The organism is Brevundimonas sp. (assembly GCF_051860745.1).
Classification (GTDB): domain Bacteria; phylum Pseudomonadota; class Alphaproteobacteria; order Caulobacterales; family Caulobacteraceae; genus Brevundimonas.
The window spans coordinates 1-51,780 of sequence record NZ_JBHYDN010000008.1; the positions used below are offsets into that span (position 1 = coordinate 1).

The window sequence follows — 51,780 nt, forward strand, 5'->3', positions numbered from 1 at the left end:
CCGCCGAGCCAGCCAACGAACAGAGCGGCCCCTGGAGCGATCCGGGGGCCGTTTTCGTTTGCCGTTGATGGAGCGGACCTATCCCACGACGCCCGACGGCCGATATTTCGTTGTACGTGGTCGCCTTTGGCGGGCGACCAACCCCGCCCTGCCGCCGGAGCAGAGGGATGCGCTGGTCAAGGCCCTGATGGCGGCCCGGCGCGAGGTCGGGCGCGCCCGACGGGCGAGTGACCGGGACGCTCTCGCACGGGCGGGACATGCCGTGGATAAGGCCAAGGTCGCGCTGGGGGAGCGGGGACCGGTCTGGTGGGCGGATGGTTCGCCTGACCAAAACCGCCGCATGGCCTGCAACACGGAATATGCGGAGTGGTATTCCCGGCTGGACCTCGACCCTAGATGAACCGCACCACCACGCCCGGCTTGACCCCGGCCGCCAGCTGCTCGGCGTCCCAGTTGGTCAGGCGGACGCAGCCGTTGGAGGCGGTCTTGCCGATCCTGGACGGGTCGGGCGAGCCGTGGATGCCGTAGGTGTCGCGTGACAGGTCGATCCAGACCGTGCCGACCGGATTGTTGGGACCGGCGGGCACGACGATCCGGGTCTCGCCCCGGTCATAGCTGACCCGTTCGGGGTCATAGGTGTAGTCGGGCGCGGGAGCGACGCCGACCACGGTCACGGTTCCGGACGGGGCAGGCCGCTCGCTCGAGCCGATGGTGGCCGGGTAGAAGGCCAGCAGGGTTCCGGCGGCGTCGAAGGCGCGGGCCGAGCGTTCGGTCTTGTCGATGACGATTCGGGCGACCCCGGTCAGGGGCGTGTCATTGACGGCGGGCACGGTGATGGTCTGGCCCGCACGGCGGAAGTCGACGCCGGGGTTCAGGCCCCGGAGCAGGGCCTCGGTCACGTGGAAGCGTTCAGCCAGGCGTTCGAGGGGACTGGTGAAGTTTACGCCGTCGCGGGCCAGGTCGCTGAGTTCGCCGGTTGGGGGCGGGCTGAAGGGACCGGCGACGTCGGCGGCGCTCAGGGCGTATCGCGCCATGACGGGGCCGGCGTCGGCCGCGGCCAGCCGCTGCAACAGGTCGGCGTCGGCAGCGCCGCCCTCGCCGAGGTCGTTGGCCTTGCGCCAGGCGGAGATGGCCTGGCGGGTGTTCTCACCGCCGAGCCCGTCGATCACCCCGGGCGAGAAGCGCGACCGGTCCAGCAGGATCTGCAGCCGCACCATGCCGGCGTCGGGCGCATAGGCGGCGGGAGGCTGGCCTTCGACCGGCGCGGTCTGCATCGGCGGCGCGGCCGTAGGGACCCCCGCCTCGATCTGGGCGGCGGTGAGCAGGGGAGGGGCGGCGGGGGCAGGTGGCCGGTCGGCCGGAGCGGGTTCCGGGGCGCCGCAGGCGGCGAGGGCGATCAGGCTGGCGGAGGCGAGGATCAGGCGAAAGGACATGGGATTCCGGTTGGTTGCGGTCCGATCCCAACCCCTGACCCGGGGTCCTGTTCCCGCACAATTCCGGCATGGGGCCGGTCGTCAGGGATTGGGCTTGCCGGTCGCCGGGTCGGTGGCCGTCTCGCCGGAGTTGGATGAGCCTTCCGATCCCTTCGGTTCGGTGGCCGGGCGCGGCGGAGCGCCATCGTGCGCGGGCGTCCGCTGGTTTTCGGTCTCGGTTTCGCGATTGTCAGGTCGGCCGGGTGTGGACATGGGAGCTCCGCTGGATTGCCTGCAACGGCAACGCCCGCGGCGCGCCGAGGCTCCGCACAGACTTCGTTCACCATGAACGCTCACCGGCCCGAAATGCGCGCCGTGTCAGGTTTGGCGGGAAGGGCGGTCCGTCATGGGCCGCCGAAGGACGGCTGCATGGCTTCGCTGAAGGTGGAAATCGTCGGGATCGACGCGCTCGGCGATGCGGAGTGGGCGATGTGGCGCGCCATGCTGGACGCCAACCCCGCTCTGGCCAGTCCCTATTTTCGACCCGAGTTCGCCCGGGTCTCCGGCCGCGTAAGCCCGAAGGCGGCGGTGGCGGTGTTCTCGCGCGGCGGCGAGACCGTCGGCTTCTTCCCGCATCAGCGGCGCGGCGGGGCGATGCAGCCGCTGGCGGCGCCGATGAACGACTATCATGGCGTCATAGCCTTCCCCGGCACGGCGCCGTCGCTCGAAGAGGCCGCCGAAGCGCTGGGCGCCACCCGCCTGAACCTCACCGCCTGGGTCGGGCCGACGGATCTGGGCGAAGACCGTCGCACGGTTCAGGTCGAACTCGGCGACGACGGCTATGACGGCTGGTACGCCGAACGGCGGGCGACCTACGGCAAATTCTTCAAGGACAAGGAACGCGCCCGCCGGAGCATGGAGGCCGAGCTCGGTCCGTTGCGCGTCGAGCGGGACCTGCGCGATCCGGCGCTGCTGGACTGGCTGATCGACCTCAAGCGCGATCAGTACCGGCGCACGGGTCGCCACGACATCTTCGCCTGCGGCTGGACCGTCGACCTGCTGCACGCCCTGATCAGGGAAGACGGCGACGGCTTCGGGGCCTCCATGGCCGGCCTGTGGGCCGGCGACCGGCTGACGGCGGTGGAGTATTCGCTGCACGCCGGCGACCAGTATCATTTCTGGTTCCCGGGCTATGAGCCCAGTCTGGCGCGCTGTTCGCCGGGCATATTGCTGAGCATGGACACGATGCGTCTGGCGGCCGACCACGGCTACCGCACCTTCGATTTCGGGTTCGAGGGCGAGCACTACAAGAAATATTTCTGCAACGGCTTCAAGGTCGTGCGCGAGGCCGTGGTGCTGAAGCCGGGTCTGGGCGCGACCATGAGCCAGGCCGCCGTCGGGGCATTGAACCTGGCCGGCGCCGGGCGCGGCGAACAGCTGCGCAACAGCGTGCGTCGTCGCTGGGCCGCCATCGAGGCCTGCGAGACCACCCCGGGCGCCCGGATGAAGGGCGCCATGCAGGCGGCGGGCGCGGCCCTTGCCAAGGTCCGCGCGACCGCCAGCCCGGCCTGAGACAGATGAAGAGCAACGCCCCGATCCGCACCCGATATGCCGGCCCGATCGCCGAGGCCGCCGTCCATCCGCATGGGCTGGTCGAACAGGGCTTCGCCTCGGACGAGGCCCTCGCGGCGATGCTCGACCGCTATCCGGCCGAACTGTTCGACATCAATCTGTACGACTACGACGACGAGGGTCAGGTCTCCTTGCGCACCGGCGCGCGGGGGCGGCTGAATGGCGAGGAACTGCTGGCGGCGATCCAGCAGGGACGGCTGTGGTGCAACCTGCGTTCGGTCGAGACCGGCTGGCCCGAGCTCTGGGCCGCCGCCATGGGCGAGTTCGGCAAGGTGCAGGGCGCCTATGCCGGCCTGCGCGCCGTGAACAGATCCGGCCAGCTGATCCTGTCGTCGCCCAAGGCGCGGGTGCCCTATCATTTCGACGCGGCGGGGGTGGTGCTGTTCCATCTGCGCGGCCGCAAGCGGATCTTCGTCTATCCGGGCGACGAGGCCCATCTGGCCGAGGTCGACATGGAACAGGTGGTGTCGCGCCAGACCACCGAGGAACTGCCCTATGTCCGTGCCTTCGAGGCCGACGCCCAGGTCATGGACCTGGAGCCCGGACAGGCCCTGACCTGGCCCTTCTATGCGCCGCACCGGGTCGAGAACCTCGACCGCTTCTGCGTGTCCCTGTCGATCGAGTTCCAGACCTGGCCGACGCGCTTCCGCAACGGAGCACTGTTCACCAATGCGGTGCTGCGCAGCCGGGGCGCCCGGCCACGCATGACCGACCGGATGGCCACGCCCGAACTGGCCGCGCGCTGGGCCGCTTCGCTGGCGCTGAAGCGGGCCGGGATGCTGAAAAGCCGGCTCGCGACCTTCGAGCGCGACTTCGTGCCCGAGGTCGGCGTCGAGGACGGAGCCGGGGCGTTGCGCGGCTGAGTGCGCGGCGGGCCGTTCCTTACAACGAAGTCATGACCTCGATTTAAAGTGACTTGACGACGGGGCGGTCGCACTTTCCGGGCACAGTCCGGAGAGGGAACCCGTGTCATGAAACCCGTTATCACGTCCGCCGTCATCGCCGCTGCCGCCGCCGTCATGGCCGCACCGGCCTTCGCCAAGGACGGCCCCGAGGTCGAAATCCGCCACGCCGTGGCCCGCGTCGCCGTCATCGTTGAGGACCGAACCGACGTCGTCGTCGAGGTCGAGCAGGGCGCGTCCGGTCTTCCGGCCATCCAGGTGACCCGCGTCGGCAATGAGGTCCGCATCGACGGCGGCCTGCGCCGCCGCGGCTTTCTCAACCGGCGGAGCAGCATCCGCGAGTGCCGCTCCGGTCCCGACAACGCCGCCCGCCCCGGCGAGGGTGCCTCGGTCGAGGTCCGCGACCACGGCCGGATCAACATCTCCGACGCACCACTGATCGTCATCCGCACGCCGCGTCATGTGGACGTCTCGGCTTCGGGTGCCGTGTTCGGCTCGGTCGGGCGCGGCGCGTCCTCGGTCGAGCTCGGCAACGCGGGTTGCGGGTACTGGAATGTCGCCAATACCGAAGGACCGGTATCGCTCAGCATAGCGGGGTCAGGCGACCTGCGCGCCGGAACCTCGACGTCGCTGGACGTGAGCATCGCCGGATCGGGATCGGCCATGGCCGGAGCGACCCGCGAACTCGATGTGTCCATCGCCGGATCGGGCGATGTCACCGTCGCCCGGATCGACGGCCCGATGGACGTTTCCATAGCCGGGTCGGGTGACGTCGTGGTTCGAGATGGAACCAGCCCTGACGTCGACATCAGTATTCTGGGGTCGGGCGACGTCAATTTCGGCGGCGTGGCCGTAGACGTCGACATCTCGATCGCCGGCGGCGGTGATGTGGCCATCGCCCGCGCGACCGGCTCGGTCAGCCGCTCCATCGCCGGCAGCGGAGACATTCGCATCGGCAACTGATCCCCCCTCAGCCGCCGCGAGTGGAAAGGCCCGGGAGCGTGGAACCCTCCGGGCCTTTTTCCTGTCCGCTGCTGGACGAAAGACCGTCCGGACACAGTTTCGCCGCTTGACGAAAGGGGACTCAATCGTCATAAGCGCCAACTCTTGTTGGACCGGCTGTGCATCCCGCGTGTTTTTGGGATGCAGACGCGGTTCGCGGGAACGACCTGAGACCTGTTCTTTGCAGTGACCCAGGACTTCAACGGCCTTCGCGGTTCGCTGCGTGGGCCGATCGTTTTTGCGGACGTGCGTACTCTGAAGACCCTCGCGGTCTGAAGACTCCGGTCTTTGAAATGGTTCACAGGGACGCAGGTTCGCCTGCTTGGGAAATACGACCGATATGGATCAAAGCATCCGCATCAGGCTCAAGGCCTTCGATCACCGCGTCCTCGACTTCTCGACGCGCGAGATCGTCAACACGGCCAAGCGCACGGGCGCGACCGTTCGCGGTCCGATCCCGCTGCCGACCCTGATCGAAAAGTTCACCGTGAACCGCTCGCCGCACGTCGACAAGAAGTCGCGCGAGCAGTTTGAAATTCGCACGCACAAGCGTGTCCTCGATATCGTCGACCCCACCCCGCAGACTGTGGACGCGCTCATGAAGCTCGACCTGTCCGCCGGCGTGGATGTCGAGATCAAGATTTAATAAGAAAGAGGCGGGATCCGATGCGCACGGGCGTGATCGCCAAGAAACTGGGTATGACGCGTGTCTTCGCTGAAGACGGCGCGCATGTTCCAGTCACGATCTTGCAGCTGGATGGCTGTCAGGTCGTGGGTCAGCGGACTCAGGAGCGGGACGGCTACGTCGCCCTGCAGCTGGGTGCTGGCTCCAAAAAGGCCAAGAACACCAACAAGGCCCAGCGCGAATCTTTCGCCAAGCTTGAAGTGGAACCCAAGGCCTATGTCACCGAGTTCCGCATCGATGCGGACGCCATGATGGATGTGGGCTCCGAGTTCTCGGCTGACCACTTCGTCGCGGGCCAGAAGGTCGACGTTCAGGCCGAGACCATCGGCAAGGGCTTCGCCGGCGCCATGAAGCGCTGGAACTTCGGCGGTCTGCGGGCGACCCACGGCGTCTCGGTCTCGCACCGTTCGCACGGTTCGACCGGCCAGCGTCAGGATCCCGGCAAGACGTTCAAGGGCAAGAAGATGGCCGGCCACTACGGCACGGAAATCGTCACCACCCAGAACCTCACCGTGTTCCGCGTCGACGTCGAGCGTGGCCTGCTGCTGATCAAGGGCGCTGTCCCCGGTCACGAAGGCACCTGGGTAAAGGTTCGCGACGCCATCAAGAAGACCCGTCCGGCCGACGCTCCCTTCCCGGGCGGCGTCAAGTCGAACGCCAAGGCTTCGGCCGGGCAACCCGCCGCCGCGGAAACGCCGGCTGAGGACGTTGCCGTGGTCGAGACCACCGAAGGCGGTGAAGCGTAATGAAACTCCCGGTCATCAAACTCGACGGCAAGGCCGCCGGTGACGTCGAACTGTCGGAAGCCGTTTTCGGCATCACCGACATTCGCGGCGACATCCTGGCCCGTTACGTCAACTGGCAACTGGCCAAGCGCCGCGCCGGCACCCACAAGGTCCAGACCCGGAACGAGAACTCTCGCACCGGCAAGAAGATGTACAAGCAGAAGGGAACCGGCGGCGCCCGTCACGGTTCGCGTCGCGCCCCGCAATTCGTCGGTGGTTCGCGCGCCTTCGGCCCGGTCGTTCGCGACCACGGCTTCTCGCTGCCGAAGAAGGTTCGCGCCCTGGCCCTGCGTCATGCGCTGTCGGCCAAGGTCGTCGCCGGTGATCTGGTCGTCGTCGACAGCCTGACGCTGAAGGACGCCAAGACCGCCGGTCTGCGCGAAACCCTCGGCAAGCTGGGCTGGACCCGCACGCTGATCATCGCCGGCCCGGACGTCGACACGAACTTCGGCCTGGCCGCCCGCAACATCCCGATGGTCAACGTCCTGCCGAACGCCGGTCTGAACGTTTACGACATCCTGCGTGCGGACAAGCTGGTGCTGACCAAGGCGGCCGTTGAGGCCATCGAGGCCACCTACGCCGACTACACCCCGTCGCGTCGTGAAGCCGAGGCCGCCCAGGCCGCCAAACCGGCTGCCAAGACGAAGAAGGAGGCCGCGTAATGGCTGGCGCCAATCCCACCGCTAAACACTACGACACCATCCTGGCTCCGATCATCACGGAAAAGGCCACGATCCTGTCGGAGCAGAACAAGGTCGTGTTCCGCGTCTCGGGCACCTCGACCAAGGACGAGATCGCCGCTGCGGTCGAAAGCCTGTTCAAGGTCAACGTCCTGAAGGTCAACACCCTGGTCCAAAAGGGCAAGACCAAGCGCTTCCGCGGCATCATGGGCCGTCGGGTCGACATCAAAAAAGCGATCGTGACGCTGGCTGAAGGCCAGTCGATCGACGTCACCACGGGGCTCTGATCAGATGGCCTTGAAAACCTACAATCCGACATCGCCGGGCCGTCGCGCCCTGGTGTTGATCGACCGTTCGGAGCTCCATAAAGGACGCCCCGAGAAGTCGCTGACCGAAGGCCTGACCAAGTCGGGCGGTCGCGGCGCCGGTGGTCGTATCGCCGTCCGCTTCCGCGGCGGCGGCGCCAAGACGCTGTACCGCAAGATCGACTTCAAGCGCCGGAAGTTCGCCACGGCGACCGTCGAACGCCTGGAATACGATCCGAACCGGACCGCCTTCATCGCCCTCGTGATCTATGAGGACGGCGAAAAGGCCTACATCATCGCGCCGCAACGCCTGAAGGCGGGCGACACGGTCGTGGCCGGCGAGAAGGTCGACGTGAAGCCGGGCAATGCGATGCCGCTGCGCTCGGTGCCGGTCGGCACGATCATCCACAACGTCGAAATGAAGCCGGGCAAGGGCGCCCAGCTGGCCCGCTCGGCCGGCGCCTACGCCCAGCTGGTCGGCCGCGATCAGGGCTATGCCCAGATCCGTCTCGGCTCGGGCGAGCTTCGCATGGTTCTGGACGGCTGTATGGCCACGGTGGGCGCGGTTTCGAACCCCGACCACATGAACCAGAACCTCGGCAAGGCCGGCCGCGTCCGTCACATGGGCTGGCGTCCGCACGTTCGCGGCGTCGCCATGAACCCGATCGACCACCCGCACGGTGGTGGTGAAGGCCGGACCTCTGGTGGTCGCACCCCGGTTACGCCGTGGGGCAAGGACACCAAGGGCACCCGCACCCGCAAGAACAAGGCGACGGACAAGTTCATCATCCGTACCCGCCACGTTAAGAAGGCTCGCTAAAGATGGCCCGCTCCTCCTGGAAAGGCCCGTTTGTCGACGGGTATCTGCTCAAGAAGGCCGACGCCGTTTCGACGTCGGGCCGCAAGGACGTGATCAAGACGTGGTCGCGCCGCTCCACCATCCTGCCGCAGTTCGTCGGCCTGACCTTCGGCGTCCACAACGGCCTCAAGCATGTGCCGGTGTCGGTCTCCGAAGAAATGGTCGGCATGAAGCTCGGCGAGTTCGCCCCGACCCGGAGCTTCCCCGGGCACGCGGCGGACAAGAAGGCCAAAAGGAAATAACTGATGGCCCAGACAAAAAACCCCCGTCGGTCCGCCCCGACTGAAGCGCGCGCCAAGCTGGTGAACGTCCGGATCAGCCCTCAGAAGCTGAACCTGGTCGCCCAGTCGATCCGCGGCCTGCCGGTGCAGAAGGCGCTGAACGAGCTGGAATTCAGCCGCAAGCGCATCGCCACCGACGTCCGCAAGGTGCTGTATTCGGCCGTGTCGAATGCCGAGAACAACCACAACCTCGACATCGACAACCTGGTCGTCGCCGAGGCCTTCGTGGGCAAGAACCTGGTGATGAAGCGTTTCGCGAGCCGTGCTCGTGGCCGCTCGTCGCGCATCCTGAAACCTTTCGCGGAGATCACCATCGTGGTTCGCGAAGCCGGTGAGGCCGCCTGATGGGTCAGAAAGTCAATCCGATCGGTCTGCGCCTCGGCGTCAACCGTACGTGGGACAGCCGCTGGTTCGCCCGCGGCGCCGAATACGCCAAGCTGCTGCACCAGGACCTCAAGCTGCGCACGTGGCTGAAGGAACGCCTGAACGCCGCCGGCGTGTCGCGCATCATCATCGAGCGTCCGCACAAGAAGTGCCGCGTGACGATCTACGCCGCCCGTCCGGGTGTCGTGATCGGCAAGAAGGGCGCTGACATCGAGAAGCTCCGCAAGGACATCTCGGCGCGCACCGAGGGTGAAGTTCACCTGAACATCGTCGAAGTGCGCAAGCCCGAGACGGACGCCCAGCTGATCGCCGAGAACATCGCGCAGCAGCTGGAACGCCGGATCGCCTTCCGCCGCGCCATGAAGCGTTCGATGCAGTCGGCCATGCGTCTCGGCGCCAAGGGCGTTCGCATCAACGTGTCGGGCCGCCTCGGCGGCGCGGAAATCGCGCGGATGGAATGGTATCGCGAAGGCCGCGTGCCGCTGCACACCCTGCGCGCCGACATCGACTACGGCTTCATCCAGGCCAAGACGACCTACGGCATCATCGGTGTGAAGGTGTGGGTCTTCAAGGGCGAGGTGCTGGAGCACGACCCGATGGCGCAGGACAAGCGCTGGGCGGCCGAGGCTGCTGGTCCGTCGTCCAACGAAGGCCGTGAACGCGGCGGTCCCCGCGGTGATCGCGGTCCGCGCCGCGACCGGGCACGTGAGAGCTAAGTCATGCTGCAACCGAAGAAAACCAAGTACCGCAAGGCCTTCAAGGGCCGCATCCACGGCGCCGCCAAAGGCGGCTTCTCGCTGAACTTCGGGTCCTATGGCCTGAAGACGGTGGAGCCGGAACGCATCACCGCGCGTCAGATCGAGGCGGCCCGCCGCGCGATCACCCGCCAGATGAAGCGTCAGGGCCGCGTCTGGATCCGCGTGTTCCCCGACCTGCCCGTCACGGGCAAGCCGGCCGAAGTCCGCATGGGCAAGGGCAAGGGCGCCGTGGATCACTGGGCGGCGCGCTGCCACCCGGGCCGGATCCTGTTTGAAATCGACGGCGTGCCGGACGACATCGCCCGCGAGGCCCTGCGTCTCGGCGCCGCCAAGCTGCCGGTCCGTACGAAGGTGGTCACCCGCCTCGACGCCGGTGTCGCCCACACGGAGCACGTTGGCGCATGACCAAGATCGCCGATCTCCGGGCCAAGACGCCCGACCAGCTGTCCGACGAGCTGCTGACGCTCAAGAAGGAACAGTTCAACCTGCGCTTCCAGGCCGCCACCGGCCAGATGGAAAAGACCCATCGGGTCTCGGAAGTGCGCAAGGACATCGCCCGCATTTCCACGCTCCTGCGTGCAAATCGCGCAGCGGTTTAAGGAAACGAAGATGCCCAAACGAGTTCTCGAAGGCGTGGTCGTCTCCGACAAGGGCGACAAGACTGTCGTCGTCGTCGTCCAACGCACGCTGCTGCACCCGGTCCTGAAAAAGATCGTGCGCCTGTCCAAGAAGTATCACGCTCACGACGAAGCCAACGCCCTCAAGGTGGGCGATCAGGCCCGCATCATCGAGTGCGCCCCCAAGTCCAAGCTGAAGCGCTGGGAAGTCCTGTCGGACTCCTCGGCCTCGGCCTCGTAACCAGAAGGATCGGATCTCATGATCCAGATGCAAACTAACCTGGAGGTAGCCGATAATTCGGGTGCTCGCCGGGTCATGTGCATCAAGGTGTTGGGCGGCTCAAAGCGCCGCTACGCCTCGGTGGGCGACACGATTGTCGCTTCGGTGAAGGAAGCCATTCCTCGCGGCCGCGTGAAGAAGGGCGACGTCGTGCGCGCCATCGTCGTGCGCACCGCCAAGGACATCATGCGCAAGGACGGCTCTGTCATTCGTTTCGACAAGTCGGCCGCCGTCATCGTCAACAAGCAGAACGAGCCGGTCGGCACGCGGATCTTCGGCCCGGTTCCCCGCGAACTGCGCGCCAAGAACCACATGAAGATCATCTCTCTGGCTCCGGAGGTCCTGTAGTCATGGCCGCCAAGATCAAATCCGGCGACAACGTCGTGGTGCTCACGGGCAAGGACAAGGGCCGCACCGGCAAGGTGACCAAGGTCCTGCCGACCACGAACCGCGTCATGGTGCAGGGGATCAACATGGTCCAGCGCCACACCCGCCCGACCCAGGCCGACCCCCAGGGCGGCATCAAGAACAAGGAAGCGTCGCTTCACCTGTCGAACGTCGCGATCGCCGACGCCAACGGCAAGGCGGCCCGCGTCGGCTTCCGCATGGAAGGCGACAAGAAGGTTCGCTTCGCCAAGACGACGGGAGACGTCATCTGATGGCCGAGACCAAATACACCCCGCGCCTCAAGGGCGAGTACAACGACCGCATCAAGGGCGTGCTGACCGAGAAGTTCGGCTACACCAACCCGATGCAGATGCCCAAGCTGGACAAGATCGTCCTCAACATGGGCATCGGTGAAGCCGTGGCTGACTCCAAGAAGGCCACCGCGGCGCTCAAGGACCTGGCCGCCATCGCCGGTCAGAAGCCCGTCGCCACCAAGGCCCGCAACTCCATCGCCGGCTTCAAGCTGCGCGAAGGCATGGTCATCGGCGGCAAGGTCACGCTGCGCGGCGACCAGATGTACGAGTTTCTCGACCGCCTGATCACGATCGCGCTGCCGCGCGTGAAGGATTTCCGCGGCCTGAAGCCGACCTCGTTCGACGGTCGCGGCAACTACGCCATGGGCCTCAAGGAACACATCGTGTTCCCCGAGATCAACTACGACCAGATCGACCAGATGTGGGGCATGGACATCATCGTCTGCACCACGGCCAGGACTGATGACGAGGCGCGCGCGCTTCTCACCGAGTTCAAGTTCCCGTTCGTGACGAACTGAGCGGGAAGGGAAAGAAACCATGGCTAAGAAAAGCGCCGTAAACCGCAACGAGATGGTCAAGGCCCTCGTCGCGAAATACGCCGACAAGCGGGCCGCCCTGAAGGCGACCGCCAACAACGAATCCCTGCCTCTCGAGGAGCGCTTCGAAGCACGCCTCAAGCTGGCCAAGCTGCCGCGTAACTCGGCCGCCAACCGGATTCGCAACCGCTGCGAAGTGACGGGCCGTCCGCGGGCCTTCTATCGCAAGCTCAAGATGAGCCGGATCGCCCTGCGCGAACTCGGCAACCTGGGTCAGATCCCGGGTCTGACCAAGTCCAGCTGGTAAGGGGAGCGACAGATATGATGATCAACGATCCCCTGAGCGACATGATCGCTCGCATCCGGAACGCGCACATGCGCAAGCGTTCCAAGGTGCTGACCCCGGCTTCCCGTCTGCGTCAGCGCGTCCTCGACGTGCTGCAGGACGAGGGCTACATCCGCGGCTACGCGCTGGTTCAGAACCCCGGCGAGTTCCCGCAGTTCGAGATCGAGCTGAAATACTTCGACGGCCAGCCGGTCATCGCCGAGATCGCCCGCGTGTCCAAGCCGGGCCGCCGCGTCTACTCCGCGATCTCCGACCTGAAGCCGATCAAGAACGGCCTCGGCATCTCGATCCTCTCCACGTCCAAGGGCGTCATGTCGGACACCGCGGCTCGCGAAGCCAAGGTGGGCGGCGAAGTCCTCTGCAGGGTCTACTAAGATGTCCCGTATCGGAAAACGCACCATTGAAGTGCCGAAGGGCGTGACCGTCACGCTCGACGGCCAGACGGTCTCGGTGAAGGGTCCCAAGGGCGAACGCTCCTGGACCGTCGCCGACGAGATCGAGATCAGCCAGGGCGACGACGGCCTGAACCTGACCATGCGTGAAGACAACCAGCGTTCGCGGGCCATGTGGGGCCTGTCGCGCACCCTGGTCGACAACATGGTCGTCGGCGTCACCACGGGCTTTGAAAAGAGCCTGGACCTGGTCGGCGTGGGCTATCGCGCCGCGATGAAGGGCAACGCCCTGTCGCTGCAGCTCGGCTTCTCGCACGATGTCGACATCCAGCCGCCTGCCGGCGTCACCTTCGCGGTGCCCAAGCAGACGGAAATCAAGATCACCGGCGCTGACAAGCAGGCCGTGGGTCAGATCGCCGCCGTCATCCGCAAGCTGCGTCCGCCGGAGCCCTACAAGGGCAAGGGCGTCCGCTACACGGGCGAAAAGGTCCGGCGCAAGGAAGGCAAGAAGAAGTAGGTCATGGCTCTCTCTCTTCGACAACAAGCCCAGCGCCGCACCGAGCGCACCCGCCGCCGCCTGAAGGCTGTCGCCAACGGACGCCTGCGTCTGTCGGTGCACCGTTCGGACAAGAACATCTCGGCCCAGATCATCGACGACCTGAACGGCGTCACGATCGCCTCGGCCTCCTCGCTGGAAGGCGAGAAGGGCAAGAAGGCCAAGGGTTCGAACGTCGCCGCCGCTGCGCTGATCGGCAAGCTGGTCGCCGAACGCGCCATCGAGAAGGGCGTCAAGGACGTCGTCTTCGATCGCGGCGGCTACATCTATCACGGACGGGTGAAGGCGCTGGCAGATGCCGCGCGTGAAGCCGGCCTGAATTTCTAAGGGACGCGACAGATGGCGCAAACACCCCAACGTGGCGGCGGCGGCAACGATCGCAATCGTCGTGACAACCGCAACGCTCCCGTCGATGGTCCGGATTCGGACATCGTCGAGAAGCTGGTGCACATCAACCGCGTCGCGGCCACGGTCAAAGGCGGCCGCCGGTTCTCGTTCGCGGCCCTGATGGTCGTCGGCGACGGCAAGGGCCGCGTCGGCTTCGGTCATGGCAAGGCGCGCGAAGTGCCGGAAGCCATCCGCAAGGCGACCGAAGAAGCCAAGAAGACCATGATCCGCGTGCCGCTACGCGAGAACCGCACCCTGCACCACGACGGCAATGGCCGTTGGGGCGCCGGCAAGATCATGATGCGCGCCGCCCCTCCCGGAACCGGCGTCATCGCGGGCGGTCCGATGCGCGCCGTGCTCGAAACCCTCGGCGTCCAGGACGTCGTCGGCAAGTCGACCGGTTCGTCGAACCCCTACAACATGATCCGCGCCACGTTCGAGGCCCTCAAGGTCCAGTCGTCGCCCCGCCAGGTCGCGTCCAAGCGCGGCAAGAAGGTCGCCGATCTGATGGGCCGTCGCAACGACGGCGCCTCGGCTCCCGAAGCGGCGCCTGAAGCCCAGGAAGCCTGACCATGGCCAAGACCGAATCCAAAGCCACCGTCACCGTTCGTCAGACCGGCAGCCCGATCCGTCGCAAGTCGGATCAGCGCGCCACCCTGTCGGGGCTGGGCCTCAACCGCATGGGCCGCGAGTCCACGCTGGAGGACACCCCCTCGGTCCGCGGCATGATCGCCAAGGTCGCGCATCTGACCGAGATCGTCGAAAAGTAAGGCGTGATTGGTGGCTGGTGATTGGTGGCTCGACCGGGCTGCCTCAATCACCAATCACCAACCACCAGCCACCTCTGAACATAGCCGAGTCCGGTCCCAGACCGGGCGCTAGCACCCGAAAGGATCAGGCACATGAAACTGAACGAAATTCGCGACAACGAAGGCGCCCACAAGAAGCGCATGCGCGTCGGCCGCGGCCCGGGTTCGGGCAAGGGCAAGACCGCCGGTCGCGGCGTCAAGGGCCAGAAGTCGCGTTCGGGCGTCGCCATCGGCGGCTTCGAGGGCGGCCAGATGCCGCTGTACATGCGGATGCCCAAGCGCGGCTTCAACAATCCGGGCGCGCTGAAGCTGGCTGAAGTGAACCTGTGGCGCCTGCAGGACGCCATCGACGCCAAGAAGCTGGACATCAAGGGCGAGATCAAGGGCGACGCCCTGGTCGCCGCCGGCGTGATCCGTCGGGTCAAGGACGGCGTCCGCATCCTCGGCACCGGCGAGATCAAGTCCAAGCTGAACCTGGTCGTCTGGTCGGCCTCGGCCGGCGCGATCAAGGCCATCGAGGCCGCCGGCGGCACCGTCGTTCAGGAGCGTATCGCCGCTGAAGCCAAGGCCGCCGCGCGCATCGAGAAGCGCAACGCCGCCAAGGGCAAGGCTCCCCCGGCCAAGGCGCCGCGCGGCGACGCCAACAAGATCTCGGCCCGCACCACGCGGACTGCCGCGAAGAAATAAGCTTGAAGGGCGCCCTCGCTAAGCGGGCGCCCTTCGCCTATCTGGACGCTGGCGCCGGATTCAGGTCCGATGCGCCGCGTTCTGACAAGTCGGGGTGACGACACATGGCTTCGGCCGCCGAACAACTCGCAGCAAACATGAACATGGGCTCGTTCGCCAAGGCGACCGAGCTGCACAAACGTCTGCTGTTCACGCTCCTGGCGCTGCTGATCTACCGCATCGGCACCTATGTGCCGGTTCCCGGGATCAACTCGGAAGCCTTCCTGGCCTTCTTCCAGAACCCCGACAGCCAGCGCGGCGTGCTGGACATGGTCAACATGTTCTCGGGCGGCGCCGTTGAGCGGTTCGCCGTCTTCGCGCTGAACGTGATGCCCTATATCTCGGCCTCGATCATCGTCCAGCTGATGGGCGCGGTCTATCCGCCGTGGGAGAAGCTGAAGAAGGAAGGCGGCGAGAGCGGCCGCAAGCAGCTGAACCAGTACACCCGCTACCTGACCGTGGTGCTGGCCCTGTTCCAGTCGACCGGCATCGCTTTCGGCCTGAACGCCCAGCCCAATCTGATCGACCAGCCGGGCCTCTTCTTCATCATCTCGACGGTCACGGTCCTGACCGGCGGCACCATGTTCCTGATGTGGCTTGGCGAGCAGGTGACGGCGCGCGGCGTCGGCAACGGCATCTCGCTGATCATTTTCGCCGGCATCGTCGCCGTCCTGCCGGGCACGGTCGCCCGCATGTTCGGCCTGGCCCAGCAGGGCCAGATCTCGGCCTTCACCCTGCTCTTCTTCGCCGCCATGGCCATTGGCGTGGTGGTCTTCATCGTCTTCATGGAGCGCGCCCAGCGCCGGCTGCTGATCCAGTATCCCAAGCGTCAGGAAGGCAACCGGATGGCCGGCGGCGAACGCTCGTTCCTGCCGCTGAAGGTCAATACCGCCGGCGTCATCCCGCCGATCTTCGCCTCGTCCCTGCTGATGCTGCCGACCACGGTGGCGCAGATGACGGCGAACGCCGACCTGCCGTCGTGGATGGGGTGGCTGCCGCTCGTCACCGCCCAGATGCAGCACGGCCAGCCCGTGTTCATGCTGCTGTACGGCGCGCTGATCATCTTCTTCTGCTTCTTCTACACCTCGATCACCTTCAACCCCGAGGACACGGCCGAGAACCTGCGCAAATACGGCGGCTTCCTGCCGGGCATCCGTCCGGGCAAGCGCACGGCGGAGTATCTGGACTATGTCCTGACCCGTCTGACGGTGATCGGCGCGGCCTACATCACCGCGGTCTGCCTGCTGCCCGAGTTGATGATGGCCAACTCCGGCATGGGTCCGGCTGTTATCGGCGGCACCTCGATCCTGATTGTGGTTTCGGTGACCATGGACACCGTGGCCCAGATCCAGTCCCAGCTGCTGGCCCACCAGTACGAAGGCCTGATCAAGAAGGCCAAGCTGCGCGGTCGCGGCAAGACTTCCGGCAAGGGCGTCACCGCCCCCGCCCGGCGCTAGAGCCGGTCGGGAAGGGGCGGCGATGAACCTCATCCTGTTCGGACCGCCGGCGGCGGGCAAGGGCACCCAGGCCAAGCGACTGGTCGAGACGCGCGGCATGGTCCAGCTGTCGACCGGCGACATGCTGCGCGAGGCCATCGCTTCGGGATCCGATCTGGGTCGTGAGTGCCAGGCCATCATGTCGCGCGGCGACCTGGTGTCCGACGCCATCGTCATCGCCCTGATCGAGGCCCGCCTGAAAGAGGCCGGGGACGCCGGCGGCGCCATCTTCGACGGCTTCCCCCGCACCGTGGCCCAGGCCGTGGCCCTGGACGCCATGCTGGCCAAGCTGGGCAAGCAAATTGATCGAGTGGTCCGGCTCAGGGTCGATGACGCGGCCCTGCTGGACCGTGTCGCCGTCCGCTTCGCCGACCAGGGGCGTCCGGACGACAATCCGGACAGTTTCAAGGTCCGGCTGGACGCCTACAACCGCAACACCGCGCCCCTGTTGCCCTACTATGCCGACAAGGGCCTGCTGAGCGAGATCGACGGCATGGGCGCCATCGCGACCGTCGCCGCCGCCATCGATGCGGTGCTGGACGGCCCCGCCGTCTGAACCTGATCTGACCGATCCGGCGTCCTGCGCGTTCAGTCGTGCGTGATAGGATCGGCCCGTGAAACCTGAACCCCCGCTGTTGAACAAGGACCGGCTGCGCAAGCTGGGCTTCGTCGTGGGCGTCACCGCGGCGCATCTGGCCGTGTTCAGCATCATGGCCCGCGCCGATGCGCCGGCTACGCTGCCGGACCCGGCGCCCCCGATCAGCGTATTCCTGTTCCGCCCGCCGCCTCCGCCGCCGCCGCCGCCCGTCAAGCCGGCGCGCACACAGGGCGGCGGCGCCCCCGCCGCTCCCTCGCGCATCCATGTGACGCCCAAGCCCGCGGACAAGCCGCGCGAACTGCCCGCGCCGCCGGTCCAGGCGCCCGAGCCGGCCCTGGTCATCGGCCTGGCCCCGGTCGCCGGCCCAACCCCGGGCATGGGGCAGGGCGGGACGGGAGCCGGGACCGGAACGGGCGACGGCGACGGAGACGGCCCCGGTTCCGGCGGGTCGGGACCGATGATCCTGCGCCCGGCCACCTCGGCCGAGATCCAGTCGGTCGCCCCGCCTCCGGTCCGGGGCGTGCGCCGCCCGGCGGGCCGGGTCGTCGTCAACTGCGTCATTCGCATCGATCAGCGCCTCGACGACTGCCGGATCGTCGAGGAAAATCCGCGGGGCTTCGGTTTCGGCGAGCAGGCGCTGAGAGCCACGGCCTTCTTCCGCTACCGCCCGCCCATGACTGCAGCCGGCCGGCCGATCGAGGGCCAGCGGGTCACCACCTTCGTCAGCATGGGCCGCGCCGGCCGCTGAGTCCGGGCGCGGAGGACCCGTCACCCGTTGACGAGCGGTGAATCCCCTGTATAAGGCGCGCTTCCGCGAAGGACGTCGGCGCTCCTGGTCTGTTGACCGGAGCGTTTGTTGCGTCCGTCAACGCGTATCTGGAGAGCTTCGTGGCCCGTATCGCTGGTGTCAACATCCCGACCAACAAGCGCGTAGAGATCGCGCTGCAGTACATCCATGGCATCGGCTCGCACGCCGCCAAGGAAATCACCTCCAAGGTCGGCATCGAAGCCGCCCGCCGGGTGAACCAGCTGACCGACGCTGAAGTGCTGCAGATCCGCGAGACCATCGATCGCGACCACACCGTCGAGGGCGACCTGCGCCGCGAGACGTCGATGAACATCAAGCGTCTGATGGACCTGGCCTGCTACCGCGGCCTGCGTCACCGCAAGGGCCTGCCGGTCCGCGGTCAGCGCACCCACACCAACGCCCGCACCCGCAAGGGTCCCGCCAAGCCGATCGCCGGCAAGAAGAAGTAAGACAGACACATGGCCAAGGAACCGGGTCGCGTAAAGAAGCGCGAGCGCAAGAACATCACCTCGGGCGTCGCCCACGTGAATGCGTCCTTCAACAACACCATGATCACGATCACCGATGCCCAGGGCAACGCGATCTCGTGGTCGTCGGCCGGACACATGGGCTTCAAGGGTTCGCGCAAATCGACCCCTTACGCCGCCCAGATGGCGGCCGAAGACGCGGGCAAGAAGGCCCAGGAACACGGCGTCAAGACGCTGGAAGTCAACGTTTCCGGTCCCGGCTCCGGTCGTGAGTCGGCCCTGCGCGCCCTGCAGTCGGTCGGCCTGACCATCACCACCATCCGCGACGTCACGCCGATGCCGCACAACGGTTGCCGTCCGCCCAAGCGCCGCCGCGTCTAGGCGACTGCAACCGACTGCTTATCTATCTCCGCCGGTCCTGGCGCGCCTGACGAGGGGCGAGGGACCGGCGAACTCCGTTTTCGAGGGACACCCATGATCGAACGTAACTGGCAAGAGCTGATCCGTCCCGAGAAGCCGCAGATCGAGGCGAGCTCCGACCCGCAGCGCAAGTCGCGCCTGGTCGCCGAGCCCCTGGAACGCGGCTTCGGCGTGACGCTCGGCAACGCCCTGCGCCGCGTTCTCCTGTCGTCGCTGCAAGGCGCCGCCGTGACCGCGATCCAGATCGACGGCGTGGTCCATGAATTCTCGTCGCTGGAAGGCGTGCGCGAGGACGTGGTCGACATCGTGCTGAACATCAAGCAACTGGCGCTGCGCATGCACGCCGAAGGCCCCAAGCGCATGACCCTGCGCGCCACGGGCCCCGGCGCCGTGACCGCCGGCCAGATCGACGTCCCCTCGGACATCGAGGTGCTGAACCCCGACCACGTCATCTGCACGCTGGACGAGGGCGCTTCGGTGCGCATGGAACTGACCGTCCAGAACGGCAAGGGCTATGTCGCCTCCGAGCTGAACCGTCCGGAAGACGCCCCGATCGGCCTGATCGCCGTCGACGCCCTGTATTCGCCGGTCAAGCGGGTCGCCTATCGCGTCGAGCCGACCCGTCAGGGCCAGTCGCTGGACTATGACAAGCTGATCCTCGAGGTCGAAACCAACGGCGCCGTCTCGCCGGTGGACGCCGTGGCCTACGCCTCGCGCATCCTTCAGGACCAGCTGCAGATCTTCATCACCTTCGACGAGCCCAAGAAGGCTGTGGAAGCCGCCGACGGCAAGCCGGACCTGCCCTTCAACCCGGCCCTGCTCAAGAAGGTGGACGAGCTGGAACTGTCGGTGCGTTCGGCTAACTGCCTGAAGAACGACAACATTGTCTACATCGGCGACCTGATCCAGAAGACCGAGGGCGAAATGCTTCGCACCCCGAACTTCGGCCGCAAGTCGCTGAACGAGATCAAGGAAGTTCTCGCGACGATGGGCCTCTCGCTCGGCATGGATGTGCCGAACTGGCCGCCCGAAAATATCGAAGACCTGGCCAAGAAGTTCGACGACCAGATCTAGTTTCAACCCTCCGCCCTTGATCCTCCGGGATCGCGGAGCGGTTAGAATGTGAGAACCCCAGGTCCGCGTCAGTGGAAACCAGGGTGAGTAGGAGAGACCCCGATGCGCCACGGCGCCGCCTATCGCAAGCTCGGTCGTACGAGCGCACACCGGACCGCGATGTTCGCCAATATGGCTGCGTCGCTGATCAAGCATGAGCAGATCACGACGACCCTGCCGAAGGCCAAGGAGCTGCGCCCCTTCGTCGAGAAGCTGGTCACGCTCGCCAAGAAGGGCGACTTGCACGCGCGTCGTCAGGCCATCAGCCAGGTCCGCGACGTGCCGCAGGTCGGCAAGCTGTTCGAGACGATCGGCCCGCGCTACGCCGACCGTAACGGCGGCTACATCCGCATCATGAAGGCCGGCTATCGCCACGGCGACAACGCCGCCATGGCCGTGATCGAGTTCGTCGATCGCGACACCGACGCCAAGGGCCTGGACTCGGGTCCGGTCTACGCCATCGAGGGCGACGACGAGGCGTAGGGGTTCCCATCCGTCCCGACTGAACGTGAAGGGCTCCGGCGCTGCCGCCGGGGCCCTTTTTCGTGCCCGCCGTTCCGAATCGTGGGGGGTTTGTCAAGGGTAGTTTCGCGTAGTTGCGATATTTCCAGCCTACCTCCCTTTCGGTACATGATAATGTCGCCTAGCTTTCGTCCTTGCGGCCAATTTCATCCATGGGGGATAAGATGCATAACAGGTTGAACTTCAGCATGCGGACAAAGGCGGCCCTGCTGGCGGCCACCTCATTGGCGGCGGTTCTCGGCGCGCCCGCAGTCGCCACGGCGCAGGACCAGCAGGCGTCCAACCTCGACGACGTGATCGTTACCGGCACCCACCGCGACTCGGCCATCCAGGACGTGCCGTTCTCGATCAACGCCCAGACCCAGGAAGACATCCAGCGGTCCGGCGCCGTCACCCTCGAGGACCTGTCGCGCAATGTCGCCGGCCTGACCATCCAGAACCTCGGGCCGGGCCAGAGCCAGGTCTCCGTGCGCGGCGTCTCGGCCGGGCAGGTCGTGCGTGACCAGCCGGGTGTGAAGGAGCAGGTCGGCGTCTATCTTGACGATTCGGTGATCTCCCTGTCGTTGTTCACGCCTGATTTCGATCTGTTCGACCTGAACCGCGTAGAGACCCTGCGCGGGCCCCAAGGGACGCTGTTCGGCTCGGGCTCGGTCGGCGGCACCATCCGCTACATCACCAACCAGCCCCGCCTGAATGAAGAGGGTGGCCTGATCGAGGGCAACCTCAATCAGGTCGACGGCGATGGGACCGGCGGTCACTTCAAGGCGGCGATCAACCTGCCGCTGGGCGACATGTTTGCGCTTCGGGCTGTCGGCTACCACACGATCTACGGCGGCTTCATCGATGCCCGCGGCGAAGGCGGACGGCGGACGGAGAACGTCAACGACGGCCGGCGCACCGGCGGCCGTCTGGCCTTGCTGTTCCAGCCGAATGACTCCGTCAGCATCACCCCGCGGGTCGTCTACCAGGAAATCAGCACCAACGGGTTCAACCGCCAGGAGGTGTTCAACCTCTTCGCCAACCCGTTCACCACAACCCGGCCAGCGATCACCCTGGGCGAGCGCGAACAGTATCTGCTGTTGAATGAAAGCTTCACGGACGAGACCCTGCTGACCGACCTCACCGCCCGGTTCGACCTGGGCGGCATGGCCCTGGATTCGGTGACGACCTACATCGACCGCAACATCCTCGTAAGTCGCGACGCCAGCGCCCTGACGGGCAGCGTCTCGGTCGACCTGGCCTATCCGGCCGCGGCCGTGACCCTGCCGTCCAATCTGCTGGATGCGACCGATCTGCAGCAGTTCACCCAGGAAGTGCGGCTCAGCTCGACCGGGGACGGTCCGTTCCAGTGGCTGATCGGCACCTTCTACTCCCAGGTGGATCGCATCTATTCGCAGCGCCTGCCCACCCCGGGCTATGACGCCTTCACCGACGCCCGGTTCGGCGCCGGAACCTCGGCGGCGGTGGCCAACGGCTTCCCGCTCAACTCGCCCTACAACGCCGACCTGCCCTATGACATCCAGCAGACGGCCGTGTTCGGCGAGGCCAGCTACAACATGGGCCGGCTGACCATCACAGGCGGCGGTCGCTTCTACGACTTCACGGAGGAGCGCCGCTTCACCTCGGGCGGCCTGTTCGCCAATGGGGACGACCAGACCGACGAGACGTCCTCCAGCGGCTTCAACCCGCGGGTGCTGCTCAGCTACGAGGCCTTCGACTCGGTCACCCTGAACGCCCAGGCGGCCCAGGGCTTCCGGCTCGGCGGGGTCAACGACCCGCTGAACCTGCCTCTCTGCTCGCCTCAGGACGCCGCCATCTTCGGCGGGTTCCAGTCCTATGAAGACGAGACGCTGTGGAACTATGAGGCGGGCTTCAAGTCGCGCATGGGGGGCATGACCCTTAACGCGGCGGCCTTCTACACAGACATCGAGAACCTGCAGACGACGCTGGACGCCGGTTCGTGCTCATCGCGCGTGGTGTTCAACGTGCCAGAGGCCCACACCATGGGCCTTGAGGCCGAATTCTCCGGTCAACTCGGTCCGAACCTCGAGGTCGGCATCTCGGGCAGCTTCGTGGAGGCCGAGTTCGACTCCACGGTTCGCGACGGCACGGGAACGGTCATCGGCGGGATTCGTGAAGGCAACCGGCTGCCGTCGGTGCCGAAATTCCAGATCTCGCTCAACGCCACCTACTCGTACCAGCTCAACGAAAACACGGACGGCTATTTCACCGCCTCGTTGCAGCATGTCGGTAGCCGCTTCACCCAGGCCAGCGACCAGGAAAACAACCCGCGCAGCTTCGTCTCGGGCCTGCCGTTCGGCGGCGCCTCGGGGGCCAATGCGACCGTGGTCGATCTCGAACTGCCCGCCTATGAGATCGTCAACTTCAGCGCCGGGTTCGAAATGGACAACGGCGTCGACTTTGTCGTCTACGTCAACAACGTGTTCGACGAGAACCCGCTGCTCTCGTTTGACCGCGAACGCGGCGGCCGGGCGCGTTTGGGTTATACCGTCGGCCAGCCCCGGATCTTCGGGATGACCGTGCGCAAGTCCTTCTGAACCCCGTCAGGATCCAAGCGGAGGGGCGGCCGGAGCAATCCGGCCGCCCTTTTTTCATTCGCCAGAACCGGCCCTCGCGACCGTTACAATTCGGGCGAGACAACCTCGACAACCGGTCCGCCATAAGCTCGACAAGCAAGACATAAGCGACACTCGCTTGCCCCCCGTCGTCGATCCGGCGAGAACCGGTCATGGACCTCGCCATCGTTCCTTACCGCCCCGCCCACGCCGCCGCCTGGCGGTCGATGAACGAGGGCTGGCTGATTGCCGGCGGCTATGCGCTGGAGGCCAAGGATCAGCTCGTCCTCGGCGATCCGCAGGGCTCCATCCTCGACCGGGGCGGCCATGTCTTCATCGCTGAGCGGGACGGGGAACCTGTCGGCTGCTGTTCCCTGATGGCCATGCCGGACGGCGGATACGAGGTCGGCAAGATGGCGGTCGTGGAAACCGCGCTGGGGCAGAACCTCGGCTGGCGGCTGCTGGAAGCCTGCGAGGCGGCGGCGCGGGCGGCGGGCGCGCCGCGTCTGTATCTGGAAACCAATGCGGCCCAGACCCACGCCATCGCCCTGTACCGCCGTTTCGGCTTCCTCGACCTGCCGGCCCAGCCGACGCCCTACGCCCGTTGCAATGTCTGGATGGAGAAGCCGCTCTGACGGCTACTCCTTGGACAGGTCCTGACGCCGGAACCAGGCCAGGGCTCCGGCCAGCGGCGCGAGGGTCCACAGACCGACGCTGAGCCAGGACTTCAGCAGCAGGCCGTCGGGCAGGGCCGCGGCGACCGCTCCGCCCCGGATCGAGGCCTGGATCGCATCGGTCGCCGCGCCCGGGTTCAGCAATATGGCCAGCCAGGCGTCGGGCATCACGCCCATCTGCATCAGCGGATTGGGCGTGAAGAACTGGGCGATGCCGAACACCAGAGGCACGAACAGCGCCGCCAGCAGCGAGCGGGTGACGACCGCCGCCAGCATTCCCATCATGGCGAACTGCAGGATGCGCAGCCACGACAGGCCCACGAAGCCGAGGAATTGGCCGACCATCTCTCCGGTGAGGGAGAAGGCCAGGGTCCGTTCGAACACCGCCGCCTTGATCAGGTTCTCTATCACGCTGGCCAGCAGCATGAAGCCCATGGCCGCCAGCGCCAGCACGGCCACGATGGCCAGCTTGGCCAGCAGCAGGTTGACCCGGCTGTTGCGCGCGCTGATCAGACGCCAGGTCTCCCAGCGATAGTCGCCGGCGTAGAGGGTGGCCGCCCCGATCAGGACGAACAGCAGCACCAGAGGATTGGCCAGACCGGCCGCCGCCTGGACGAGGGCCTCGCCCATGTCCAGCGTGCCGCGGGTCAGGGCCTCGCGGACCTCGGGCGGCATCTTGGTGTCGCCGAGGATCTTGGTTTCGCTGCCCTTGAGCACGAAATTGGTCAGGGCCCCGATCGCCACCGAGATGATCGGCACGAAGGCGAGGCTCCAGAACAGGGCGGTCTTGTTCTTCGACACGCGGAAGCCTTCGGCGCGGATGGCGTCAACCAGCATGGATCGTCTCCGGCGCCTGCACAGCGCCTGTCTCGGTGAAGAAGATGGCTTCGAGGTCCGTCCCGACCCAACGGGCTTCGCTGATGTCGATCCCGGCCTCGACCAGGGCGCGGATCAGGGCCGGGCCCTCAGCGCGGGGAATGTCGGCCAGCACACCCTCGCCGTCGCGAACGCCCGTGGCGCCCAGCACGGCCAGAACCTTGTCGACCGGTCCGGCCGACAGGCGCAGGCGCTCGCCGACAGCCGTCAGCTCACTGACCGCGCCTTCACGCACCAGCTTGCCCTTGTTCAGGATGGCGACGCGGTCGCAGACGCGCTGGACCTCCAGCAGCTGGTGGCTGGCCAGGACGACGGTCAGGCCGTCGTCATTGGCCAGGCTGCGGATCAGGGCCCGCATCTCCTGAATGCCGGGAGGATCCATGCCGCTGGTTGGTTCATCCAGAATGATCAGCTCGGGCTTGCTGATCAGGGCGGCAGCGACGCCGAGGCGCTGCATCATGCCCACTGAGAAGCCACGCACCTTGCGGTCCGCCGCTTCGGACAGCCCGACCCGCTCCAGCCAGTACGGAATGTCCGCCGTACCGGTGATGCCGTGCTCCAGCGCCAGCCAGCGCAACACCTGCCGCGCGGTCAAATAGGGGGGATAGCGCGGGGTCTCGATCATCGAGCCCGTCAGGCGCATGTGGGCGATGTCGCCGACCGGCCCGTTCATGATGGTCGCCGTGCCGTCCGTCGGCCGGATCAGGCCCAGCAGGATGCGGAACAGGGTCGACTTGCCGGCCCCGTTGGGCCCCAGCACGCCATAGACCCCGCCCCGCGGAATGGAGAGGTCCAGCCCGTCGAGGGCGCGGACGGTTCCGTAGGTCTTGGTAAGCCCCAGGACCTGGATAACGGGGGTTTCAATCACGGCTGTCATGCAGGCAGCTTGGCCTTGCCCGGCCGCGCCGCGCAAGCCGTCATGGCATTAAGCTTTCGCAACCTCGGCTTGCGGAATGGCCATCCGCCAGCCCCCGGCGCCTTGATCCCGTCCCAATGGCGAGGCGGAATGGCGATGCCGCCGCCCGACTGACCGACTGGATGATGATGAAGACCCGAACCCTTGCGATCGCGATCGCACTGACCCTTGCCGCCTGCGGCCAGCCGAACGAGACCCAGGCCCAGGATGGCGTCTTCGCCGAGAACCGCGTGGTTCCGGGCGACGCCCTCGCGATGAAGTCCAGCTTCGCCCCCGTGGTGCGCACCGCGGCTCCCGCCGTGGTCAATATCTCGGCGCGCGGGGTGCAGCAGGTCCGCGACCCCTTCTGGGGCATTCCTGGCCAGCGCCAGACCGGCTCGGTCGGTTCAGGCGTGATCGTCCGCTCCACCGGAGTGGTTGTGACCAACAACCACGTCATCGCCGGCATGCAACAGATCCGCGTCACCTTGAATGACAGGCGCGAATTCAACGCCCGGGTGGTGCTGGCCGACGAGCGCTCCGACATCGCCGTACTGCAGCTGGAGGGTGTCGAGGAGCGACTGCCGACTCTCAACATCGACGACCGCGAGGAACAGCAGATCGGCGATCTGGTGCTGGCCATCGGCAATCCGTTCGGGGTCGGCCAGACCGTGACCAACGGCATCATTTCCGCCCTGAACCGGACCGAGACGGGCATCTCGGACAGCGGCTCCTTCATCCAGACCGACGCGGCCATCAATCCGGGCAATTCGGGCGGGGCGCTGGTCGACATGGACGGCGACCTGATCGGCATCAACACCGCCATCTTCTCCCGCTCCGGCTCGTCTTCGGGCGTCGGCTTCGCCGTGCCGGCCTCGATGGTCAAGCGGGTGGTCGACTCAGCCGTCGGCGGCGCCTCCGCCGTGGTTCGGCCATGGCTGGGCGTGAAGGGCGAGGGGGTTTCGGCTGAGATCGCCCGCAGCCTCGACATGGACCGACCGCAGGGACTGGTGGTCACGGAAGTCTGGCCCAACGGTCCCGGCGCGCGCGCGGGGTTGCGCCAGGGCGATGTCATCACCGCCGTTGACGGGGCCGAGATCAACGACCAGGGCGGCCTCAACTTCCGCGTCGGCACCCGGGCGCCGAACGAGACAGTGCAGGTCACCGTCCTGCGCGACGGCAGCAACCAGACGCTGAACGCGCGGGTTCAGCCGCTGCCGGGCGATGTGAGCACCGACAATGCGACCGTCGTCCGCTCCGGCGTCCTGTCGGGGGCCCAGGTGCTGGCGCTCAACCCCGCGCTCGCCGACAGTCTGGGCGGCGATCCCTTCGCCAGCGGGGTCATCGTCGGCCAGGTGCAACGCGGCAGCTACGCCAACCGGGTCGGAGTGCAAGGAGGGGACATCATCCTGACCGTCAACGGGCGCGCCGTGACCTCAGTGCAGCAACTGGCCGACGTCGGCCGCGGCTCCGAGCTGACCATCAACCGTCGCGGTCAACGCCTCAGCGGCGTGATCCGCTAGGTTTTTTGCTTCCACCGCCGGAGCTATTTGCGGATCGGCGATCCGATCGACCAGGTGTGGCCGAAGGGGTCGCGCAACTGGCCATAGCGGTCGCCCCAGACCTGGTCAGCCAGCGGATAAAGCGGCACGCCCCCGGCCAGCAGGGCGCGGTTCCACCATTCGTCGGCGTCATCGACCTGCAGATGGATCGTAACGCCCTTCGGGACGATGTCCTGCTCGCCGTTCATCTCGGGGAACTCGTCGTGCAGCATCACGCTGGCGCCGTTGATTGTCAGGTGGGCGTGCATCAGCCTCTCGCCGTCTTCAGCCGGCATGCGGCGGATCTCGGTGGCCCCGAAGGCGCGGGTGTAGAATTCGATCGCCGCCTGACCGCCCCGCGACGGAATGGTCAGATGAGGGGCGATGCCGATTACCGGACCCTGCGCGTTGTGGTCGTCAGCCATGTCGCGCGCTCCTCGCTTCGCAGCCACACTAACGCGTGAAATGCGCGCCGGTAACGCCTATCTCTGATCGTCCATGACCGACCTGTTCGAAGCCTCCGGCATCCATCCTCCCGACGCGCCGCTGGCCGACCGGCTCCGGCCGCGCACGCTTGAGGAGGTCGTGGGTCAGGATCATCTGCTGGGACCGGGCGGGCCGATCCGGCGCATGGTTGAGGCCGGGCGGCTGGGCTCGATGATCCTGTGGGGACCGCCGGGCACCGGCAAGACCACTATCGCCCGCCTGCTGGCCCAGGCCGCCGGCTACCAGTTCCAGTCGCTGAGCGCGGTCTTCTCCGGCGTCGCTGACCTCAAAAAGGCGTTCGAGGCCGCCCGCATGCGCCGCGCCGCCGGCCAGTCGACCCTGCTGTTCGTCGACGAGATCCACCGCTTCAACCGCGCCCAGCAGGATGGCTTCCTGCCGTTCGTGGAGGAGGGGATCATCACCCTCGTCGGCGCCACGACCGAGAACCCGTCGTTCGAGTTGAACGGCGCCCTGCTGTCGCGGTCGCAGGTCTATGTGCTCAAGCGACTGGACGATGCGGCTCTCGATCAACTGTTGATTCGGGCCGAGGCGCAGGAGGGCAAGACCTTGCCCCTGACCCCCGAGGCGCGCCAGGCGATGCTCGCCCTGGCCGACGGCGACGGCCGCTACCTGCTGACCATGTCGGAGGTGCTGTTCGACCTGACCTCGACCGAGCCGCTGGACGTCCAGGCCCTGGCCGGCATCCTGCAGAAGCGGGCGCCTGCCTACGACAGGAGCAGAGAAGAACACTATAACCTCATATCCGCGCTGCATAAATCTGTTCGCGGGTCTGACCCTGACGCCGCCCTCTACTGGCTGGCGCGGATGCTGAACGGCGGCGAGGATCCGCTGTATCTGGCCCGCCGCATCGTGCGTATGGCGGTCGAGGACATCGGCGAGGCCGACCCCCTGTCACTGCTGGTCGCCAATGCGGCCAAGGATACCTACGACTTCCTCGGCTCTCCCGAGGGCGAGCTGGCCCTCGCACAGGCCGTTGTCCACCTCGCCACCGCGCCCAAGTCGGTCGGCGTTTACGAGGCCTTCAAGGCGGCGAAGCGGGCGGCGCACGAAACCGGCTCGCTGATGCCGCCGGCCCACATCCGCAACGCCCCGACCAAGCTGATGAAGTCGCTCGGCTACGGCCAGGGCTACCAGTATGACCCCGACGCGCCGGAGGGTTTCTCGGGCGCGAACTTCTTCCCGGACGGGATGGAGCGCCGCGTCTTCTACGCCCCGAAAGGCGAGGGTCATGAGGCCAAGGTGAAGGAGCGGCTCGACCGCTGGGCGGCGATGCGGGCGGCGCGACAGGGCGACGAATGAACCTCAACCAGGTCACCGTCGAGGCCTCCGACATCCCCCGCGCCCGCGCCTTCTACCAGCGGCTCGGACTGGAGCTGATCGTCTCCAGCGACCACTACGCCCGCTTCCTCTGCCCGGGCGGCGCGACCTTCTCGGTTCACCTCGCGGAGGTCCCCGCGCCCGGCGGGACGATGGTCTATTTCGAATGCGACGATCTTGACGACCGGGTCGCCGCGCTGAAGGCTGCCGGCGTCGTCTTCGACAGTGATCCGGTCGATCAGCGCTGGCTCTGGCGCGAGGCGCGCCTGTCCGATCCCAACGGCAATCGCCTGTGCCTGTATTTCGCCGGCGAGAGCCGCATCAACCCGCCGTGGCGGGTTCCCGCGGCCTAGCGTTGCCGTAACGGCGGTTTTGGGTCTAGCTTCCGCCCATCGATCAACCTTGGGAGGGGAAGATGAGCGATATGATGAAGGCCGCGACGCCGTGGCATCTCTGGGCCGTGGGGGTGATTTCCCTGCTGTGGAACGCCTTCGGCGGCTATGATTTTGTGATGAGCGTGACCCAGGGCGAGACCTATTGGCGCGCCTCCGGCATGACTCAGCCGATGATCGACTATTACAACGCCATGCCGACCTGGATGTACGGTCCCTGGGTGCTGGGCGTCTGGGGCGCCGTCGCCGGCTCGATCCTGTTGCTGATGCGGAACAAGCTGGCGGTTCCCGCCTTCGCCCTGTCGTTTCTCGCCGCCTTGGGCAGCCTGGTCTACGGGTTCGCAAACCCGATGCCGCCGCTGCCGGAAGCCATGGCCATGATGACCTACATGCCCTGGGTGATCGTCGTCGTCGCCGCCTTCCTGGCCTGGTACGCCTGGACGATGAGCAAGAAGGGAATGCTGTCATGAGCGGCATGAGCGATCGCGTCTCGACGCCCTGGCACCTGTGGGTCGTCGGCGTTCTGGCGCTGCTGTGGAACAGCTTCGGCTGTTTCGACTACTTCATGACCCAGACGCGGCAGGACGAATGGTTTGCGCAGATGGGCATGTCCGCGGCCCAGCTGGAGTATTTCAACGCCATGCCGATGTGGACGCACGCGGCCTGGGCCATCGGCGTCTGGGGCGGCGCCCTCGGCGCGATCCTGCTGCTGCTCCGCCGTAAATGGGCGATGCCGGTCTTTGTGGTGTCTTTCCTCGGCTGGCTGGCGGGCACGATCTACGCCTTCGCCCTGTCGGACGGGTTGGCGGCCATGGGGTCGATGTGGCCGATGCAGATCGTCATCGGCGGCGCCTGCCTGTTCTTCATCTGGTACGCTTGGATGATGAGCAAGAAGGGCGTGCTGCGCTGAGGGGCTGACGGACGGTCGGTCTTTCGCCTATGCAGGCGCGGTGACCGACCGTTCCCCCGTTTCCCTGTCCGAGGCCGAAATCGCCGCCGTCCGTTCGTGGATACTCCACGAGGACGAGGCCGTGATCGTCTTCAACAAGCCGGCTGGCCTGTCCAGCCAGGGCGGCCGCATCCAGGCGCATACGCTGGACGACCTGCTGTGGGCCTTCGCCCGCTCGAACGGCAAACGGCCTGATCTGGTGCACCGACTGGACCGCGACACCTCGGGCGTCATCCTCGCCGCGAAGAATAAACCCGCCGCCGGATTCCTCGGCAAGGCCATGCAGGCGCGGCGGTTCAAGAAGACCTACCTCGCCCTGCTGTCCGCGGCGCCGGAGCCGACGTCCGGGACCATCGACACGCCGCTACTGCGTCAGGAGATCGGCCGCGAGAGCTATATGCGCGCCGTGTCCGCCGACACGCCCGGCGCCCAGGCCGCGCTGAGTCGCTATCGCACCCTGTCGGCCTCCGATGACGGGGCCCTGGTCGAGCTGGACCCCGCCACGGGCCGGATGCACCAGCTGCGCGTTCACATGGCCTCGATCGGCCGTCCGCTGGCCGGAGACGCCCGCTATGGCGGCGCCCTGACCTTCGCCGGTCGCGCCGCCCCGCGGCTGATGCTGCACGCGGCCAAACTGACCTTCCCCCACCCCGAAGGCGGCTACCGCACCGTCGAAGCACCCCCGCCGGAGGATTTCGAGGCGCTGAAGGCTGCGGCGGGGCTGTAGGCGCCGGAACCACGCCGTTCGACCCGCGCTATTCTCCACACGCCCGGAGACCCGCCATGACCCGCCTGACCCTGCCCCTGATCGCCGCCGCCGGCCTGGCGCTGTCGGCCTGCGCCAGCCTCGCGCCCTACGGCGCCCAAATGGGACCGGGCGGGCAGGGCTACGCCGAACAACGGATCGAATCCAACCGCTTCCGCGTCACCTACAACGGCGTCGGCGCGCCGGGTCCGGTCATGGACATGGCCCTGCTGCGCGCGGCCGAGCTGACCACGGCCGAGGGCCACGACTGGTTCGAGGTCACCCAGCGCTGGACCGACGGCCGGCTGGACAGCGCCGGCGGCATGCGCCCCAGCGTTGGCATCGGTTACGGCGCCGGTCGTTCCTCGGGCCGCTACGGCCGCTATTCCGCCTCAGGGGTCGGCGTCGGGGTCGGACTGAACTTCAGCGGACCCTCGCAGACCTCGACCACGCTGGAGGTGGTGCTGGGCGACGGGCCCCGTCCCGACCGCCCGAACGTCTTTGACGCGCGGGCAGTGCAGGACAGCCTGCGACGTTGATCAGCGGCCACCGCGGGTGAGCGCCCGGTATTCGACCAGTCGTTCCTTGTCGCGCCGCACCTGATCCGAGACGGCGTTGTCGACGTCCAGCGAGGCGTAGCGGACCCAGCCGTCGACGCCCAGCTTGTCCTGGATCGCCCCCACCGGCGTGCGCCAGCGGAAATAGGACAGCCAGCTGACCAGAACGCCCAGCACGGCGGCCAGTCCCTGCAGGGCGCGGAAACCCGCCTCGCCGGTTTCCGGCGCGGGTTCAAGCGCCAGCACAGCCAGACCGGCGATCAGCACCAGCGGCGTCATGATCCGCTGCGCCCAGCGCATCCAGTAGCGCTCGCGGCGCACGCGCCACAGCTCCATCTGGACGTGCTTTTCAAGGTATTCCATCCGCGCGCCCAGCCACATGGTCAGCCGGGTCAGATACTGCGCCCGCTGGCCCCAGCCCTTGCCGTCCTGCTGGAACTGGGTCTCGGCCTGGTCCGCCATGGCGCGGGCGCTGGTGAACAGGTTCTGCAGTTCGCGGGTCCGCTGCACGATCTCGCGCGACAACTCGTAGGAGTCGTTCTCCAGCTGGAACCGGTACTGGATGAACAGCACCGCCTGCAGGCCCCAGTAGAGACCCAGGGAGGCGATCATGGCGCCCGCGGCGAGGCCGAGGCCCATGGCCTCGGAGCCGGTCCAGCTCGTGAACCAGCCGGGGCCGAGGATGGCCAGGGCGGCGAAGGCGGCCAGCGCCCCGGCCTGGCTCAGCCGCTTGACCGTGACGTGCGTCACCAGCGCCTTGAATATCCGCCGACCATAGCCGTGGATGCGGCTGCGAATGTCGGTGTCGACCGGGAATCGCTCCTCGATCTGGCGGCTGAACAGGACATGGAACCGGTCGGGCTTTCCGTCGGTCTCCCAGAACGGAAAGATGTCCAGCGGCTGGTTGAAATATTCGTCGATATGCGAGCTGACGATCGCCTCGGCCTCGGGCGTGGCCGAGAAATACTCGCTCTCGGAAATGGGACGCAGGATGCCGTCGCCGCCGCGCAACGCCTCGCGACCGCGGCTCGGGGTCGGCGGCGGCACGGCGCGGTTGGGGCTGTCTTCGCCCCCGCGCGGCGGCGGATTCGGCGTCGCCTGCAGGCGGGCGTCCTCGCCGTGGCCGCCATGACCACCGTCATGCGGCGCGCCGTGGCCGTCGTTCCCGTGGTTGTGATCGTCGTGCGACATGGCGCGTGCGGCGGTCCTTGAATCGTCAGCCCGGCAATATGGCAGATCGCGCCGCAGGGCCGACGGCGTTCCCCTTGGGCGCGAAGCGGCGCCGCAGGGACTAGATATCGGCGTTAACCCTGCGGTTGGGCAAGTGAAGTTTCGGTCAGGCTTTCCGGGCCGGGCCTCACACAACCGGCGTCGATGTGTATAAGCCCCGCATCATGACACGTCTTCTCATCGTCGCAGCCGGGGGCGCTCTCGGCGCTGTCGCCCGCTACGGGGTCGGCGTCTGGGCCATGCGCCAGTTTCCGACGGCTCAGTGGCCGTGGGCGACGCTGACGGTCAATGTCGTCGGCGGCCTGCTGATGGGGCTGCTGGCCGGCTGGCTGGCCTTCCGGGGCGGCGCCAACAGCGAGAGTCTGCGCCTTTTCGCCGCCGTCGGCGTGCTGGGCGGCTTCACCACCTTCTCGGCCTTTTCACTGGAGGCGGCGCTGATGATCGAGCGCCGTCAATTGGCCATGGCCGGCGGCTACGTCGCCGCCTCGGTGGTCCTGTCGATCGCCGCCCTGTTTATCGGCCTGATGGTCGCCCGCCGCGCCTTCGGAGCCGCCCTTTGACCGATGACCCCATTCAGGACACCCCCGAACCGCCCAGGCGCGAGGTCCAGACCCTCTATGTCGCGGAAGCCGAGGACGGCATCCGGCTGGACCGCTGGTTCCGCCGGCGCTGGCCGCACCTGTCCAACATCCAGGTGCAGAAGATGGCCCGTAGCGGCCAGATCCGCGTCGACGGCGCCCGCATCAAGCCCGAAGGCCGCCTGACCGCCGGCGCCGCCGTACGCGTGCCGCCGATCCCGGATGATGCGTCGCGGAAGGCAGGGGACCTGCACACCCTGTCGGCCAAGGACATCGCCTTCGCCAAATCGCTGGTCCTCTACGAGGACGACATGGTCATCGCCATCAACAAGCCCCACGGCCTCGCCGTCCAGGGCGGCACCAAGACCAGCCGCCACGTCGACCGCCTGTTGTCGGCCTGGGGGGAGGGGATGGACCGCCCGCGCCTGGTCCACCGCCTCGACCGCGACACCTCCGGCGTCCTGCTGCTCGGCAAGGGCCCCGAGGCGGCCAAACGGCTGGCCGGCGCCTTCGCCCGGCGTCAGGCGAAGAAGACCTACTGGGCCATCGTCATCGGTAACCCCAAGCCCGCCGCCGGCCAGATCGACATGCCGCTGAAGAAGACCGGCATCAACGATTTCGAGATGATGCGCCCCGCCGACCGCAAGGACCCGCGCGCCGAACCGGCCGAGACCGCCTTCGCCACCATCAGCCGCGCCGCCCACCGCGCCTCGTGGATGGCCCTGCGGCCGTTCACGGGGCGGACGCATCAGCTGCGCGCCCATATGGCCGGCATCGGCCATCCGATCCTCGGCGATCCCAAATACGGCGACGAGGCATCGAAGGAGCTGTCGGGCCCGCTGAAGCTGCAGCTCCACGCCCGTCGCATCGAGCTGGAACATCCGTCCGGCGGCATGCTGGTGGTCGAGGCCCCGCTGAGCCCCGAAATGCGCGCCGGCTTCGCCCATTTCGGCTTCGAGGAGGCGGAAGGAAACGAGAGCGATCCGTTTGAAGGGGTGAAACGGCAGCGATGATTTCTATCCCTTCCGCTCACCCCGGCGAATGCCGGGGCCCAGATGGAAAACAACAAGTCCGCCGCGGCGAACGCCGGTGGTCGGTCCCGTCCCTTTGCGTTCGTGATCTGGGTCCCGGCATTCGCCGGGATGAGCGGTGATTTCTTGAGACCCCTCGCAGTCTTCGACATCGACGGCACCCTCGTCGACAGCCGCGCTTCCATCTTCGAGGCGGCGACCGAGGCGTCGCGGGCGCTCGGCCTGCCCGAGCCGGAATACGACCGGGTGCGCAAGATCGTCGGCCTGTCCCTGCCGGTGGCCCTGCGTGAGCTCGAGCCGAATCTGAACGACGCCGACCTCGCCCGCTTCGTCGAGGCCTTCAAAGCGGTGTTTCTGCGCATGAACAGCGATCCGGACTTCCATGAGCCGCTCTATCCCGGCGCCATGGAGACCCTGCGCCGCCTGCATCGCGACGGCTGGCGGCTGGCGCTGGCGACGGGCCAGTCGCGCCGGGGCGTGGCCCGCAATCTGGCCCGCGAGGGCTGGGCCGATCTGTTCATCTCGTCCCACTGCGCCGAGGACGGGCCCGGCAAGCCGGACCCCGCCATGCTGCACGCCGCCATGGCCGCCTGCGACGCCTGTCCGGCCACCACCCTCATGATCGGCGACACCGCCCATGACATCGAGATGGCGATCAACGCCGGCGTCCTGCCGCTCGGCGTCGCCTGGGGCTTCCATACGGTCGAGGAACAGCAGGCCGCCGGGGCCCGCCACGTCGCCCGATCCTTCGCCGAACTGACCATGGTGCTGGACGGTTTCGCCGACCTGACCCGTGCCGCCTGAGATCGCCCGAGACCCCGCATGAGCCACATCCCGCCCCTCGATCCCAACGTCGCCGCCCGCAAGGGCTTCCGCGAGTCCGAGGAGCGGCTCAAACGCTTCTGGACCGACGTCGACGTGGCGGAAGGCGAGGGCGGCTGGGTGGTGACGCTGGACGGGCGCACGCCGAAGACGCCGGCCCACGCCCCGCTGCGCCTGCCGACCGAGGCCGCCGCGCGGCTGGCGGCCGGGGAATGGGCCGCGCAGGGCGAGTTCATCGACCCTGCGACCATGCCCGCCACCCGCCTGGCCTCGACCGCCATCGACCGGGTTTCGCAGGTGCGCGAGGCCGTGGCCGAAGAGATCGCCGCCTTCGCCGGGTCGGACCTGCTCTGCTACCTCGCGGAGCATCCGACCTCGCTGGCGACGGAACAGGCCCGCGAATGGACGCCCTGGCGCGACTGGGCGGCGCTGGAGCTGGGCGTGGTGCTCGAACCGGCCGAGGGCATATGTCACCGCCCGCAGGACCCCGCCGCCATCGCCCGCGTGGCCGAACTGGCCCTGCGGCTCGACGACTTCGCCCTGACCGGCCTGGCCATGGCCACGCCCCTGCTGGGCTCGGCGGTGCTGGCCCTCGCGCTGCAGCGCGGCCTGCTGTCCGGCGAGGCCGCCTTCGAGCTCAGCCGCCTCGACGAGGCCTTCCAGGAGCGCCAGTGGGGCGTCGACGCCGAGGCCGCCGAACGCACCGCCGCCCGCCGCGCCGAGGCCGCGCTGCTGGACCGCTGGTTCCACGCGCTGGGCTGACTTTCCAAACTGGAAAATAATCACTTTCCAATATGGAAAATCATGCTACGCTTTCCATATTGGAAAGTGAGGTTTCCCGATGACGCAAGATCCGAGCCCGCATGAGGCCCTTGAGACGATCCGGAGCGCCCGCGCGGCGTTTGGCGGCCGGCTGGTCTATCCGCTCACCTCCAGATTGGTGCACGCGACCCTGATGGCCGGACTGGTCGGCGTCTTCGCCGCGCCGGCCTGGCTGAGCTTCTGGTTGGCCGCCGTCGTCGCGGTGGGCGGCGTCCTTCTGGTCCGCCACGACAGGGCCCGGATGGGATGGCGGCTCGGGGTCGGATTGTCGCGCCGGGCTCCGGTGGTCGGTCTGGGGCTCGGCATCGTCCTGATGGCGCTGATCGCCTTGGCGATGTCGCCCCGGCTCTTCGACGGGCCGGCCTGGGCACCGCCGCTGGCGGTCGCTCTGGCCTGGCTGACGGCCTACTGGGCCGGCGAAGCCTGGATGCGGGCCTATCGGCGGGACGTCGCCGGGAACGGCGGATGAGGGCCCCCGTCTTCGATGCGGTGATTCACGCCCCCGGCCGGCTGCAGATTTGCGCCATGCTGTCAGGCGTGGAGGCGGCCGAGTTCGCCATGCTCCGCGACGCCATCAAGGTGTCGGATTCGGTCCTGTCCAAACACCTGAAGCAGCTGGAGGAGGCCGGCTACGTCAAGCTGACCAAGGCCGCTGAAAACGGCCGTCAGCGCACCTGGATCACCCTCACCACCGCGGGCCGCAGGGCCTTCACCGCCCATGTCGCCGAGCTGACCCTGTTGGCCGGGATGACGGCGCCCGAGCGTCTGGGGCAGGGGTTCTCGGGGTAAGGCCAACCTAGTCATCCCGGACGCCGCGAAAGCGGCGATCCGGGACGGCGGCGGCGCCAGTTCGTACTCCCGGAAATCGCAACGCGATTGTCCGGGAGACAGGTGGCCTTGGCGCTATGTCCTGACCTGTCTCCCGGATAGCTGCTGACGCAGCTTCCGGGAGGAGAAATCCTGTGCCCCCAACGTCCCGGATCGCCGCATTCGCGGCGTCCGGGATGACAAGGCGCCAAACTCTCCTTAAGCCTCGCGCTCAAGGAGACCCGACCATGCAAGACATCCTCGAACAGCTCGAAGCCCGCCGCGCGGCCGCCAAGCTCGGCGGCGGCGAGACCCGCATCGCCAGCCAGCACGCCAAGGGCAAGCTGACCGCGCGCGAACGCATCGACGTGCTGCTGGACGAGGGCTCGTTCGAGGAAACCGACATGTTCGTGGAGCACCGCTCGCACGACTTCGGCATGGAAACCCAGCGCATCCCCGGCGACGGCGTGGTGACCGGCCGCGGCACGATCGGCGGCCGTCTGGTCTATGTCTTCTCCAAGGATTTCACCGTCTTCGGCGGCTCGCTCTCGGGTGCCCACGCGGCCAAGATCGTCAAGATCCAGACCATGGCCCTGACCAACGGCGCCCCCATCATCGGCCTGTTCGACGCCGGCGGCGCCCGCATCCAGGAGGGGGTCGAATCCCTGGCCGGCTATGCCGACATCTTCCTGCAGAACACCCTGGCCTCGGGCGTCATCCCCCAGATCAGCGTCATCATGGGCCCCTGCGCCGGCGGCGACGTCTATTCCCCGGCCATCACCGACTTCATCTTCATGGTGAAGGACACGAGCTATATGTACGTGACCGGCCCCGACGTGGTGAAGACGGTCACCAATGAGGTGGTCACCCACGAGGACCTCGGCGGCGCCCGCGTCCATTCGCAGAAGTCCGGCGTCGCCGACGGCGCTTTCGAGAACGATCTGGAGGCCCTCAGCGAGGTCCGCCGCCTGATCGGCTTCCTGCCCCTGTCGAACCGCGAAAAGCCCCCGGTCCGCGACTCCTACGACGACCCCGAGCGCGACGAAGCCAGCCTCGACACCCTGGTCCCGGCCAATCCGAACCAGCCCTATGACATCAAGGAGCTGATCCTGAAGACGGTCGACGAGGCCGAGTTCTTCGAGATCGGCCCGGACTTCGCGAAGAACATCGTCACCGGCTTCGGCCGCCTCGACGGCCAGACCGTCGGCGTCGTCGCCAACCAGCCGCAGGTGCTGGCCGGCGTGCTGGACATCGATTCCAGCCGCAAGGCCGCCCGTTTCGTGCGCTTCTGCGACGCCTTCGACATCCCGCTGGTGACCTTCGTCGACGTGCCCGGCTTCATGCCCGGCACGCGTCAGGAGTACGGCGGCCTGATCAAACACGGCGCCAAGCTGCTGTTCGCCTATGCCGAGGCCACCGTGCCCAAGCTGACCGTCATCACCCGCAAGGCTTATGGCGGCGCCTATGACGTGATGAGCTCCAAACACCTGCGCGGCGACGTCAACTACGCCTGGCCCTCGGCCGAGATCGCCGTCATGGGCGCCAAGGGCGCGGTCGAGATCATCTTCCGCAAGGAGGCCGGCGACCCGGAAGCGCTGGCGGCGCGAGAGGCCGAGTACAAGGAACGGTTCGCCAACCCGTTCGTGGCGGCGGGGCTGGGCTATATCGACGACGTGATCATGCCGCACGGGACCCGGCGGAGACTGATCCGGGCGCTACGGACGCTGAAGAACAAGCAGCAGGAGAACCCGTGGAAGAAGCACGATAATATTCCGCTTTAAGGGTCTGCAAATATTGTCCCGAGCCAGTGATTCATGAACTCACTCGCGTCCAAATCAGTCTCGATCATGGAACCGAGTAGGGATGTGTTCCGCACTAGCGCCGCTTTCACCGCTCTGACAGCCAAGACTCGTTCTGGGTTGGGCATAAGATACTGATTCATCAGCGTCAGGCGAGGTGGCGGTTCGTTGTCTCTCCTCAAGAGCGTCATGTTCTGGCGGATGTATCCGAAGCCATTGAAGCAGACTTGCTCGGCATTGTTGATCGCCACGTTGATTTCTTGGCCAAGTTTACTTTCGACTGTTTCTGTAAAGGTTCGGATTGATTTGGACGCCATAAGTATTGCGCCATATTCATCGTGCCCACGTCCGAACTCCACGACATTGGAGCCGCCCTGCCAAGGAATATTCCCCAAGCTTCCGTAAGGATGAAGAACGCGAAGCTGGGAAAGCGCCGCGCGTGTTTCACCCTCATCATTCGTAGCGTTTCTGATTTGATGATAAGCGATCTGCTCGATAATTCGATCATAGTTGAAGCAGATGAACGTAAGATTGGAAAACATCTCGGCGATGTTGCCCCGTCCCAAATCGCGCAGAATGCGCGAAATAAGTCGGGAAACCCAAGTGTGGGCAAAGCTTCCCACGCCCGTTCGCAATTTTTCATCTGTTAGACCGCTCGCGTGTTCCTGCTCGAGGATGCACCTTGCTATGGCAATCTTACCTAAAGCGACGGAGAGTTGGTCGTTTTGTATAAAATCGAGGTACTGATCTATCGTTTCGTGACTCTGTAGTCCGGCCGAAAACGTTGTAAGGCGGCGTTTGACATCTATGTTGCCTCCAGGAAGGCGGACAAGCGCGCTGGCTATGACTTCGTCTTCCCTCGCCGTTTTTTTCACTATGTTTGACAGGAGTTCGCTGCCCACATCGAATTTGTAGTTCTTGCTGCATCCTGCCCCGATGACGAAGACTGTGCGATGTCGGAACATATGAAGTCTCGATGTTGCGGTCAGAAGCTTTAGCGGGTTTTGACGTGGAAAGCCGAAACCCGGCCAAATCAAACATCATTGAGCAGATATAGCATCCTGACCAACCTCCTCTTCCTCTGCTCCCGCAACCGCCTCCGCTCCCCCACGGCCGAGCGGGTGTTCGCCTCACACCCCGGCGTCGAGACCGCCTCCGCCGGCCTGGCGCCCGATGCGGAGGAGCCGGTCACGCCCGAACATCTCGATTGGGCCGACCTGATCTTCGTCATGGAGCGCGCCCACCGCGCCAAACTCCAGCGCCGCTTCAGACCGCACCTGAAGTCCGCCCGCGTCATCTGCCTCGACATCCCCGACGTCCCGGATAGCGCCTGGGGCGCTTCCGGGATGACAAGGCATCGCACGCTCTTCTTGTCATCCCGGCCGCAGCGAAGCGGAGAGCCGGGACGGGACGAGACCCCCCTTATCCCCTCCCGGACAGCCCGCTTGGGCTGAGCCGGGAGACAGGTTGGGGTGACCCCGGCGGGGCCCTTTTTTCAAACAGACCTTTCGGCGGCAGCCCTTCTTCCGGCTCAGCCCTGCGGGCTGTCCGGAAGCGAGGGATTAATCGCGCCGTCCGTCCCGGCTCTCCGCTTCGCTGCGGCCGGGATGACAAGGGACCTGCTCCGCTTTGACGCCCCCCATCAAGCGCGGATAGGTTGTCAAAGGGAGGCGCCATGAACAACCACAACTACTGGGTCTATATCGTCGCCAGCGGCCCATGCGGCTGGCTCTATGTCGGCATGACCAACGACCTGATCCGGCGGATCGAAGAACACAGGCACGGTCAGATCGACGGCTACAGCCGTGAACGGGGAACAGAGCGTCTCGTCTGGTACGAGCACCATCGCTACGTCGACCAGGCGATTCTCAGGGAGAAGCGCATCAAGCGCTGGCTGCGGCCCTGGAAATTCGCCCTGATCGAGGAGATGAACCCTCATTGGGCCGATCTGTACGGCGACCTGGTGGCGCTTCCGGAATGACGGTAGCGGCGGAAATCACCCCTCGAACGCCTCCAGGATCGGGCACGGCCCTTTCCCCCCGCCCGCGCAGGCGGTCGCCAGCCGCCGCAGCGCCGCGCGCGCCGTCTCCAGGTCTGCGATCCGCCGGTCCAGCTCGATCAGCCGCGCCTCAGCCAGCGCGCGAGCCCGCACCCGGTCCTCGCCCGCGTCCAGGGCAAGCAGCTCGCCGATCTGCTCCAGGGTGAATCCCGCCCCCTGTGCCGAGCGGACGAACTTCAGGCGCCGGACGTCCTCGGCCCCGTAGCGCCGCACCCCGCCGCCCAGGCCGGAGCCCCCGGGCCGCGGCGGCGTCTCCAGCAGGCCGCGCCGCTGGTAGTAGCGCACCGTCTCCACGCCCACGCCGCCGGCTTCGGCCAGTCGGGCGATGGTCATGGCGAAAAAGGAAGGGGACATCGCTTGACTCCGGACCATGGTACGGACCCCACATAGGGCGCGGATCATTATCGGCAACAGGAGATTCGCCCATGTCCGCCCCACAGAAGACCGCCGTCCTCTACCGTATGGTCCTGCCCGACCACCTCTGCCCCTCTGGCCAGAAGGCCCGCTGGCTGCTGGCCCGCAAGGGCTACAGGATCGAGGACCACCATCTGAAGACCCGCGCCGAGACCGACGCCTTCAAGGCCGGGCACGGCGTCCCGACCACGCCCCAGACCTTCATCGACGGCGTCCGCATCGGCGGCTACGACGACCTGCGCCGCTTCTTCGGCGAAAAGGTCCCCGAGCCGGGCGCGACCAGCTATGTCCCGGTGCTCGCCGTCTTCGCCGTCGCCGCCCTGATCGCCCTCGCGATCGACTGGCTGTCGATGCGGGCGATCACGGCTATGGTCCTGCCCAATTTCATCGCTGTAGCGATGTGTCTGCTGGCCATGCTCAAGCTGCAGGATGTCGAGCGCTTCTCGACCATGTTCCTGAACTACGACCTTCTGGCCCGGCGCTGGGTTCCGTACGGCTACATCTATCCCTTCGCCGAGCTGGGCGCGGGCGTGCTGATGCTGGCCGGAGCCCTGACCTGGCTGTCGGCTCCCGTCGCCCTGTTCATCGGAGGGATTGGCGCGGTCTCGGTGTTCAAGGCCGTCTACATCGACCGGCGCGAGCTCAAATGCGCCTGCGTCGGAGGCTCTTCGAACGTCCCGCTGGGCTTCGTCTCACTGACGGAGAATGTGATGATGGTCGGCATGGCCGTGTGGATGCTGGCCTGGGCGATGTAGGCAGATCACTTCACCTCCGCCGTCAGCGCCTCCAGCGTCGTCGTCATCGTGAACACCACCCCCACCGGGTCATAGGTCAGGGTGGTCGCACCGCCGACATAGCCGGACAGGGCCCGCTGGATCATGCCCGAGCCGAAACCCGTGCGGGTCGGCTGGACCACCGGCGGGCCGCCGCTTTCAGTCCAGGTCAGGACGAAGGCCGTGGCGTCCGGTCCCGGCGTCACCGTCCAGTTCACCGCCACCCGCCCGCCGTCGGCCGACAGGGCGCCGTATTTGATGGCATTGGTGGTCAGTTCGTGAAGCGCCAGCGACATGGCCAGGGCGCAGCGCGGCGACAGGTCGACGTCGGGGCCCGTGGCCGTCACCTGACCCTCGCGTCCATGCGGCCGGAAGGCGTCGGCGACGATGTCGGCCATGCGGGCGCCGGTCAGGGTCGTCTGGGTCAGCAGGTCCTGGGCTGAACCCAGGGCGCCCAGCCGGTCGATAAAGGCCGCCTTGGCCTCGACCGGGTCCGACGAGACGCGGAAGGTCTGGCTGGCGATCGCCTGCACCATGGCCAGGACGTTCTTGATCCGGTGGTTCAGCTCCAGCGCCAGCAGCCGGTGCTGTTCCTCGGAGCGTTTCAGCTCGGTGATGTCGCGCGAGACGGACAGCAGGCGGATGGGTTTGCCGTCCGGACCGGGGATGGGCGTGACCTGCACGTCCCACCAGCGCGGATTGCCCATCGCGGTATTGGCCGGGCCCTGGAAGCGGGCGTTGCGCCCGGCGCGCGCCTCGGCGACCGCCCTCACCGCGTCGGCGTGGCCCAGGCCTTCCCAGAACGCGGGCCACGGACAGCCGCGCAACTGGTTGAAGTCGCTGACTTCCATTACCCGCTGCCCGCCCTCGCTCATGAAGGTCAGGTCGCCGTCCAGAGACAGCACCTTGATGCAGTCGGTGGAGGCGGCCAGCACCGTGCGCACGAAGGCGGCGTCAATGATCTCGGTGTCCAGGGGCATGGGCGACCCCTAGAGGCTCCCGGGGCGGTTAGCCAGCGTGGCCATTCCGTTGATTTCAGTCCGTATGTCGACCGCGCTGAGGCCCGCCCGGCGTTCAAACGGGCGCTGGCGGACGAGCTGAAGCCGTTCAAGGTTCACGCGCCGGCGTGACGTTCTATCCCCCGCTATCGTCATCCCGGCGAAGGCCGGGACCCAGAGGAGCCGAAGGCGATCTGCTCAGGCACGGTGTCCGCAACAGCTTCGCGCTCGCGCGCCGCTGGGTTCCGGGTCTACGAGCCGCTACGCGTCTCTCCGCCCGGAATGACGATAGCGGCAGGGGATGTTCTTTCGGCGCTTCAGCCGACCAGCGCCATTCGCTCCTCGGCCGTCAGCATCCGCCAGCGGCCCTCGGGCAGGTTGTCCAGTTTCAGCGGTCCGATCCGTACACGGATCAAGTCGATGACCTCGAGGTCGACCATCTCGCACATCCGCCGGATCTGGCGGTTGCGGCCCTCGCGCAGGATGAATTTCAGCCGGAAGGACTCCATCCGGCTGACCCGCGCGGCCTTCAGCTGACGTCCGTCCAGCATCAGGCCGAAACGCAGCAGTTTCAGCTTGTTCTCGGTGACGTCGCCCGCGACGCGGACCAGATACTCCTTGTCCAGATCGGATTGCGGCCCGATCACCGCCTTGGCCACCACCCCGTCGGATGACAGCAGCAGCAGGCCCCGGGAGTCCTCGTCCAGCCGCCCGATCGGGGGCAGGGAGGCGTCCTCGGCCGGGACCGCGCCGGGGCCAATCCGGTTAGCCTCGGTGATCAGCCGCACCGCCGGGATCTTGTCAGGCTCCGGCTGGCCCGAGACGAAGCCCAGCGGCTTGTGCATGACGATGGTCACACCCTCAGCCAGCGCCGCCGTAGCCCGGTCGCTGAGGGTCAGGGTCTGCCCCGGCTCCAGCTTGCGGCCTGCGTCCGCGACCACCTCGCCGTCCACCGAGACCAGGCCGTCCGCGATCAGGGCGTCGGCCTCGCGCCGCGAGCAGACCCCGGTCTGGCCAAGCCATTTGTTGATCCGGACCGGCTCGTCGCCGTCGTAGGTTCTGGAAAACGCCATGCCGGGTCCGTAGCCGCAGGGCGGAGCCGGGTCTAGCCGCCCAGCACCGCGGCTATGGCCGCCCGCGCGACCTCGTCGTCCTGCGCCGACGACGCCCCCGACACGCCGATGGCCCCGACCACCCGGCCGTCGACCACGATCGGCACGCCGCCGGCGACGGGCATCATCCCGTCGATGGCCAGCAGGGCGATGCGCCCGGCGGCCAACCGTTCCTCCGCCGAGGCGGAGGAAGCGCGGAACCGGGCTGCGGACCGGGCCTTGGCCTGGGCGACGGTGATCGAGCCGTACTGGACGTCGTCCATCCGCCCGAAGGCGACCAGTTCGCCTGACGGCTCGACCACGGCGATGGCCAGACGGAAGCCGCGGGCGCGGCCGGCCTCGATGGCCCGGTCGACCAGCGCCTGCGCCGCCTCCAGCCCGATCGGTGCGCCATAGGAGGCGGCTGGGGCCGGAGCAGCGGCTGGCGCGGCTGTCGGCGGCGTCTGCCCCCAAGCCGGAGCCGCAACGGCGAGAACGGTCAGAACAGTGAGGAGACGTTTCATGTCGGTGCTTTCGATCAGGTTCAGCCAGCTTGGCCGGGATGCCGCCACATCCCCGCCGGAAGCACAAGGGCCGCTCAGACCCGGCGGAACAGCAGCATCAGATTGTTCGCCGGCATTTCGACCCGCCGCGTCAGCGCAAGCCCCTCCGCCTTCGCCACGGCCGCCACCGTGTCCCGATCTCTCAGCCCCCAGGCTGGATCGCGGGCCTTGAGGCTCTGGTCAAACGCCGCATTGGACGGGGCCAGCGCAACGTCCGCCTCGCGATACGGCCCGTACAGGACCAGCAGGCCGCCGGTCGCCAGCCGGCTCCCGGCCAGCGCCATCAGGCCTTCGGTCGCCGCCCACGGGCTGATGTGGATCATGTTGACGCAGACCACGGCCTGCAGCGGCCCCTCCGGCCAGGTCGCCGCGTCCAGCACGTCCAGCGCCAGCGGCGGGCGCAGGTTCGGCAGGCTCGCCGCCGTCGCCCAGGCCGTGATGCTGGCCCGTGCCTCCGCATTGGGATCGCTGGGCGTCCAGTCGAGGCCGGGCAGGGCGCCCGCGAAGGCTGCGGCGTGCTCGCCCGACCCAGCGGCGATCTCGAGCACCCGCCCGCGCCCCGGCATATGGGCCTTCAGCACCTCAAGGATTGGCCCGGTGTTCCGCGCAGCGGCGGGCGAGGCGAGGGCGCCTCGGGGCGCGGCGGCGAGCGGGTTCATCGTCTGCATGGCCGTCCCGATACCCCGCGCCGGACCTCCCCGCGACCGGAAATATGCAGGCCACTCCGGGCGCCCCGCTCGCGAGAGGTTGAAACGTGCATCGGTTGACGCCGCGTCGCCTAAGGTGTCATTCCGCCCCTGAAACATTGCGTGATATCACGCGAGGGAGAGCCACGGCGGCGCAGATCGCCGGGCGACGTTCAGGAGAGTGACAGTGATGGCTTCCGCAATTCCGGGCCTGCACCCGGCCCCTACGAACCATGCAGGCCTGGTCGCCTGGGTCGAGCAGATCGCCGCCCTGACCAGGCCCGCGCGGGTTCACTGGTGCGACGGCTCGGAGGCCGAAAAGGCCGCCATCGTCGCCGACCTGATCGGCAAGGGCACGCTGCGCGAACTGGACCAGACCAAACGCCCGGGCTGCTACTACGCCGCCTCGGACCCCAAGGACGTCGCCCGCGTCGAGAGCCGCACCTTCATCTGCTCGGCCAATGAGATTGACGCCGGCCCGACCAACAACTGGTCCGATCCGGTCGGGATGCGCGCCCGCCTGAACGGCCTGTTCGACGGCTGCATGGCCGGCCGCACCATGTATGTCGTGCCCTTCTCGATGGGGCCGCTGGGCTCGAAGATCAGCGCCCTGGGCGTCGAGATCACGGACAGCGGCTATGTCGCCGTCTCGATGGGGATCATGACCCGCATGGGCCAGCCGGTGCTGGACCTGATGGGCGAGGACGGTTTCTTCGTGCCGGCGGTGCACACTCTCGGCGCCCCGCTGGCCGGGGGCCAGGCTGATGTGCCGTGGCCCTGCAATGACGACAAGTGGATCGTCCACTATCCCGAGACCCGCGAGATATGGTCCTATGGCTCGGGCTATGGCGGCAACGCCCTGCTGGGCAAGAAATGCTACGCCCTGCGCATCGCCTCGGTCATGGCCCGCGATGAGGGCTGGCTGGCCGAGCATATGCTGATCCTCAAGCTGACGGATCCGAAGGGCCGCGCCAAATATATCGCCGCCGCCTTCCCCTCGGCCTGCGGCAAGACCAACCTGGCCATGTTCCAGCCCACCATCCCCGGCTGGACCGCCGAGACCATCGGCGACGACATCGCCTGGATGCGCTTCGGCGATGACGGCCGTCTGTACGCCGTGAACCCCGAAGCCGGCTTCTTCGGCGTCGCGCCCGGCACCAGCCGCAACACCAACGGCAACGCCCTGGCGACGATGGGCTCCAACACCGTCTTCACCAACACCGCCCTGACCGCCGACAACGACGTCTGGTGGGAAGGCCTGACCAAGGTCGCTCCCGAGGGCCTGACCAACTGGAAGGGCGCGGCCCACGACCCGGCTTCGGGCGAGCCCGCCGCCCATCCCAACGCCCGCTTCGCCGCCCCGGCCTCACAATGCCCGACCATCGCGCCGGAATGGGAAGATCCGAAGGGCGTGCCGATCGACGCCATCCTGTTCGGCGGTCGACGCGCCTCGGCCGTGCCGCTGGTGACTGAAGCCTTCGACTGGGAGCACGGCGTCTTCATGGGCTCGTCGGTGGCCTCCGAAGGCACCGCCGCCGCCGAGAACGCCATCGGAACCCTGCGCCGCGATCCCTTCGCCATGCTGCCGTTCTGCGGCTACAACATGGGAGACTATTTCGCCCACTGGCTGTCGATGGGCGGACGCACCGAGGCGGCCAAGCTCCCGCGGCTCTATTTCGTCAACTGGTTCCGCAAGAACGAGGACGGCCAGTTCGTCTGGCCCGGTTTTGGCGACAACGCCCGCGTGCTGAAGTGGATTTCCGAACGTCTCGACGACGAGGCCGGGGCCGTCGACACCCCGGTTGGCCGCGTTCCGACCCGCGAGGCGCTGGACCTGTCGGGCCTGAGCCTGTCCGACGCTGACCTGTCGACCCTGCTCGATGTCGACGCCGAGGTCTGGGCCGAGGAGGCGTCGCTGATCCCCGACTTCTACGCCCAGTTCGGCGACCGCCTGCCAGCGGCGCTCTGGGACCAGCACGCCGCCCTCACCGCCCGCATCGGTGCAACCCGCGCCGCGGCTATCGCCGCCGAGTAGCGCTTGCATTCAGGCTGCGGGCGGTCGATCAGATCGTCCGTGGCTTCCTCCCCTGATGTGATCGTCATCGGCGCCGGCGTGCTCGGCCTCTGCACCGCGGCGGAGCTCGCCGCGCGCGGCCACGCCGTGACCGTCATCGACCCCGGGGCCCCCAACGCCTCCTCCATCGCCGCCGGCATGATCGCCCCGGCGCTGGAATCGCTTCTTGAGGACGTAGACGCTGAACGCGCCGCGCTGCTGAAGCGCGCCCGCGACCTGTGGCCCGCCTTCGCAGAGAGCCATGGTCTGAAGCTTCTGCGCGAGGGTGCGGATTGGCGCGGACCGGACGCCGATGCAGCAGTGGCGCGTCTCCGCGCGCTCGGCTTTGACGTACGGGCGAACCCGACCGGCCTGACCACCCCCGAAGACTGGCGCATCGAGGTCGCCCCGGCCTTGAAGGCGCTGGCGCGGACGCCCGGTCTGGCGATAGTGCGGGGCCAGGTCGTGCGCCTGACCGGCGACGCTCGCCGTTGGCGGGTCGAGGCGGGCGACGGCCGCGTCTGGTTCAGCTCCACAGTGGTGCTGGCCACGGGCGCCGGGGAGCCAATCGACGGTCTGCCCGACTCTGTCGCCGCAGCTGTGTCCGCCATCACGCCGATTCGCGGCCAGCTGACATTCGTCGCCACGGCGGCCCCGCCCCGCGTGGTCAGAGGCCCCGGCCTCTATGCCGCGCCATGTGACGGCGGCGTGGTCATCGGCGCGACGATGGAGCCGGGGCGCCGCGACCTGGAGCCCGATCCGGCCGAGGCCACACGTCAGATCGCGGCCGGTCTGGCGCTGCTGGACGTGACAGGTGAGGTCGGTCCGACCCGGGTGGGCATACGCGGCGCGACCGCCGACGGGCTGCCGCTGGCGGGTCCCTCGGGCGAGCCGGGTCTGCATCTGGCCCTGGCGCCGCGCCGCAACGGTTGGCTGATGGGGCCTCTCGTCGCCCGGATCACAGCGGACGGAATCGAGGGCAGGCCGCTCATGGCGGACGCCGCCGCCCTCGATCCGCTCAGGTTCGCCTGATCAATCTTCCGGCAGGTTGAAGCGCAGGTTGATGTTCACCCGAGATCCCTCCGCCGCGCCGTTGACTGTACGCGGATTGACCCGGAAGTGGCGCGACAGGCCCTGCGCCGCCCGGCCGAAGCCGTAGCCGCCCGGCGTCTCCCGCGAGACATCGCAGTCGGTCACGGCGCCCGTCGGCAGCACCAGGCAGTTCAGCGACGCCGACCCCGCCACGCCCGCGACGATGGCCCGGTCCGGATAGGCCCGCATCATCTGGTCGGCCGAGGGCTGACGCGACCAGCTGGGATTGCGGATGACAGCGGGCGGCTGACGGACCGGCTCCACGACCGGGGTGTCAGCGACCGGGTCCGGCGCCACTGCCGTCACGATGATGGTGGTGCTGTCTTCGCGGGTCGTTTCGCCTTGAATGACGGTGACGGTCTCGACGTTGTCAGGGGGCGCCGTCGTCTCGTTGAAACGCGTGTTCGGCGGTGTCGGATCGGTTTTGGGTTCCGGGAGGGGCTTGGGCAGCCGCTCGAAGGTGACGTCAATCGGGTCGCGAAGGACCGGCTGCCCTATCAGGGGCATCTCGAACCGCTGATAGTACATCGCCGCGCCGAGGCCGACGTGGGCCGCGACGACGATGCCGACGGCGACCCAGGTCGCCTTCGAGAATCGGGGCGTCCTGCGTTCGTGGTAGTCGAGGGGGCTCACCAGTCCGGGGCCGCCCGCTGTCTTGATCATCATGGCCGTCTCTTCCCTGTCTATCGCCGTCCCCACAGCGTCCCACGGTGAAGTTGAGCGCTGACCTGACGGCAAGTTTGGGGCGAGCGCCGCCTTGAAAGCGCCACCGTGGCTTTGCCATCCCCCGAAGGTTAAGAGGTTGTGGACGCTCCGGCCGGCGTTAGGATTTGATTAACCACGAGCCCTCAGCGTCATGACTCATGAACGTCGGAGCGATTCCATCCGCAGGGGGAGTTGAGGCAGCCATTCGGCGCGCCTCAAACGCCACGGGCGTGGACGCCGATTTCCTGGTCCGGACGGCGCGTCGCGAAAGCGCGATGAACCCTTCCGCCCGGGCTCGAACCTCATCGGCGGCGGGCCTGTTCCAGTTCATCGAACAGACCTGGCTCGGCACTGTGAAGGCCCATGGGGCCAAGCATGGCTACGGCCAGTACGCCGACCTGATCCATCGCGGCGGGGACGGACGCTGGCGGGTCGAGGGCTCGGCGCGCAACATCGTGCTGGACCTGCGGTTCGACCCCCAGGCGGCCTCGACCATGGCGGCGGAGCTGACGGCGTCCAACGCCGCCTATTTGCGGGGCCGCTCGGGGCGCGAGCCGGGCGCCGGAGACCTGTACGCGGCGCATTTTCTGGGTCCGGCGGGCGCGGCCCAACTGATGGATGCGATGGAGCGTCGGCCGGGCGCCAGCGCCGCGGCCCTGTTCCCCGAGGCGGCCGCGGCCAACCGCTCCATCTTCTACCGCGACGGTCGGCCCGCCACCGTGGCCGAGGTCCACACCAATCTTCAGCGCAGCGCCGGAGACGGCGCGCCCGCCTCGGCGGCCGGCTCCTTGCCCGGCGCACCGGACCTGACCGAGCGGGATCAAATGCTGGCGGCGCGGCTTGACCGCCTGAAGCAGGACCAGAGCCTGCTGGCCCTGCTGATGGGCCAGGACGGCAACGGTAAGGGCGGCGGTTTCGGCGGTGTCTTCGCCCCGGAACCAGGCAAGAGCATCTGATTGCGAATCCAGCGATGGTGAACCGCCCGTTAAGGATGCCGGGCCGATGCTGACCGGCAAAGCCTGGACCCGCCCATGACCGCCTACCGAGCCCGCCTGACCGAGATCGACATTCGCCGCCTGATCAAGGCGACCGACGCGGATGAACGGGCCGCCGCCGCGCACAAGCTGTGCCGCAGCATGGACAAGGCCGATCTGCACGACGAGGATCGGGAGGCGGCGCAGAAGATTCTGCGCATGCTGGCCCAGGACGCGGCCGAACTGGTGCGGCGCGCCATGGCTGTGACGCTGAAATCGTCAGACCTGATTCCCAACGACGTCGCCCGCAAGCTGGCGGCCGATGTCGACAGCGTCGCCCTGCCGATGATCAATTTCTCGCCGGCCTTCTCCGACGAGGATCTGATCGAGATCGTTCAGGCCGGATCGCCGCTGCGTCAGGTCGCGGTGGCCGGCCGGCCCGGCGTGGGCCGTGATGTGGCGACAGTGCTGGCCGAGGTCGGCTGCGAGCAGGCCGTGCGCACCCTGGCCTCCAATGACAATGCAGACGTGGCTGAAGCGGCGCTGGGACGCTGCATCGACCGCTTTGGAACCTCACCCGAGATCGTCGCCGCCATCGCCTACCGTCAGGTTCTGCCGTTGTCCGTGACGGAGCGGCTGGTCGAGCTGGCCTCCGAAGCTGTCCGCGAACATCTGGTCACCCGCCATGCCGTGGCCCCGGAGACAGCAATCCGCCTCGCCGCCTTCGCTCGCGAGCGCGCCACAGTCGATCTGGTGGACCAGGCCTCGAACCATGCCGACCTGCCGCAGTTCGTCGCCAATCTGAATGCACGTCGGGTTCTGACCGCATCGCTATTGCTGAGGGCGCTGGCGAGGGGACAGATGACACTGTTCGAACACGGGGTAGCCGAGCTGGCGGGGACGCCGCACGCGCGGGCCTGGCTGATGATCCACGACGCCGGACCTCTGGGGCTGAAGGCCATCTATGACCGGGCGGGCCTGCCGCCGCGCCTGTTCCAGGCCTATCGCGCCGGCGTCGACACCTGGCGCACCCTTCAGGCCGAGGGTGCGGACACCTCTGGCGATTCCTTCCGCCAGCAGATGCTGGAGCGCTTCCTGACCCAGCGCCCGAACGCCCCGCGTGAGGATCTGGCCTATCTGATGGAGCGGCTGGATCACGATCCGGCGCCGATCAAGGCCCAGATCAGCGCCGCCGCCTGACAGCAATACGCCCGCCGGTGGCGGGCGTCTGCGTCTGTGGAATGCCCGGAACCGGCTCAGCCCCGGTGGTCTGCGACCCGGGCTTCCAGCGTCTCGGCCAGAATCTTGCCGACTGGATGATCGTCGGTCTGGATTTCGTCGCGAACGACGGCCTTGATGGCGTCGATATGAGCGTCAAGCAGTACGACCGGCGCCGCCATGCGCTTGGCGGGATCGTCCATCATCTTGCAAAGCGAACCTGCAAGGCGAGTGACCAGCGGATATTGGTAGGTGGTGCCCAGGCCCTTCAGGTCATGGGCGCGGAAATAGAGGGCCTCGGCCGTCGCAGTGTTGTAGCCGGAGGCGCGAATGTCGGCCTGAGCCTTGTCCAGCTTGACGATTTCGTCCTGCAGCCATTGTCCGAACTGCGACGACATCGCCTGCAAGGCTTGCTCGGCCTTGGCGATGGCGTTGGCGTCGATGCCGCCAAAGCCTCCGCCGACCTTCATGCGGAGGGTGTTGGGCGGGCGAATGACCTGGGCCGGGTTGCTCACGGCTGACTCCTGCGAACGGATTGGAGCAACCCTCGCACTCACGTCATTAAAAAGCGGTGCAC

The 51,780-nt window shown here is 67.2% G+C and carries 68 protein-coding genes; 54 read left to right on the forward strand and 14 right to left on the reverse strand.

The features are described 5' to 3' along the window. Positions 1-400 (forward strand): hypothetical protein (locus tag ACTIEW_RS10065; protein ID WP_439477778.1); only part of this gene is annotated, 400 nt, incomplete at its 5' end. Here the strand turns inward: ACTIEW_RS10065 and ACTIEW_RS10070 are convergent. Together ACTIEW_RS10070 and ACTIEW_RS10075 are read right to left on the reverse strand one after the other, a co-directional pair. Then, the gene (locus ACTIEW_RS10070) at positions 393-1,433 is read right to left on the reverse strand and encodes a L,D-transpeptidase family protein (protein WP_439477779.1); all 1,041 of its coding nucleotides are present in this window, start codon (positions 1,431-1,433) and stop codon (positions 393-395) included. The genes ACTIEW_RS10065 and ACTIEW_RS10070 overlap by 8 nt on opposite strands. 81 nt (positions 1,434-1,514) lie before the next feature. After that, positions 1,515-1,685, reverse strand: a complete 171-nt coding sequence (locus ACTIEW_RS10075) for a hypothetical protein (protein WP_439477780.1) — start codon at positions 1,683-1,685, stop codon at positions 1,515-1,517. 156 nt (positions 1,686-1,841) lie between these two features. Between ACTIEW_RS10075 and ACTIEW_RS10080 the strand changes: the two genes are divergently transcribed. The 33 genes from ACTIEW_RS10080 to ACTIEW_RS10240 all read left to right on the forward strand — a co-directional run bounded on the left by ACTIEW_RS10080 (position 1,842) and on the right by ACTIEW_RS10240 (position 23,670). Beyond that, complete coding sequence (locus ACTIEW_RS10080; protein WP_439477781.1) at positions 1,842-2,984, forward strand: GNAT family N-acetyltransferase; 1,143 nt, start codon at positions 1,842-1,844, stop codon at positions 2,982-2,984. Between the two features lie 5 nt (positions 2,985-2,989). Then, positions 2,990-3,907 (forward strand): cupin-like domain-containing protein, encoded by a 918-nt coding sequence (locus ACTIEW_RS10085; protein WP_439477782.1) that lies wholly within the window; start codon positions 2,990-2,992, stop codon positions 3,905-3,907. A 108-nt stretch (positions 3,908-4,015) separates the two neighbouring features. Next, entirely contained in the window at positions 4,016-4,909 is an 894-nt protein-coding gene (locus ACTIEW_RS10090; protein WP_439477783.1) for a GIN domain-containing protein, read from the forward strand. Positions 4,910-5,288: 379 nt separating this feature from the next. Continuing rightward, a complete protein-coding gene (gene rpsJ / locus ACTIEW_RS10095; protein ID WP_003164367.1) occupies positions 5,289-5,594 on the forward strand; it encodes a 30S ribosomal protein S10 in 306 nt (101 codons plus the stop codon). A 20-nt stretch (positions 5,595-5,614) separates the two neighbouring features. Continuing rightward, a complete protein-coding gene (gene rplC, locus ACTIEW_RS10100; RefSeq protein WP_439477784.1) occupies positions 5,615-6,379 on the forward strand; it encodes a 50S ribosomal protein L3 in 765 nt (254 codons plus the stop codon). Further along, positions 6,379-7,080: a 50S ribosomal protein L4 gene (rplD, locus tag ACTIEW_RS10105; RefSeq protein WP_439477785.1), complete on the forward strand. Its 702-nt coding sequence runs from the start codon at positions 6,379-6,381 to the stop codon at positions 7,078-7,080. Before rplC ends, rplD begins: the two co-directional genes overlap by 1 nt. Further along, positions 7,080-7,385, forward strand: coding sequence for a 50S ribosomal protein L23 (locus tag ACTIEW_RS10110; RefSeq protein WP_055832134.1), 306 nt, complete (start codon positions 7,080-7,082; stop codon positions 7,383-7,385). The genes rplD and ACTIEW_RS10110 overlap by 1 nt, the downstream gene beginning before the upstream one ends. Positions 7,386-7,389: 4 nt before the next feature. Next, the gene (gene rplB / locus ACTIEW_RS10115) at positions 7,390-8,223 is read left to right on the forward strand and encodes a 50S ribosomal protein L2 (RefSeq protein WP_305306831.1); all 834 of its coding nucleotides are present in this window, start codon (positions 7,390-7,392) and stop codon (positions 8,221-8,223) included. Between the two features lie 2 nt (positions 8,224-8,225). Continuing rightward, a complete protein-coding gene (gene rpsS / locus ACTIEW_RS10120; RefSeq protein WP_292065621.1) occupies positions 8,226-8,504 on the forward strand; it encodes a 30S ribosomal protein S19 in 279 nt (92 codons plus the stop codon). 3 nt (positions 8,505-8,507) lie between these two features. Continuing rightward, the gene (rplV, locus tag ACTIEW_RS10125) at positions 8,508-8,888 is read left to right on the forward strand and encodes a 50S ribosomal protein L22 (RefSeq protein ID WP_305306830.1); all 381 of its coding nucleotides are present in this window, start codon (positions 8,508-8,510) and stop codon (positions 8,886-8,888) included. Beyond that, positions 8,888-9,643: a 30S ribosomal protein S3 gene (gene rpsC, locus ACTIEW_RS10130; protein ID WP_284223196.1), complete on the forward strand. Its 756-nt coding sequence runs from the start codon at positions 8,888-8,890 to the stop codon at positions 9,641-9,643. The genes rplV and rpsC overlap by 1 nt, the downstream gene beginning before the upstream one ends. A 3-nt stretch (positions 9,644-9,646) precedes the next feature. Next, positions 9,647-10,090, forward strand: coding sequence for a 50S ribosomal protein L16 (gene rplP / locus ACTIEW_RS10135; RefSeq protein WP_439477786.1), 444 nt, complete (start codon positions 9,647-9,649; stop codon positions 10,088-10,090). After that, positions 10,087-10,284, forward strand: coding sequence for a 50S ribosomal protein L29 (gene rpmC, locus ACTIEW_RS10140; protein WP_439477787.1), 198 nt, complete (start codon positions 10,087-10,089; stop codon positions 10,282-10,284). The genes rplP and rpmC overlap by 4 nt, the downstream gene beginning before the upstream one ends. A gap of 10 nt (positions 10,285-10,294) precedes the next feature. Then, positions 10,295-10,543 (forward strand): 30S ribosomal protein S17, encoded by a 249-nt coding sequence (rpsQ, locus tag ACTIEW_RS10145; RefSeq protein ID WP_055832150.1) that lies wholly within the window; start codon positions 10,295-10,297, stop codon positions 10,541-10,543. An 18-nt stretch (positions 10,544-10,561) separates the two neighbouring features. After that, entirely contained in the window at positions 10,562-10,930 is a 369-nt protein-coding gene (rplN, locus tag ACTIEW_RS10150; protein ID WP_055832151.1) for a 50S ribosomal protein L14, read from the forward strand. Positions 10,931-10,932: 2 nt separating this feature from the next. After that, positions 10,933-11,241 carry a 50S ribosomal protein L24 gene (rplX, locus tag ACTIEW_RS10155; protein WP_439477788.1) on the forward strand — a complete coding sequence of 103 codons (309 nt, stop codon included), beginning with the start codon at positions 10,933-10,935 and terminating at the stop codon, positions 11,239-11,241. Continuing rightward, positions 11,241-11,801, forward strand: coding sequence for a 50S ribosomal protein L5 (gene rplE, locus ACTIEW_RS10160; protein WP_439477789.1), 561 nt, complete (start codon positions 11,241-11,243; stop codon positions 11,799-11,801). The genes rplX and rplE overlap by 1 nt, the downstream gene beginning before the upstream one ends. A gap of 19 nt (positions 11,802-11,820) precedes the next feature. Beyond that, positions 11,821-12,126 carry a 30S ribosomal protein S14 gene (gene rpsN / locus ACTIEW_RS10165; RefSeq protein WP_055832157.1) on the forward strand — a complete coding sequence of 102 codons (306 nt, stop codon included), beginning with the start codon at positions 11,821-11,823 and terminating at the stop codon, positions 12,124-12,126. Positions 12,127-12,140: 14 nt separating this feature from the next. After that, a complete protein-coding gene (rpsH, locus tag ACTIEW_RS10170) occupies positions 12,141-12,539 on the forward strand; it encodes a 30S ribosomal protein S8 (protein WP_292030131.1) in 399 nt (132 codons plus the stop codon). Between the two features lies 1 nt (position 12,540). Next, positions 12,541-13,074: a 50S ribosomal protein L6 gene (gene rplF / locus ACTIEW_RS10175; RefSeq protein ID WP_439477790.1), complete on the forward strand. Its 534-nt coding sequence runs from the start codon at positions 12,541-12,543 to the stop codon at positions 13,072-13,074. 3 nt (positions 13,075-13,077) lie between these two features. Continuing rightward, positions 13,078-13,440, forward strand: coding sequence for a 50S ribosomal protein L18 (gene rplR, locus ACTIEW_RS10180; RefSeq protein ID WP_439477791.1), 363 nt, complete (start codon positions 13,078-13,080; stop codon positions 13,438-13,440). Between the two features lie 12 nt (positions 13,441-13,452). Further along, a complete protein-coding gene (rpsE, locus tag ACTIEW_RS10185; protein WP_304882095.1) occupies positions 13,453-14,070 on the forward strand; it encodes a 30S ribosomal protein S5 in 618 nt (205 codons plus the stop codon). A 2-nt stretch (positions 14,071-14,072) separates the two neighbouring features. Then, positions 14,073-14,270, forward strand: coding sequence for a 50S ribosomal protein L30 (gene rpmD / locus ACTIEW_RS10190; protein ID WP_284223202.1), 198 nt, complete (start codon positions 14,073-14,075; stop codon positions 14,268-14,270). A 132-nt stretch (positions 14,271-14,402) separates the two neighbouring features. Beyond that, positions 14,403-14,996, forward strand: a complete 594-nt coding sequence (rplO, locus tag ACTIEW_RS10195; RefSeq protein ID WP_439477792.1) for a 50S ribosomal protein L15 — start codon at positions 14,403-14,405, stop codon at positions 14,994-14,996. A 104-nt stretch (positions 14,997-15,100) separates the two neighbouring features. Further along, a complete protein-coding gene (gene secY / locus ACTIEW_RS10200; RefSeq protein ID WP_439477793.1) occupies positions 15,101-16,492 on the forward strand; it encodes a preprotein translocase subunit SecY in 1,392 nt (463 codons plus the stop codon). 22 nt (positions 16,493-16,514) lie between these two features. After that, complete coding sequence (locus ACTIEW_RS10205) at positions 16,515-17,087, forward strand: adenylate kinase (RefSeq protein ID WP_439477794.1); 573 nt, start codon at positions 16,515-16,517, stop codon at positions 17,085-17,087. 58 nt (positions 17,088-17,145) lie between these two features. Then, entirely contained in the window at positions 17,146-17,877 is a 732-nt protein-coding gene (locus tag ACTIEW_RS10210) for an energy transducer TonB (RefSeq protein WP_439477795.1), read from the forward strand. 140 nt (positions 17,878-18,017) lie between these two features. Continuing rightward, entirely contained in the window at positions 18,018-18,386 is a 369-nt protein-coding gene (rpsM, locus tag ACTIEW_RS10215; RefSeq protein WP_439477796.1) for a 30S ribosomal protein S13, read from the forward strand. Positions 18,387-18,395: 9 nt separating this feature from the next. Then, the gene (rpsK, locus tag ACTIEW_RS10220; protein ID WP_013268944.1) at positions 18,396-18,785 is read left to right on the forward strand and encodes a 30S ribosomal protein S11; all 390 of its coding nucleotides are present in this window, start codon (positions 18,396-18,398) and stop codon (positions 18,783-18,785) included. Between the two features lie 93 nt (positions 18,786-18,878). After that, positions 18,879-19,898: a DNA-directed RNA polymerase subunit alpha gene (locus ACTIEW_RS10225; protein WP_439477797.1), complete on the forward strand. Its 1,020-nt coding sequence runs from the start codon at positions 18,879-18,881 to the stop codon at positions 19,896-19,898. A 102-nt stretch (positions 19,899-20,000) separates the two neighbouring features. Beyond that, complete coding sequence (gene rplQ, locus ACTIEW_RS10230) at positions 20,001-20,420, forward strand: 50S ribosomal protein L17 (RefSeq protein ID WP_439477798.1); 420 nt, start codon at positions 20,001-20,003, stop codon at positions 20,418-20,420. Positions 20,421-20,623: 203 nt separating this feature from the next. Then, a complete protein-coding gene (locus tag ACTIEW_RS10235) occupies positions 20,624-23,017 on the forward strand; it encodes a TonB-dependent receptor (RefSeq protein ID WP_439477799.1) in 2,394 nt (797 codons plus the stop codon). Positions 23,018-23,208: 191 nt separating this feature from the next. Further along, the gene (locus ACTIEW_RS10240; protein WP_439477800.1) at positions 23,209-23,670 is read left to right on the forward strand and encodes a GNAT family N-acetyltransferase; all 462 of its coding nucleotides are present in this window, start codon (positions 23,209-23,211) and stop codon (positions 23,668-23,670) included. Between the two features lie 3 nt (positions 23,671-23,673). Here ACTIEW_RS10240 and ACTIEW_RS10245 read toward each other — a convergent pair whose 3' ends face one another. Both ACTIEW_RS10245 and ACTIEW_RS10250 read right to left on the reverse strand, forming a co-directional pair. Then, positions 23,674-24,546: a hypothetical protein gene (locus ACTIEW_RS10245; RefSeq protein ID WP_439477801.1), complete on the reverse strand. Its 873-nt coding sequence runs from the start codon at positions 24,544-24,546 to the stop codon at positions 23,674-23,676. Continuing rightward, positions 24,536-25,462 (reverse strand): ABC transporter ATP-binding protein, encoded by a 927-nt coding sequence (locus tag ACTIEW_RS10250; RefSeq protein ID WP_439477802.1) that lies wholly within the window; start codon positions 25,460-25,462, stop codon positions 24,536-24,538. The genes ACTIEW_RS10245 and ACTIEW_RS10250 overlap by 11 nt, the downstream gene beginning before the upstream one ends. A 167-nt stretch (positions 25,463-25,629) precedes the next feature. Here ACTIEW_RS10250 and ACTIEW_RS10255 point away from each other — a divergent pair, with 167 nt between their 5' ends. Continuing rightward, positions 25,630-27,003, forward strand: coding sequence for a trypsin-like peptidase domain-containing protein (locus ACTIEW_RS10255; protein ID WP_439477897.1), 1,374 nt, complete (start codon positions 25,630-25,632; stop codon positions 27,001-27,003). A 23-nt stretch (positions 27,004-27,026) separates the two neighbouring features. Here ACTIEW_RS10255 and ACTIEW_RS10260 read toward each other — a convergent pair whose 3' ends face one another. After that, positions 27,027-27,446: a VOC family protein gene (locus ACTIEW_RS10260; protein ID WP_439477803.1), complete on the reverse strand. Its 420-nt coding sequence runs from the start codon at positions 27,444-27,446 to the stop codon at positions 27,027-27,029. A gap of 73 nt (positions 27,447-27,519) precedes the next feature. Between ACTIEW_RS10260 and ACTIEW_RS10265 the strand changes: the two genes are divergently transcribed. The 6 genes from ACTIEW_RS10265 (at position 27,520) to ACTIEW_RS10290 (ending at position 31,470) form a co-directional block, all read left to right on the forward strand. Continuing rightward, positions 27,520-28,827, forward strand: a complete 1,308-nt coding sequence (locus tag ACTIEW_RS10265) for a replication-associated recombination protein A (RefSeq protein WP_439477804.1) — start codon at positions 27,520-27,522, stop codon at positions 28,825-28,827. Next, positions 28,824-29,198 carry a VOC family protein gene (locus ACTIEW_RS10270; RefSeq protein ID WP_439477805.1) on the forward strand — a complete coding sequence of 125 codons (375 nt, stop codon included), beginning with the start codon at positions 28,824-28,826 and terminating at the stop codon, positions 29,196-29,198. Before ACTIEW_RS10265 ends, ACTIEW_RS10270 begins: the two co-directional genes overlap by 4 nt. Positions 29,199-29,260: 62 nt before the next feature. Further along, positions 29,261-29,707 (forward strand): hypothetical protein, encoded by a 447-nt coding sequence (locus tag ACTIEW_RS10275; protein WP_439477806.1) that lies wholly within the window; start codon positions 29,261-29,263, stop codon positions 29,705-29,707. Then, positions 29,704-30,147, forward strand: coding sequence for a hypothetical protein (locus ACTIEW_RS10280; protein ID WP_439477807.1), 444 nt, complete (start codon positions 29,704-29,706; stop codon positions 30,145-30,147). Before ACTIEW_RS10275 ends, ACTIEW_RS10280 begins: the two co-directional genes overlap by 4 nt. A gap of 40 nt (positions 30,148-30,187) precedes the next feature. Next, positions 30,188-30,913: an RluA family pseudouridine synthase gene (locus ACTIEW_RS10285; RefSeq protein ID WP_439477808.1), complete on the forward strand. Its 726-nt coding sequence runs from the start codon at positions 30,188-30,190 to the stop codon at positions 30,911-30,913. Between the two features lie 56 nt (positions 30,914-30,969). Next, entirely contained in the window at positions 30,970-31,470 is a 501-nt protein-coding gene (locus ACTIEW_RS10290; protein ID WP_439477809.1) for a CC0125/CC1285 family lipoprotein, read from the forward strand. Here ACTIEW_RS10290 and ACTIEW_RS10295 read toward each other — a convergent pair whose 3' ends face one another. After that, positions 31,471-32,679, reverse strand: a complete 1,209-nt coding sequence (locus ACTIEW_RS10295; protein ID WP_439477810.1) for a hypothetical protein — start codon at positions 32,677-32,679, stop codon at positions 31,471-31,473. It abuts the gene before it with no gap. A gap of 203 nt (positions 32,680-32,882) precedes the next feature. Between ACTIEW_RS10295 and crcB the strand changes: the two genes are divergently transcribed. The 7 genes from crcB (at position 32,883) to ACTIEW_RS10330 (ending at position 38,559) form a co-directional block, all read left to right on the forward strand. Further along, the gene (crcB, locus tag ACTIEW_RS10300; protein WP_439477811.1) at positions 32,883-33,278 is read left to right on the forward strand and encodes a fluoride efflux transporter CrcB; all 396 of its coding nucleotides are present in this window, start codon (positions 32,883-32,885) and stop codon (positions 33,276-33,278) included. Then, positions 33,275-34,309: an RluA family pseudouridine synthase gene (locus ACTIEW_RS10305; RefSeq protein WP_439477812.1), complete on the forward strand. Its 1,035-nt coding sequence runs from the start codon at positions 33,275-33,277 to the stop codon at positions 34,307-34,309. Before crcB ends, ACTIEW_RS10305 begins: the two co-directional genes overlap by 4 nt. A 144-nt stretch (positions 34,310-34,453) precedes the next feature. Beyond that, positions 34,454-35,131 carry an HAD-IA family hydrolase gene (locus ACTIEW_RS10310; RefSeq protein WP_439477813.1) on the forward strand — a complete coding sequence of 226 codons (678 nt, stop codon included), beginning with the start codon at positions 34,454-34,456 and terminating at the stop codon, positions 35,129-35,131. Positions 35,132-35,149: 18 nt separating this feature from the next. Beyond that, the gene (locus tag ACTIEW_RS10315) at positions 35,150-35,911 is read left to right on the forward strand and encodes an ATP12 family chaperone protein (protein WP_439477814.1); all 762 of its coding nucleotides are present in this window, start codon (positions 35,150-35,152) and stop codon (positions 35,909-35,911) included. A gap of 79 nt (positions 35,912-35,990) precedes the next feature. Next, entirely contained in the window at positions 35,991-36,440 is a 450-nt protein-coding gene (locus ACTIEW_RS10320; protein WP_439477815.1) for a hypothetical protein, read from the forward strand. Continuing rightward, the gene (locus tag ACTIEW_RS10325; protein ID WP_439477816.1) at positions 36,437-36,760 is read left to right on the forward strand and encodes a transcriptional regulator; all 324 of its coding nucleotides are present in this window, start codon (positions 36,437-36,439) and stop codon (positions 36,758-36,760) included. Before ACTIEW_RS10320 ends, ACTIEW_RS10325 begins: the two co-directional genes overlap by 4 nt. 266 nt (positions 36,761-37,026) lie before the next feature. Further along, a complete protein-coding gene (locus ACTIEW_RS10330) occupies positions 37,027-38,559 on the forward strand; it encodes an acyl-CoA carboxylase subunit beta (RefSeq protein ID WP_439477817.1) in 1,533 nt (510 codons plus the stop codon). Here the strand turns inward: ACTIEW_RS10330 and ACTIEW_RS10335 are convergent. Further along, positions 38,556-39,542, reverse strand: a complete 987-nt coding sequence (locus ACTIEW_RS10335; RefSeq protein WP_439477818.1) for a hypothetical protein — start codon at positions 39,540-39,542, stop codon at positions 38,556-38,558. The two genes, ACTIEW_RS10330 and ACTIEW_RS10335, sit on opposite strands and share 4 nt — an antisense overlap. Before the next feature lie 710 nt (positions 39,543-40,252). Between ACTIEW_RS10335 and ACTIEW_RS10340 the strand changes: the two genes are divergently transcribed. After that, positions 40,253-40,558 carry a GIY-YIG nuclease family protein gene (locus ACTIEW_RS10340; RefSeq protein WP_439477819.1) on the forward strand — a complete coding sequence of 102 codons (306 nt, stop codon included), beginning with the start codon at positions 40,253-40,255 and terminating at the stop codon, positions 40,556-40,558. A 15-nt stretch (positions 40,559-40,573) separates the two neighbouring features. Here ACTIEW_RS10340 and ACTIEW_RS10345 read toward each other — a convergent pair whose 3' ends face one another. Then, positions 40,574-40,990, reverse strand: coding sequence for a MerR family DNA-binding protein (locus ACTIEW_RS10345; protein ID WP_439477820.1), 417 nt, complete (start codon positions 40,988-40,990; stop codon positions 40,574-40,576). Positions 40,991-41,061: 71 nt separating this feature from the next. On the opposite strand from ACTIEW_RS10345, the gene ACTIEW_RS10350 reads away from it, so the two are divergent. Then, positions 41,062-41,805, forward strand: a complete 744-nt coding sequence (locus tag ACTIEW_RS10350; RefSeq protein ID WP_439477821.1) for a MauE/DoxX family redox-associated membrane protein — start codon at positions 41,062-41,064, stop codon at positions 41,803-41,805. Between the two features lie 5 nt (positions 41,806-41,810). On the opposite strand, the gene ACTIEW_RS10355 is transcribed toward ACTIEW_RS10350, so the two are convergent. From ACTIEW_RS10355 to ACTIEW_RS10370, 4 genes are all read right to left on the reverse strand, one after another. After that, positions 41,811-42,803 (reverse strand): sensor histidine kinase, encoded by a 993-nt coding sequence (locus ACTIEW_RS10355; protein ID WP_439477822.1) that lies wholly within the window; start codon positions 42,801-42,803, stop codon positions 41,811-41,813. A gap of 335 nt (positions 42,804-43,138) precedes the next feature. Further along, positions 43,139-43,894: a pseudouridine synthase gene (locus tag ACTIEW_RS10360; protein WP_439477823.1), complete on the reverse strand. Its 756-nt coding sequence runs from the start codon at positions 43,892-43,894 to the stop codon at positions 43,139-43,141. A 32-nt stretch (positions 43,895-43,926) separates the two neighbouring features. Next, complete coding sequence (locus ACTIEW_RS10365; RefSeq protein ID WP_439477824.1) at positions 43,927-44,436, reverse strand: GlcG/HbpS family heme-binding protein; 510 nt, start codon at positions 44,434-44,436, stop codon at positions 43,927-43,929. 74 nt (positions 44,437-44,510) lie between these two features. Next, the gene (locus ACTIEW_RS10370) at positions 44,511-45,143 is read right to left on the reverse strand and encodes a DUF938 domain-containing protein (RefSeq protein ID WP_439477825.1); all 633 of its coding nucleotides are present in this window, start codon (positions 45,141-45,143) and stop codon (positions 44,511-44,513) included. Between the two features lie 208 nt (positions 45,144-45,351). Here ACTIEW_RS10370 and ACTIEW_RS10375 point away from each other — a divergent pair, with 208 nt between their 5' ends. Continuing rightward, positions 45,352-47,196, forward strand: a complete 1,845-nt coding sequence (locus ACTIEW_RS10375) for a phosphoenolpyruvate carboxykinase (GTP) (protein ID WP_439477826.1) — start codon at positions 45,352-45,354, stop codon at positions 47,194-47,196. Positions 47,197-47,235: 39 nt separating this feature from the next. Further along, positions 47,236-48,246: an NAD(P)/FAD-dependent oxidoreductase gene (locus ACTIEW_RS10380; protein WP_439477827.1), complete on the forward strand. Its 1,011-nt coding sequence runs from the start codon at positions 47,236-47,238 to the stop codon at positions 48,244-48,246. Here the strand turns inward: ACTIEW_RS10380 and ACTIEW_RS10385 are convergent, their stop codons facing one another. Next, positions 48,247-48,972 (reverse strand): TonB family protein, encoded by a 726-nt coding sequence (locus ACTIEW_RS10385; protein ID WP_439477828.1) that lies wholly within the window; start codon positions 48,970-48,972, stop codon positions 48,247-48,249. Positions 48,973-49,169: 197 nt separating this feature from the next. On the opposite strand from ACTIEW_RS10385, the gene ACTIEW_RS10390 reads away from it, so the two are divergent. Both ACTIEW_RS10390 and ACTIEW_RS10395 read left to right on the forward strand, forming a co-directional pair. Then, positions 49,170-49,967 (forward strand): transglycosylase SLT domain-containing protein, encoded by a 798-nt coding sequence (locus ACTIEW_RS10390; protein ID WP_439477829.1) that lies wholly within the window; start codon positions 49,170-49,172, stop codon positions 49,965-49,967. Positions 49,968-50,042: 75 nt separating this feature from the next. Beyond that, positions 50,043-51,185 carry a DUF2336 domain-containing protein gene (locus ACTIEW_RS10395; RefSeq protein WP_439477830.1) on the forward strand — a complete coding sequence of 381 codons (1,143 nt, stop codon included), beginning with the start codon at positions 50,043-50,045 and terminating at the stop codon, positions 51,183-51,185. A gap of 56 nt (positions 51,186-51,241) precedes the next feature. Here ACTIEW_RS10395 and ACTIEW_RS10400 read toward each other — a convergent pair whose 3' ends face one another. Next, positions 51,242-51,718, reverse strand: coding sequence for an Hpt domain-containing protein (locus ACTIEW_RS10400; RefSeq protein WP_439477831.1), 477 nt, complete (start codon positions 51,716-51,718; stop codon positions 51,242-51,244). Between the last annotated feature and the right edge of the window lie 62 nt (positions 51,719-51,780).

What these genes read in the sequence shown, in the direction of transcription:
- ACTIEW_RS10070 (WP_439477779.1), bottom strand. Translation starts at nt 1,433, where the DNA reads ATGTCCTTTCGCCTGATCCTCGCCTCCGCCAGCCTGATCGCCCTCGCC.
- ACTIEW_RS10075 (WP_439477780.1), bottom strand. Translation starts at nt 1,685, where the DNA reads ATGTCCACACCCGGCCGACCTGACAATCGCGAAACCGAGACCGAAAAC.
- ACTIEW_RS10080 (WP_439477781.1), top strand. Translation starts at nt 1,842, where the DNA reads ATGGCTTCGCTGAAGGTGGAAATCGTCGGGATCGACGCGCTCGGCGAT.
- ACTIEW_RS10085 (WP_439477782.1), top strand. Translation starts at nt 2,990, where the DNA reads ATGAAGAGCAACGCCCCGATCCGCACCCGATATGCCGGCCCGATCGCC.
- ACTIEW_RS10090 (WP_439477783.1), top strand. Translation starts at nt 4,016, where the DNA reads ATGAAACCCGTTATCACGTCCGCCGTCATCGCCGCTGCCGCCGCCGTC.
- rpsJ (WP_003164367.1), top strand. Translation starts at nt 5,289, where the DNA reads ATGGATCAAAGCATCCGCATCAGGCTCAAGGCCTTCGATCACCGCGTC.
- rplC (WP_439477784.1), top strand. Translation starts at nt 5,615, where the DNA reads ATGCGCACGGGCGTGATCGCCAAGAAACTGGGTATGACGCGTGTCTTC.
- rplD (WP_439477785.1), top strand. Translation starts at nt 6,379, where the DNA reads ATGAAACTCCCGGTCATCAAACTCGACGGCAAGGCCGCCGGTGACGTC.
- ACTIEW_RS10110 (WP_055832134.1), top strand. Translation starts at nt 7,080, where the DNA reads ATGGCTGGCGCCAATCCCACCGCTAAACACTACGACACCATCCTGGCT.
- rplB (WP_305306831.1), top strand. Translation starts at nt 7,390, where the DNA reads ATGGCCTTGAAAACCTACAATCCGACATCGCCGGGCCGTCGCGCCCTG.
- rpsS (WP_292065621.1), top strand. Translation starts at nt 8,226, where the DNA reads ATGGCCCGCTCCTCCTGGAAAGGCCCGTTTGTCGACGGGTATCTGCTC.
- rplV (WP_305306830.1), top strand. Translation starts at nt 8,508, where the DNA reads ATGGCCCAGACAAAAAACCCCCGTCGGTCCGCCCCGACTGAAGCGCGC.
- rpsC (WP_284223196.1), top strand. Translation starts at nt 8,888, where the DNA reads ATGGGTCAGAAAGTCAATCCGATCGGTCTGCGCCTCGGCGTCAACCGT.
- rplP (WP_439477786.1), top strand. Translation starts at nt 9,647, where the DNA reads ATGCTGCAACCGAAGAAAACCAAGTACCGCAAGGCCTTCAAGGGCCGC.
- rpmC (WP_439477787.1), top strand. Translation starts at nt 10,087, where the DNA reads ATGACCAAGATCGCCGATCTCCGGGCCAAGACGCCCGACCAGCTGTCC.
- rpsQ (WP_055832150.1), top strand. Translation starts at nt 10,295, where the DNA reads ATGCCCAAACGAGTTCTCGAAGGCGTGGTCGTCTCCGACAAGGGCGAC.
- rplN (WP_055832151.1), top strand. Translation starts at nt 10,562, where the DNA reads ATGATCCAGATGCAAACTAACCTGGAGGTAGCCGATAATTCGGGTGCT.
- rplX (WP_439477788.1), top strand. Translation starts at nt 10,933, where the DNA reads ATGGCCGCCAAGATCAAATCCGGCGACAACGTCGTGGTGCTCACGGGC.
- rplE (WP_439477789.1), top strand. Translation starts at nt 11,241, where the DNA reads ATGGCCGAGACCAAATACACCCCGCGCCTCAAGGGCGAGTACAACGAC.
- rpsN (WP_055832157.1), top strand. Translation starts at nt 11,821, where the DNA reads ATGGCTAAGAAAAGCGCCGTAAACCGCAACGAGATGGTCAAGGCCCTC.
- rpsH (WP_292030131.1), top strand. Translation starts at nt 12,141, where the DNA reads ATGATGATCAACGATCCCCTGAGCGACATGATCGCTCGCATCCGGAAC.
- rplF (WP_439477790.1), top strand. Translation starts at nt 12,541, where the DNA reads ATGTCCCGTATCGGAAAACGCACCATTGAAGTGCCGAAGGGCGTGACC.
- rplR (WP_439477791.1), top strand. Translation starts at nt 13,078, where the DNA reads ATGGCTCTCTCTCTTCGACAACAAGCCCAGCGCCGCACCGAGCGCACC.
- rpsE (WP_304882095.1), top strand. Translation starts at nt 13,453, where the DNA reads ATGGCGCAAACACCCCAACGTGGCGGCGGCGGCAACGATCGCAATCGT.
- rpmD (WP_284223202.1), top strand. Translation starts at nt 14,073, where the DNA reads ATGGCCAAGACCGAATCCAAAGCCACCGTCACCGTTCGTCAGACCGGC.
- rplO (WP_439477792.1), top strand. Translation starts at nt 14,403, where the DNA reads ATGAAACTGAACGAAATTCGCGACAACGAAGGCGCCCACAAGAAGCGC.
- secY (WP_439477793.1), top strand. Translation starts at nt 15,101, where the DNA reads ATGGCTTCGGCCGCCGAACAACTCGCAGCAAACATGAACATGGGCTCG.
- ACTIEW_RS10205 (WP_439477794.1), top strand. Translation starts at nt 16,515, where the DNA reads ATGAACCTCATCCTGTTCGGACCGCCGGCGGCGGGCAAGGGCACCCAG.
- rpsK (WP_013268944.1), top strand. Translation starts at nt 18,396, where the DNA reads ATGGCCAAGGAACCGGGTCGCGTAAAGAAGCGCGAGCGCAAGAACATC.
- ACTIEW_RS10225 (WP_439477797.1), top strand. Translation starts at nt 18,879, where the DNA reads ATGATCGAACGTAACTGGCAAGAGCTGATCCGTCCCGAGAAGCCGCAG.
- rplQ (WP_439477798.1), top strand. Translation starts at nt 20,001, where the DNA reads ATGCGCCACGGCGCCGCCTATCGCAAGCTCGGTCGTACGAGCGCACAC.
- ACTIEW_RS10235 (WP_439477799.1), top strand. Translation starts at nt 20,624, where the DNA reads ATGCATAACAGGTTGAACTTCAGCATGCGGACAAAGGCGGCCCTGCTG.
- ACTIEW_RS10240 (WP_439477800.1), top strand. Translation starts at nt 23,209, where the DNA reads ATGGACCTCGCCATCGTTCCTTACCGCCCCGCCCACGCCGCCGCCTGG.
- ACTIEW_RS10245 (WP_439477801.1), bottom strand. Translation starts at nt 24,546, where the DNA reads ATGCTGGTTGACGCCATCCGCGCCGAAGGCTTCCGCGTGTCGAAGAAC.
- ACTIEW_RS10250 (WP_439477802.1), bottom strand. Translation starts at nt 25,462, where the DNA reads ATGACAGCCGTGATTGAAACCCCCGTTATCCAGGTCCTGGGGCTTACC.
- ACTIEW_RS10255 (WP_439477897.1), top strand. Translation starts at nt 25,630, where the DNA reads ATGAAGACCCGAACCCTTGCGATCGCGATCGCACTGACCCTTGCCGCC.
- ACTIEW_RS10260 (WP_439477803.1), bottom strand. Translation starts at nt 27,446, where the DNA reads ATGGCTGACGACCACAACGCGCAGGGTCCGGTAATCGGCATCGCCCCT.
- ACTIEW_RS10265 (WP_439477804.1), top strand. Translation starts at nt 27,520, where the DNA reads ATGACCGACCTGTTCGAAGCCTCCGGCATCCATCCTCCCGACGCGCCG.
- ACTIEW_RS10270 (WP_439477805.1), top strand. Translation starts at nt 28,824, where the DNA reads ATGAACCTCAACCAGGTCACCGTCGAGGCCTCCGACATCCCCCGCGCC.
- ACTIEW_RS10275 (WP_439477806.1), top strand. Translation starts at nt 29,261, where the DNA reads ATGAGCGATATGATGAAGGCCGCGACGCCGTGGCATCTCTGGGCCGTG.
- ACTIEW_RS10280 (WP_439477807.1), top strand. Translation starts at nt 29,704, where the DNA reads ATGAGCGGCATGAGCGATCGCGTCTCGACGCCCTGGCACCTGTGGGTC.
- ACTIEW_RS10290 (WP_439477809.1), top strand. Translation starts at nt 30,970, where the DNA reads ATGACCCGCCTGACCCTGCCCCTGATCGCCGCCGCCGGCCTGGCGCTG.
- ACTIEW_RS10295 (WP_439477810.1), bottom strand. Translation starts at nt 32,679, where the DNA reads ATGTCGCACGACGATCACAACCACGGGAACGACGGCCACGGCGCGCCG.
- crcB (WP_439477811.1), top strand. Translation starts at nt 32,883, where the DNA reads ATGACACGTCTTCTCATCGTCGCAGCCGGGGGCGCTCTCGGCGCTGTC.
- ACTIEW_RS10315 (WP_439477814.1), top strand. Translation starts at nt 35,150, where the DNA reads ATGAGCCACATCCCGCCCCTCGATCCCAACGTCGCCGCCCGCAAGGGC.
- ACTIEW_RS10320 (WP_439477815.1), top strand. Translation starts at nt 35,991, where the DNA reads ATGACGCAAGATCCGAGCCCGCATGAGGCCCTTGAGACGATCCGGAGC.
- ACTIEW_RS10325 (WP_439477816.1), top strand. Translation starts at nt 36,437, where the DNA reads ATGAGGGCCCCCGTCTTCGATGCGGTGATTCACGCCCCCGGCCGGCTG.
- ACTIEW_RS10330 (WP_439477817.1), top strand. Translation starts at nt 37,027, where the DNA reads ATGCAAGACATCCTCGAACAGCTCGAAGCCCGCCGCGCGGCCGCCAAG.
- ACTIEW_RS10335 (WP_439477818.1), bottom strand. Translation starts at nt 39,542, where the DNA reads ATGTTCCGACATCGCACAGTCTTCGTCATCGGGGCAGGATGCAGCAAG.
- ACTIEW_RS10340 (WP_439477819.1), top strand. Translation starts at nt 40,253, where the DNA reads ATGAACAACCACAACTACTGGGTCTATATCGTCGCCAGCGGCCCATGC.
- ACTIEW_RS10345 (WP_439477820.1), bottom strand. Translation starts at nt 40,990, where the DNA reads ATGTCCCCTTCCTTTTTCGCCATGACCATCGCCCGACTGGCCGAAGCC.
- ACTIEW_RS10350 (WP_439477821.1), top strand. Translation starts at nt 41,062, where the DNA reads ATGTCCGCCCCACAGAAGACCGCCGTCCTCTACCGTATGGTCCTGCCC.
- ACTIEW_RS10355 (WP_439477822.1), bottom strand. Translation starts at nt 42,803, where the DNA reads ATGCCCCTGGACACCGAGATCATTGACGCCGCCTTCGTGCGCACGGTG.
- ACTIEW_RS10360 (WP_439477823.1), bottom strand. Translation starts at nt 43,894, where the DNA reads ATGGCGTTTTCCAGAACCTACGACGGCGACGAGCCGGTCCGGATCAAC.
- ACTIEW_RS10365 (WP_439477824.1), bottom strand. Translation starts at nt 44,436, where the DNA reads ATGAAACGTCTCCTCACTGTTCTGACCGTTCTCGCCGTTGCGGCTCCG.
- ACTIEW_RS10370 (WP_439477825.1), bottom strand. Translation starts at nt 45,143, where the DNA reads ATGCAGACGATGAACCCGCTCGCCGCCGCGCCCCGAGGCGCCCTCGCC.
- ACTIEW_RS10375 (WP_439477826.1), top strand. Translation starts at nt 45,352, where the DNA reads ATGGCTTCCGCAATTCCGGGCCTGCACCCGGCCCCTACGAACCATGCA.
- ACTIEW_RS10385 (WP_439477828.1), bottom strand. Translation starts at nt 48,972, where the DNA reads ATGATGATCAAGACAGCGGGCGGCCCCGGACTGGTGAGCCCCCTCGAC.
- ACTIEW_RS10390 (WP_439477829.1), top strand. Translation starts at nt 49,170, where the DNA reads ATGAACGTCGGAGCGATTCCATCCGCAGGGGGAGTTGAGGCAGCCATT.
- ACTIEW_RS10395 (WP_439477830.1), top strand. Translation starts at nt 50,043, where the DNA reads ATGACCGCCTACCGAGCCCGCCTGACCGAGATCGACATTCGCCGCCTG.